The organism is Curtobacterium sp. MCBA15_007, assembly GCF_001864905.1.
GTDB classification, from domain to species: Bacteria; Actinomycetota; Actinomycetes; order Actinomycetales; family Microbacteriaceae; genus Curtobacterium; species Curtobacterium poinsettiae.
Window position 1 is genome coordinate 1 of the sequence record NZ_MJGM01000034.1, and the last position, 57671, is coordinate 57671.

Sequence of the window (57671 nt, forward strand, 5' to 3'; positions counted from 1 at the left end):
CCAGGCTGCTGCCCGTACCCGGGCTGCTGCCCGTAGCCCGGCTGCTGCCCGTACCCAGGCTGCTGCCCGTACCCGGGCTGCCCCTGCGGCTGGTCGCCGCCCGGCTGGCCCCACTGCGGCGTCCCGTCGTTGCTCATCGGCTCGTGTCCGGACGGTCGTACCGAGCGCCCTGCGGGTTCGACGGCAGCAGTCCGAAGACGACACCGGCGACGCCGATGAACAGCGCGATGATCCACAGTGCACCGGACAGGTTCGCGTCGTGCAGGCGTCGCCAGCCCAGGGCGAGCGACGGCACCAGGGTCGCGAGGCCCCAGAGCACCAGCAGGACGAGCACCACCCAGAAGATCGGCGGGACCGGGTCCACCACCTGGTACGCAGTGCCGTAGTAGTCGACCGTCCGGGCGTTGAGCGTGGTGAGGCGGATGACGGCGCCGATGGTCACCAGGGCCCCGGTGACGATCGTGTTCGCCAGGAACCACCACCAGAACTCACTCCGACTCGCACGACCGCTGAACGTGGCGTACTTCGCGAAGAAGCGGGCGATGGCCTTCGGGAACGAGATGCCGTACCACGGAGCCCATCGCGGCGGGACGCCCGCGGCGCCGGTCGACTGACCGGTCTGCTCCGCGGGCGTCCACTGCTGCGTGCTCTCGGTCATCGGACACCCTGCGGACGGTCGTACCGCGCGCCCTGCGGGTTCGAGGGCAGCAGACCGAAGACGATGCCGACGATGCCGACGAAGAGCGCGATGATCCACAGCGCACCGGGGAGGTTCGCGTCGTGCAGTCGGCGCCAGCCGAGGGCGAGCGTCGGGACGATGATCGCCAGGCCCCAGAGCAGGGCGACGATGCCGACGATGACGAAGAGGGCGGACGGCTCGGTGACGGTCGACTGGACGCTGGTGGACGTCGCAGTCGACATCGACACGGTCGAGCGTTCGGAGGTGGCGATGCCGATGCCGTACAGGATGCCGAGGACGATGCCGATGATCCCGTTGGCCAGGTACCACCACCAGAACTCGCTCCGGCTGGCGCGACCGCTGAAGGTCGCGTACTTCTTGAAGAAGCGGCCGACGGCCTTGCCGAACGAGATCCCGTACCACGGTGCCCACAGCGGCGGTTCCCCGTCGGGCCCGGTCGGCGGCTGCTGGCCGTACTGCGGCGTGCCACCGAACTGGGCGTTCGGCTGGTTGTTCGGATCCTGCGGGTACTGGTCGCTCACGTGGTCCCCCTCGAGTGTTGGCTGATGTACATGTCCGAGTCAACCAGAACTCCCGAGCGGGCGGCAGGGCCGATCCGCTGCGCTACCCCTGCTGCGGCCGGTCGTACTGCTGCCCCTGCGGGTTCGTCGACATCAGGCCGATGATCAACGAGAACAGGATGCCGATGGGCGGGATGATGAAGAACAGCGCGAACATGCCGCTGAGGTTCACGTCGTGCAGCCGGCGTACGGTCAACGCGATGAACCCGAGGGCGCAGGCGAGGCTCCAGAGGCTGCCGAGTCCGTCCGAGCCGTCGTTGACGAACGGCAACACGTCGAACCCGCTGCCGATGATGCCGGCGGCCGCCGACCCGATCAGGTACCACAGCGCCCAGAACCAGTACTCCGACTGGCTGGCCCGACCGTCGAAGCGCACGTACTTCTTCCAGAACCGCAGGAACGCCTGGGGGAAGGGGATGCCGTACCAGGGCGCCCAGAGCGGCGGCTCGGATCTCCCACCACTCGGCTGACCCGGACCGGGCTGCCCGTACTGCCCTGGAGGCTGCTGACCCGGCTGCCCCCACGGCTGCTGGCCGGACTGCCCCGGCTGCTGCCCGTACGGGTCCCTGGGTGGGTACTGGTCACTCATGCGTGCGTTCCTTCCGGCGCGGGCTGTCGGTCCACACAGAGTGTGGCACTCCCCCGAGCCGGCGAGCGTCATCCGCGGGGACGACACCCGGCTCGGTCTCGCGTCAGGGCAGGAGGGCGAGCTTGCCGCCGGGGTGCCCGGACTCCAGCAACTCCGCCGCCGCCTTCGCCTCGGACAACGGGAACGTCCGCGCGACCGGGACCTCGAGCCCTCCGGCACCGGCGCGGTCGATGAGCCGCTGCCGCACCGAGTCCCGGAACGCCTTGCTGGCCGGCTGCGCCCCACCCACGGCGGCGATACCGTCCGATGCGGCCCGCGCCTGCGCGGCGATCGTCACGATCCGTGACCGGTCCGCGACCAACGCGAGCGAGACGTCGACGGCCTCGTCGGTGCCGACGCAGTCCAGTGCCACGTCGATGCCGGAGGGGGCGAGATCACGGACACGCGCCTCCAGGCCGTCGCCGTACGCGACCCATTCGCCACCGAAGCGTCGCACGACGTCCGCACCACGCTCCGACGCGGTGCCGATGACGCGCGTGCCCAGCAGCCGCAGCTGCTGGAGCAGGCTGACGCCGACCGCGCCCGAGGCGCCGTGCACCAGGACGGTGTCGCGCCCCTCGGCGCGGGTGACGCGGAGCATGTCGGCGGCGGTCGAGCCGGCGAGGAGCAGGTTGGCGGCCTCCGCGAAACCGAGCGCGGTGGGCTTCGCGAAGACGTCGGCCGCGGGCACCGTGACCGACTCGGCCCAGCCGCCGCTGATGCGGAAGGCGAGGACCTCGTCGCCGACCGCTCCCCCGCCGGACGCGATCTCGGTGTCGGGGCCGACGGCGGACAGGACACCGGCGACCTCGTACCCGACGGCGATCGGCAGGTCCGCGGGGTCTCCCTGGCGGGTGTGCTTCGTGTCAGCAGGGTTCATGCCGGCGGCGCGGACGGCGATCGTGACCTCGCCGGGACCGGGCGCCGGCACCTCGGTGTCGACGTACTCCAGGACTTCGCTGCCGCCGAACCGTGGGGCCACCCAGTGCTTCGTCATGCGGGCGACGCTACGCGTCGCGGCCCCGGGACGAACGGGAGGCCCGTCACCAGCTGGTGACGGGCCTCCCGTTCGTCGGTGCTGACGTCGTCAGGCGCGTGCGGACCGGATCCGGTCGGCGAACGCGGCGTGCAGCGGGTGCTCCGCACCGAGACCGGTGATCTGCGTGGCCACGTCGGCGTCCGACGTGTCCGATGCGAGGAGAGCCTGCAGTTCGAGGCTCTGTTCGTCGTCCGCGACGTCGAAGCGGAGCGCAGCGGCCATCGCGTCGAGCAGCGCGGTCGGTTCGGTGCCGTCTTCGGCCAGCGCTGCGGCGGGCGAGACGAACCGCTCGTCACGCGACAACTTGCGGAGCGGCTGTCGGCCGACGCGGGTCACCGTGTCGGGCAGGTGCGGGTTCTCGAACCGGCCGATGATCGCCTGCACGTAGGCGCGGTGCACCTCGGGGTCGAGCTCGTGCCGGCGGACCAGCAGATCGCTCGTCTCAGTGAGCACGGACTCGAGCTCGGAGCGCACGGCGGGGATCGCGATGGCGTCCGAGATCTTGTCGGCCCCGGCGACGAAGCCGTGGTACGCGACGGTGGCGTGTCCGGTGTTCACCGTGAAGAGCTTGCGCTCGATCGAGGCGGCGAGGCCGTCGACGTAGTGCGCGCCGGGGATCTCCGGCTCGTTCCCACCGAACGGTGTGCGGTCGATGGCCCACTCGAAGTAGGTCTCCACGGTCACGTCGAGTCCGCCGCCCTCGGGCTGCGCGGGCACGATGCGGTCGACGGCGGTGTTCGCGAACACGGCCTTCGCCAGGGCGGCGTCGCGGCCGTCCTCGGGCAGGGCAGCGACGATGAACTCGCGCAGGCGGTCCGTGGCGTTCAGGGCGTTCTCGCACGCCATCACGGCGATCGGTGCGGCGTCCGCGTCACGGGCGACCAGCGCGCGTGCGATGACCGGGGCGATGAACTTCAGGACGTTCGGGCCGACGGCGCACGTGACGATCGCGGCCGTCGCGATCTCGGCGACCACGCCGTCCTCGTCCTGCGCGCTGTTCAGTGCGCGGAAGTCCGTGACCTCGTGGTCCTGGGCGCCGGACCCGACCTCGTGCACGGTGTACGAGTCGGCTGCGGCCAGGGCGTCGATGAGCGGGGCGGCGACGTCGGCGAAGACGACCTCGTACCCGGCCTGGTGGAGCAGGAGCCCGACGAAGCCACGGCCGATGTTGCCGGCGCCGAAGTGGACGGCGGTGCTGGTGCTCACTCGTTGACCTCGCCGAGGATCGCCAGGATCGCGGCGGTGTCGGCGGCGTCGGTGAGCTTCTGGACCTCGTCCTCGTCGGAGAACACGATCGCGATCTTCGACAGGATGTCGAGGTGCTCGTTGTTCACGCCGGCGATGCCGACGACGAAGCGCACGGGGTTGCCGTCCCAGTCGATCGGGCTGGCGTAACGGATGAACGACAGGGCGGACGACTTGATGGCGTCCTTCGCGTCGTTGGTGCCGTGCGGGATCGCGAGGAAGTTGCCCATGTAGGTGGACACGCTCTTCTCGCGCTCGAGCATCGCCGGGTAGTAGTCGGCCGTGACCGCGCCCGCAGCTTCGAGGATCTCGGCCGCCTCCTTCATCGCCTCCGACTTGGTCGGCGCGGTGTCCTCGGTGTGGATGCGGATCTGGCTCTCCTGCAGGACGGGCATCGGGGGTTCTCCTTGTGTTGAGGACGTGATGGAGGGGACGGGTCAGCCCCGTCCCCTCCGATACTGCACTTCGTTACTGGTTGTGGCGTTACTGGTTCTTCAGCTGCTCGACGACCTGGTCGTACTGCGGCGCGTTCATGAAGTTGCCGACCGACACGTGCTGCGCGTTCGGGTTCTTCTGCTTCGCACGGTCCGTCAGCTCTTCCTGCGTGATGATCAGGTCCTCGTCACCGGACAGGTTCGCGATCGCCTTGTTGGAGACCGTGACCCCTTCGATGCCCGCCTTCTTGATCTTGTTGCGCAGGACGCTGGCGCCCATGGCGCTGGAGCCCATGCCGGCGTCGCAGGCGAAGACCAGGTTCTGGACCTTCGTCGCCGTCGCCGTGCTCGCCGAGCCGACGCCGCCGAGGGAGGCCTCGGCCTCTTCCTCGTTGGCCGGGGAGTTGTTGCCGAGCAGGCCGGCGGTCGCGGAGTTGACGTCACGGCCCTTGTTGGCCTGGAGCTTCGCCATCGCGGCGCTCATGTCGCCGTCGTTGCCCATCTCGCGGTCACGCTTGCGGGTGGCGAGGAGGAAGAACGACGCGACCGCGAACGTGACTGCCGCGGACAGGACGACCGACAGGATGACACCGAGGAAACTGTCCCGCGGCGTGTTCAGGAACACCGCGAAGATCGACCCGGGGGACGCAGGTGCCGTCAGGCCGGAGTTGAAGATGACGTTCGTCAGCACGCCCGTGCCGCCACCGAGGATCACCGCGATGAACATGACCGGCTTCTGCAGCACGTACGGGAAGTAGATCTCGTGGATGCCGCCGAAGAACTGGATGATGATCGCGCCGGGGGCGGTCGAACGAGCGATGCCGACACCGAAGATGGTGAACGCCAGCAGCAGGCCGAGGCCGGGGCCGGGGTTCGCCTCGAGCAGGAACAGGATCGACTTGCCCGACTCCTTGACCTGGTCCACGCCGAGCTGGTCGAGCACGCCGTGGTTGATCGCGTTGTTGAGGAAGAACACCTTCGCCGGCTCGATGAAGACGCTCGCGAGCGGGAGCAGGGAGTGGTTGATCAGGAACTCGACGGCTGCACCCAGTGCGGTCGCGATCCCGGTGAAGACCTTCGACAGCCAGAAGAACCCGGCCAGGAACAACCCGAACCCGAGGATGCCGGCGGCGTAGTTGTTGACCAGCATCTCGAAGCCCGGCTTGATCTTGCCGTCCCAGAGACGGTCCAGCTGCTTGATGATGTACGCACCGAGCGGCCCGCAGATCATCGCACCGAGGATCATCGTCGAGTCAGAGCCGAGGATGACGCCCATCGCGAAGATCGAGCCGACGACTGCACCGCGGGTCTCGTAGACCATGCGGCCACCCTGGAACGCGATCGCGAGCGGGATGAGGTACGTCAGGATCGGGCCGACGACACCCACGACACTGCCGTCGCGGGACCCGCCGAGGGCTGCGACCGGCGTCCAGCCGTCCGGGATGAAGAAGGCCGTGATGATGCCCCACGCGATGAAGATCGCGATGTTGGGCATGACCATGCCGGAGAGGAACGTGCCGAACTTCTGAACGGCGACGCGTGCGCCGCCCCGCGACTTCGCGGGTGCGTCGGGCGCTGCAACGGACGACGTTGTCATGTGCGGTGACTTTCTGTGTGGTGGAGCTGCTGCGTGGTGCTGGGAGGGTGGTGCTGGGAGTGGTGGGTCAGGCGGCGTGCACCGCGGACGCGGCAGCGGACTTCGCGGCCGCCGCCGTGCTCGCGGCGAGTGCCGCCGTCGCCATCTCGCGGGCCTGTTCGAGCGTGTAGCGACCGAGTTCGGCGCGCACGTCGGCCAGGGCCGCGGGGGTCATGGAGAGGGTGGTGGCGCCGAGACCGACCAGGACGACGGCGAGCAGCGGGTCGGCTGCTGCCTCGCCGCAGATCCCGACGGGTTTGCCGGCGGTCGCGCCCGCGGTGCCGAGCTGCGCGACGAGGCGCAGGACGGCGGGGTGCCACGGGTCCTGGTAGGACGCGACGGTGCCGAGCATGCGGTCGGCGGCCATCGTGTACTGGGTCAGGTCGTTCGTGCCGATCGACACGAAGTCGGCGTTCTGGAACACCTGGTCGGCCATCAGCGCGAGCGACGGCACCTCGGCCATGACGCCCGCGGTGCGGATGCCCAGCTCACGCGCCAGGGTGACGAAGTACTCGGTCTCCTCGGCGTCGGCGACCATCGGGGCCATCACCCACAGGTCGGCCTCGGTCGCGGCGTCGGCCTGGGCGAGCGCGGTGAGCTGGTCGCGCAGGACCTCGGGGTGGTTCCGCAGGGCACGGAGACCGCGGCGCCCGAGGGCGGGGTTCTCCTCGTCCTTGTCGGTGAGGAACGGCAGCGGCTTGTCGGCGCCGGCGTCGAGCGCACGCACGACCACCTTCTTGCCGGGGAACGCCGCGAGGAGCTGGCGGTACGACTCGGTCTGCTCGTCGACCGTGGGGGCCTTCGGCGAGTCGAGGAAGAGGAACTCGGTGCGGAAGAGCCCCACGCCCTCCGCACCGAGAGCAACGGCGCCGGCGGCGTCGGCGGGGCTGCCGAGGTTCGCGAGCAGGGGCACGACGTGGCCGTCGGCGAGGGCACCGGCGGTGAGCGGTGCCGCTGCGGCGGCGAGGCGGTCGGCGATGCGGCGCTCGACGTCCGCGACCAGTGCGGCGTCGGGGTCGGTCACGACCGTGCCGGCGATGGCGTCGACCACGACGGACTGGCCGTCGACCAGGTCGTCCGCACCGGTCACACCGACGATTGCGGTGATGCCCTTGGCACGGGCGAGGATGGCGGTGTGCGAGGTCGGGCCGCCGTCACGGGTGACGAGCGCCAGGACCTTGTCGAGGTCGAGCAGGGCGGTGTCGGCCGGTGCGAGGTCGCGGGCGACGAGGACGAAAGGGGTGTCCGACTCGGGGACACCGGGGGCGTGCACGCCGCGGAGCTTGGCGATGATGCGCTGGGCGACGTCGTCGAGGTCGGCCGCGCGCTCCCCCATGTAGCCACCCATGCCGACGAGCAGGTCGCGGAACTGTGCGAAGGCCTCGTACACGGCACGCTCGGCGTTCGTGCCGCCGTCGATGCGGGCGTGCACGTCGTCGAGCAGCGTGGGGTCCTGCGCCATCAGCGCCTGGGCCTCGAGCACGGCCTGGGCGTCGCCACCCGCGAGCTGTCCGCGCTTGTTGAGGTCGTCCGCCACGGCGGCGAGTGCGTCGTGCACGGCCTGCTTCGCGTCGTCCGCAGAACCCACCAGGGCGTCCTTCGACGGTTCGCCGAGCGGGTCAGCCATCCGGAGCACGGGGCCGTGGGCGACGCCACGGCCGACGCCGGTGCCGAGCAGTTCGGACATTCGAGACTCCTTCATCTCACACGCGCTTGCGGTGGGGTGGATCGTTCGGTGCACGCGACACGGGAACAGACCACGCCCGTGCGGCTGATCAGCACACTACCCCGATCAGCGTTGACAAACAAACACATCCGGGGATAAAAATACAGAAACAGATGCCCGTTTGCGTCTGGCGGATCGACCGACGGCACCGACATCACGGATGTCGCGCCCGAACATGTCCGTTCCGTTCCGACCCGAGACGACGAGGTCCGATGTACGCACCAGAACGCCACCAGCGCATCGTCGAGCAGGCGCGCGCGCAGGGCCGGGTGGACGTCAAGGACCTGGCCGAGCTGCTCGCCGTCACGCCCGAGACCATCCGCCGCGACCTGACGAGCCTCGAGCGCCGCGGCCTCGTCCGGCGCGCGCACGGCGGCGCGATCCCGGTCGAGCGCATCACCCTGCACCCCGGCGTCGGTGACCGCGGCGGCATCAACCAGACCGAGAAGATGGTCATCGCCGAGGCCGCCCTGGCGGAACTGCCCGAGAACGGCTCGATCATGATCGACGCCGGCACCTCGACCATCTGCCTGGCCGAGATGCTCCCGACCGACCGCGGCCTGACGGTCGTCACGCACTCGCTGCCGGTCGCCACCGCCGTCGCGAACCGCCCGGGCCTCGACCTGCACCTGCTCGGCGGCAACATCCGCAGCGACTCGCTGGCCGGCGTCGGCACGTGGACGCACCAGCTCATCGGCATGGTCAGCGTCGACGTCGCCTTCATCAGCATCAACGGCATCACGCCGGAGCGCGGCCTGACGACCCACAACGTGGCCGAGGCCGCCGTGAAGAGCGCGATGATCAAGTCCGCACGGCGGAGCATCCTGCTCGCCGACCACACCAAGTTCGGCCGCGAGGAGTTCGGACGCGTCGCCCCGCTCGCCGCGATCGACACGATCATCACCGACCCCGCCGTCAACCTCGACCTGGTCCGCGAGGTCGAGGCCGCCGGCACCGAGGTCTTCTGGCCCGGCCGAGCCTGACCGTGCCCCGTTCCCGCCCACCCAGCGCTCGCTAGCATGAGCCAACCACCCGTCGACAGGAGTACATCGATGTCCGAAGCCACCCGCACCGTGACCGTCGCCAGCGCATCCGGCCTGCACGCTCGCCCCGCCTCCCTCTTCGTCCAGACCGTGACGGCGTCGGGGCACCAGGTCACGATCGCCAAGGGCGACAAGTCCGGGAACGCCGGCAGCATCCTCGCCCTGCTCGGACTCGGCATCGAGCACGGCGACGAGGTCACCCTCACCGTCTCGGGCGACGACGCCGAGACCACCGCGGACAGCCTGGTCGAGTTCCTCGGGACGGACCACGACGCGGCCTGATCGCGCAGGTCGCGTCCTGCACGCGACCACCAGACGGACGGGAGGCACGGTGCCAGCTGGCACCGTGCCTCCCGTCCGTCCGTCGGGGGCGTCCAGGGCTGTCGGCACCCGCCGATAAGGTGTTCTGCATGACACGCCTGCGCCTCGCATCCGTCAACGTGAACGGCGTCCGCGCCGCCTTCCGCAAGGGCATGGGCGACTGGCTCGCCACCCGTGACGTCGACGTGCTGGCCCTGCAGGAAGTGCGCGCGTCGAGCGACGACCTGACGGCGCTGCTCGGCGACGAGTGGGACATCGTGCACGACCCGGCGACCGCGAAGGGTCGCGCCGGCGTGGCCATCGCGTCCCGACACTCGGCGCAGATCCACCGCGTCGCGCTCGGACCGGACGACTTCGACTCCGCCGGCCGGTGGCTCGAAGCCGACTACGAGATCGGCGGCACCACCGTGACCGTCGTCTCGACGTACGTGCACTCGGGCGAGGTCGACACCCCCAAGCAGGACGAGAAGTGGAAGTTCCTCGACGCGATGACCGAGCGGCTGCCCGCACTCCGGGCACACAACCCGCTCGCGGTCGTCGTCGGTGACCTGAACGTCGGGCACGACCAGCGCGACATCAAGAACTGGAAGGGCAACGTCAAGCGTGCCGGCTTCCTGCCGCGCGAGCGTGCCTACTTCTCGCGGTTCTTCGGTGCCGACGGCGAGCCCGTCGACGGCGCCGACGGCTCCACGGGTCCCGGCCTCGGGTGGGTCGACGTGGGTCGCGCCCAGGCCGGTGACGTCGACGGGCCGTTCACGTGGTGGTCGTGGCGCGGTCAGGCCTTCGACAACGACACGGGCTGGCGCATCGACTACCAGATGGCGACGCCCGACCTGGCCGCGAAGGTCACGGAGTACACGGTCGACCGCGCTGCGGCGTACGACCAGCGATGGTCCGACCACGCCCCCGTGGTCGTCGACTACGAACTCTGACCCCTCTTCTCTCGCTTCACCTGACGCACCGGAGCACCACCATGACCAAGACCCGCATCTTCTCGGGCATCCAGCCGTCCGCCGGCTCGCTGCACCTCGGCAACTACGTCGGGGCACTCATGCAATGGAGGACTCTGCTCGACGACTACGACGCCATCTACTGCGTCGTCGACATGCACGCGATCACGTCCCCGCAGGACCCTGCCGAGCTCCGTGCGAACACCCGGGCCACGGCCGCGCAGTACATCGCGTCGGGCATCGACCCGTCGAAGGCGACGCTGTTCGTGCAGTCCCACGTCCCCGCACACGCCGAGCTCGCCTGGGTGCTGAACACCCTGACCGGCTTCGGCGAGGCGAGCCGGATGACCCAGTTCAAGGACAAGTCGGCGCGTCAGGGCGCCGAGGCGGCGTCGGTCGGGCTCTTCACCTACCCGATCCTGATGGCCGCCGACATCCTGCTGTACGACACCAAGGTCGTGCCGGTCGGTGACGACCAGCGACAGCACGTCGAGCTGACCCGCGACCTGGCCGGACGCTTCAACTCGCGGTTCGGCGACACCTTCGTCACGCCCGAGGCGCGGATCCTGACCGAGACCGCGCGCATCTACGACCTGCAGGACCCGACCAGCAAGATGAGCAAGTCCGCAGCGTCGGAGAACGGCCTCATCCGCCTGCTCGACGACCCGAAGCGCACCGCGAAGAAGATCAAGTCGGCCGTCACCGACGACGAGCGCGAGATCCGGGCCGACCGCCAGGCCAAGCCCGGTGTGACGAACCTGCTGTCGATCCTGTCGGCGTTCACCGGCACGTCGATCGCCGCGCTCGAGGAGTCGTTCGCCGGCAAGGGCTACGGCGACCTGAAGGGCGAGGTGGCCGACGCCGTCGTGGCCGAGCTCGAACCGGTCCGCGCCCGCACGCTCGAACTGCTCGACGACCCGGCCGAGCTCGACCGCCTGCTCGCCGTCGGTGCCGACCGTGCCGAGTCCATCGCGCAGGACACCCTGGCCCGCGTCTACGACCGCATCGGGTTCGTCCCGCGGTCGCGCGGCTGAGCGTGCAGCCCGTCACGCTCGAGTCGGCGCGCGTCCGGCTCGACCTGCCCACCCGCGCCGACACCGCGGCGATCACCGAAGCCTGCCAGGACCCGGAGATCGTCCGGTGGACCACGGTCCCGAACCCGTACCGCGAACAGGACGCCCGCACCTTCGTCGACGCGCTCGTCGGCCCGGGCTGGGCCTCGGACCGTGAGTACACCTGGGCGATCAGGCCCGCCGGCTCGACGTGGCTCGCGGGCATCATCAGCTACCGCACCGCCGGCCGCGACCTCGGGTTCTGGCTCGCGCCGTCCGCGCGCGGCGCCGGGATCATGCACGACGCTGTCCGGCTCGTCGTCGACTGGGCGCTCGAGCAGGGCGCCCCGGACGTCTACTGGGAGTGCTACGAGGGCAACACAGCGTCGGCGGCTGTCGCCCGTGCGGCCGGGTTCTCGTACACCGGCCGCGGCGAAGCCCGTGTGCCGGACCGGGACGGGGGCCCCACGGCGGCGTGGACGGCGCTCCGACGCGCCGACGGCGCACCTGCCTCCGACCTCCCGTTGCCCGTCGTCTGAACACGCTCACAACCATGGTGACGCGTCACCCGAATGCCGCCGGTAGGCTCGGCCCGTGAGCGACACGGCACGACCCACCGAGGTCCGGGCAATGCGCCGCGGGCTCGAACTCGCGGCCCTCGGACCCGCTGTCGGCGACCACGCACGCGTCGGCGCGGTGATCCTGTCCCCCACCGGCGAGGTCCTCGCCGAGGGCTGGCACAAGGGCGCCGGGACCCCGCACGCCGAGGTCGACGCGATGGCCAAGGTCGACCCGGCGCTGCTCCGCGGCGCGACAGCGGTCGTCACCCTCGAGCCCTGCAACCACGTCGGTCGCACCGGCCCCTGTGCCGTGGCACTGCTCGACGCCGGAGTCGCCCGGGTCGTGTACGCGATCGACGACCCCGGAGCCGACGTGCACGGCGGCGCCGACCGACTGCGCGCAGCGGGGGTCCAGGTCGTCTCCGGGGTCCTGGCCGACCAGGCCGAAGCGTTCCTCGAACGGTGGCTCCTGTCGGTGCGGCTCGGTCGCCCGTGGGTCACCGTGAAGTGGGCGTCCAGCCTCGACGGGCGTGCCGCCGCTGCCGACGGCACGAGCAAGTGGATCACCGGCGCCGCCGCCCGCCAGCACGTCCACGAGCAGCGTGCCGCCCACGACGCGATCCTCGTCGGCACCGGCACCGTCCTGGCGGACGACCCGAGTCTGACCGCCCGCGGCGACGCCGGCGAGCTGCTCGCCGACCAGCCGCTCGCCGTGGTGCTCGGCGACCGCCCGGTGCCCGACGACGCCGCGGTCCGCCGGCACCCGCGCGGACTCATCGCCCTGCCCGGACACGACCTGGCCACGTCGCTCGGAGCCCTGCGTGGACACGGCGTGCACTCGGTGTTCGTCGAAGGGGGTCCGACGGTCGCCTCGGCGCTGATCGCCGCCGGACTCGTGGACGAGTACCTCGTGTACATCGCCCCGGTCCTGCTCGGCGGTCCCCGAGTGGCCCTCGGCGACCTGGGCGTGGGAAGCATCTCCGACCGTCGCCGGTTGGACGTACTATCGACCACCAGCCTCGGCCCCGACCTGCTGGTCCGAGCCCGGCCGCAGCGGACACAGCACCACGACCACCAGCTGCAGCGGCAGCACGACGCGACATCCGGGCTCGGGAACGACGGGCCCACGAACGACCGGAGCACCACATGACCGACGCGCTGACCTCACCCACGCCGGGGAGCCCGGTCCACTTCGAGGTGTCCACGAACGTGCCGACCACCCACGGCACCTTCCAGATGCGCGCCTACCGCGACCTCGTCACGAGCGCGGAGCACGTCGCCATCATCGGCGCCCTGCCCGACGGCTCGCTGCCCGCCGACGGCGCGCTCGTCCGCGTGCACTCCGAGTGCCTGACCGGCGAGGCCTTCGGCTCGCTGAAGTGCGAGTGCGGCCCCCAGCTCGACGCGGCGCTCGACACCATCGCGGCCGAGGGCGGCGTGGTGATCTACCTGCGCGGGCACGAGGGCCGCGGCATCGGTCTCATCAACAAGCTCAAGGCCTACCGCCTGCAGGAAGACGGTCTCGACACGCTCGACGCCAACCTCGCGCTCGGGCTGCCTGCGGACTCCCGTGCCTACGGCGGTGCCGCGGGCATCCTCGCCGACCTCGGCATCACCCGCGTCCGGCTGCTGTCGAACAACCCCGAGAAGCGCCGCCAGCTCGAGGAGCACGGCATCACCGTCGACTCCCTCGTGCCGCTCGTCGTCGGCATCTCGGCGCAGAACGCCGGGTACCTCGACACCAAGCGCGACCGGATGGGCCACCAGCTGCCCGAGCACCTCGAAGCCGGGGCCGGCGCCGGCGCCTGAGCGCGCACGGGCAACGGACGGCCGCGACCAGCTGACTCTGGGCTGATTCGCAGCCAGACGACATCTGTCGTATGATCGGGCTTCCGTCACAAGCGGTCCCCCTCAGCCGAACGCACCCGATCGGTGCCCGCGCCACCCCGCGCGAACCGATCGGTGTCCGCCGTCCGGACCCTCGTGCTCTCCCCCGGGAGCACGCAGCACGGAAGACCCCGCCCTGTCATGACCGCCGCTCCGGCACCCGCAACGCCCACCTCCGCTCCGGCCCCCGCCGGCAACCCGCGCTCCCGCGTCGTCATCGCCAGCCTCGTCGGCACGTCGATCGAGTTCTACGACTTCTACGTCTACGCGACCGCCGCGGTGCTCGTCTTCCCCACGCTGTTCTTCCCCAACGAGGACCCGACGGCCTCGCAGCTGTCGTCGTTCGTCACCTTCGCCCTGGCGTTCTTCGCCCGGCCGGTCGGGTCGATCATCTTCGGGCACTTCGGTGACCGGATCGGCCGCAAGACCACCCTCGTCGCGTCGCTGCTCGTGATGGGCACGGCCACGTTCCTGATCGGCTGCCTGCCGACGTTCGACACCATCGGGGTGTGGGCTCCGGTCCTGCTCGCCGTGATGCGCTTCACCCAGGGCGTCGGCCTCGGCGGCGAGTGGTCCGGTGCGGCGCTGCTCGCGACCGAGAACGCGCCGAAGGGCAAGCGCGGCGTGTTCGGCTCGATGCCGCAGCTCGGTGCCCCCATCGGCTTCCTGCTCGCGAACGGCCTGTTCATCGCCATCAACGCGGCGATGCCCGCCAGTGCCGACGGCACCCCGAACGCCGACTTCCAGGCGTGGGGCTGGCGCATCCCGTTCCTGCTGTCCGCGGTGCTCGTCATCATCGGTCTGTACGTGCGGTTCAAGCTCGTCGAGTCGCCGGTGTTCCGCGGGGTGCAGGAGTCCGGCACGGTCGCGAAGGTCCCGCTCGGCCGGGTGTTCCGCACCTCGTGGAAGGCCGTCATCGTCGGCACCTTCGGCATGGTCGCCACCTACGTGCTCTTCTACTTCCTGACGACGTTCACCCTGCAGTACGGCACCACCGGCACCGTGAACAGTGCGCTCGTGCCGAAGGTCGGTCTCGGGTACTCCCGCGGTGAGTTCCTGACGCTGCTGATGATCGGCGTCGTGTTCTTCGGGATCTTCACGCCGATCGCGGGCCTGCTCGCCGACCGGTTCGGCCGCCGCAAGACCCTCATCCCGACCACGATCGGCATCGCGCTGTTCGGCCTGACGTTCCAGTTCTGGTTCGCGGCGTCGAGCGGGCCGATCACGGTGGTGACGTTCCTCATCGTGGGGCTCTCCCTGATGGGTCTGACCTTCGGCCCGATGGGTGCGCTGCTGCCCGAGCTGTTCCCGACGAACGTCCGGTACACCGGCTCGGCCATCGCCTACAACGTCGCGTCGATCCTCGGTGCGTCGCTCGCGCCGACGGTCGCGCTGGCGCTCTGGCGGCCGGACGGCGACATCTTCCTCGTCGGCCTGTACCTGACGATCGCCGCGGTCGTGACGCTGGTCGCGCTGCTCTTCGTGCGCGAGACGAAGTCGAAGGACATCGCCGACGCCTGATCGGCGACCACCTGAGGGACGGGAGGCCCCCGCTCAGCAGCGACGCGAAGCGTTGCGCGGGGTGCGCCGACCGAGCCTGCGAGGGAGGGATGCCAGCTGGCACCGGGCCTCCCGTCCGTCGTGTGCGTGCCTCGCGCCCCGCGCAACACGCCGTCGTACCGGCAAGGCACCGCAAGCCCGCCGAGACGCCGCCGAATCCGGCGGCGTCTCGCGCGAGTGACGGCGTCGAACGAAGACGCCGGCGTCTGCGCACCTCACCCGGCACTCGTCAACCCAGATTGACGAGTGTCGGTGCGTCAATGTACGTTGACAGGCGTGGACCGACCGACCATCACGAGCCTCGCGGCCGGAGCCTCGGGGGACGACCCGTTCTCCGCCCTCGCCAGCGTGCGGGAGCTGCGTCGTGAGCTCGACCGGGCCGAGGAACTCGCCGCACGCCGTGCACGCACCGCCGGCGCATCGTGGCAGGAGATCGCGACGCTGCTCGGTGTCAGCCGACAGGCAGTGCACAAGAAGTACGGCAGAAACTAGGAGCACGATGAGCTTCCCCTTCGCACGCCCGAAGACCTCCGACGGCCCCCGCGCCACGTTCGGTCGCCTGCTGTCCTACCTGTTCGAGAACAAGCCCGCGATGGTGGTCATCATCGTGCTGAGCGTCCTCGGCGCGGGGGCGTCGCTCGCCCAGCCGCTGCTGGTCAACCAGGTGATCACGGCGGTGCAGCAGGGCAACACCCTCAGCACGCTCGTGTGGCTGCTGGTCGGGCTCGTCATGATCGCGGGCGTGCTGAACGGCGTGCAGCACTTCCTGCTGCAGCGCGCGGGTGAGGGCGTGGTGCTCTCCACCCGCCGCAAGCTCATCGCGCGCATCCTCAACCTGCCCATCTCGGAGTTCGACACCCGCCGCACCGGCGACCTGGTGTCCCGCGTCGGCAGCGACACCACGCTCCTGCGCGCCGTCCTGACCCAGGGGCTCATCGAGTCGATCGGCGGCGCGCTGACGTTCGTCGGCGCCGTCATCGCGATGGCCGTCATCGACCCGCTGTTGCTCGTGATCGTCGTGGTCATCGTCCTGGTCGCGATCGTCGTCGTCGGCGGACTGAGCCGTCGCATCCGGGTCGCGTCGAAGCGCGCGCAGGAGAAGGTCGGCGACCTCACCGCCGCGGTCGAACGCGGGATCGGCGCGGTCCGCACCATCCGTGCAGCCGGCGCGACCGAGCGCGAGGTGCACGAGGTCGACGGCCACGCGACCGAGGCGTACAAGCGGGGGCTCGACATCGCCAAGATGTCCGCCTTCGTCGTCCCCGTCGCGAGCATCGTCATGCAGGTCGCGTTCATCGCCGTCCTGGGCGTCGGCGGCGCGCAGGTCGCGGCCGGCACCATCACCATCGCGACGCTCATCACGTTCATCCTGCTGCTCTTCATGATGATCATGCCGCTCGGCCAGGCGATGGGCGCGGTCGTCGCCGTCGCCCAGGCGCTCGGCGCCCTCGGCCGCATCGAGGAGATCCTGCACCTGCCGACCGAGTCCCAGGACGACGCGTCCGTCCGGCCGGCTGCGGCGGTCGCGACCGACGACGCCATCGCGTTCGAGCACGTGTCGTTCCGGTACCGCGGCCAGGCGGACGCCTCGGGTGCCGACGGCGCGGTCGCGTCCGACGCCGCGGATCACCCAGGAGGCCCGGATCGCGTCGACGACGAGCGACCGGTCGACGACGTGGTGCTCCACGACGTGTCGTTCCGCGTGCCGCGCGGGTCGCGCGTCGCACTCGTGGGTCCGTCCGGTGCCGGCAAGTCGACGACCCTGGCGCTGATCGAGCGGTTCTACGACCCCACCGACGGCGTCATCCGCCTGGGCGGCATCGACGTGCGCGGCATGGACCGCGACGAGCTCCGTGCCCAGATCGGCTACGTCGAGCAGGACGCACCCGTGCTCGCCGGCACGATCCGCGCCAACCTGCTGCTCGGGTCGCCCGACGCCACCGAGGACGACTGCGTCCGCGTGCTCGAGGCGGTCAACCTCGGCGAGGTCCTGCACCGCGACCCCCGCGGCCTCGACGCGCAGGTCGGTGAGGACGGCGTGATGCTCTCCGGCGGGGAACGGCAGCGCTTGGCCATCGCCCGTGCGCTGCTCGCCGCTCCCCCGATCCTGCTGCTCGACGAGTCGACGTCGTCCCTCGACGGGGTCAACGAGCAGAAGATGCGGCTCGCGATCGACGCCGTCGCCGAAGACCGCACGCTCCTCGTCATCGCCCACCGGCTGTCGACCGTGGTCGACTCCGACGTGATCGTCGTGCTCGAGCGCGGCCGCGTCGTGGGCAGCGGCACGCACTCCGAGCTCGTGCAGTCGACCCCGCTCTACCGCGACCTGGCGAAGCACCAGCTGCTGGTGTGAGCGTCGGTGCGGCCGCGTCCACCGCGGCCGCACCGTGGGACCACGCGCAGGCTCAGGCGGCGAACGGGTCCGGGGTGAGCACGTAGACGGTCTCGAGGTACTCCTCGATGCCCTCGTGTGCCCCCTCACGACCGAGGCCCGACGACTTCACGCCGCCGAACGGGAACGCCGCGTTCGACACGACGCCCGTGTTCAGGCCGAGCATGCCGGTCTCCAGGCGCTCGGCGAGCCGCTGACCACGCCGGAAGTCGGTCGTGAAGGCGTACGCGACGAGGCCGTACTCGGTGTCGTTCGCGAGCCGGATGCCCTCGTCCTCGGTGCTGAAGCGCGTGACCGACGCGACCGGTCCGAATATCTCCGTCGTCATGATCTCCGAGCCGGGCTGCACGTCGTCGATCACCGTCGCCTCGTAGAACGTGCCCGGACGGTCGATCCGGTGCCCGCCGGTGACGAGCCGCGCACCCCGGCCGACGGCGTCGTCGACGAGCCCGGCGGCCTTGTCCACGGCGCGGTCGTCGATGAGCGGTCCGAGCGTCGTGCCGTCCTCGGTGCCCCGGCCGACGCGCAGTGCGTCGACCTTCGCGGTGAGGGCTGCGACGAACGCGTCGGCGATGCCGTCCTGCACGAAGAACCGGTTCGCAGCGGTGCAGGCCTCGCCCGTGTTCCGGAACTTCGCGAGCATCGCGGCGTCCACAGCCGTGTCGAGGTCGGCGTCGTCGAACACGAGCAGCGGAGCGTTGCCGCCGAGCTCCATGCTCGTCTTGAGCACGTTGTCGGCCGCCTGCTTGAGCAGTGCCGACCCGACCGGGGTCGAGCCCGTGAACGTGAGCTTGCGCAGGCGCGGGTCGGCGATGATCGGTCCGGACAGTCCCTTGGCGTCGCTCGACGGGATCACGTTGAGCACACCGTCCGGCAGCCCCGCGCGGCGGAACAGCTCGACCAGGAACAGGGTCGTCAGCGGGGTCAGGTCGGCAGGCTTCGCGACCACGGTGCAACCGGCGGCCAGCGCTGGGCCGATCTTCCGGGTCGCCATCGCGAGCGGGAAGTTCCACGGCGTGATGGCGTAGACGGGGCCGACCGGACGCTTCAGCACGATCGCCCGGCCGGTGCCCTCGGGGTTCGTGCGGTAGTCGCCGGTGATGCGGACGGCCTCCTCCGAGAACCAGCGCAGGAACTCGCCGCCGTAGACGACCTCACCCCGGGCCTCGGCCAGGGGCTTGCCCATCTCGAGCGACATGAGGGCCGCCAGGTCGTCGGTGTGCTCGTGCACCAGGTCGAAGGCCCGGCGGAGGATGTCGGAACGCGTGCGCGGGGCCGTGGCCGCCCAGGACTCCTGCGCTGCGGCCGCGGCGTCGAGCGCGGCGATGCCGTCCTCGGCGCTGGCGTCGGCGACCTCGGCCAGCACGGCGCCGGTCGACGGGTCGTGCACGGCGAAGGTGGACCCGCTCGACGAGGCACGCCAGGTGCCGCCGATGAACAGGCCGGTGGGGACGCCCTGGACGCGGACGTGCTCGTCCCCGACGGTCGTCACGAGACGCGCGTCGTCCGCGGCGTCGGTGGTGGGGGTGTCGTTCGTGGTGGTTTCGGTCACAGTCGTGCTCCTCCTGGGTTCGCGAGGCCCTCGTCCATGTCGCTGCGGTCGACGTGTCCGCCGGCCGCCCGGATCTCGTCCAGCGCCCGGGCACTGCGCTCAGCGTCGACGCCGGCCACCAGGTCCTGGTACACGGCGACGTCGAGGCCCGCGGCACGGGCGTCGAGTGCCGATGCCCGGACACAGTGGTCGGTCGCCATCCCGACGACGTCGACCGTGTGCACGCGGCGTTCGGCGAGTACTGCGGCGAGCGGGACACCCGCCTCGGTCCGGGCCTGGAACGCCGAGTAGTCCGGCGTGCCCTGGCCCTTGAAGACCTCGACGTCGACCAGAGCGGCGTCGAGATCGGGATGGTAGTCGGCGCCCGGCGAGCCCGCGACGCAGTGCACCGGCCAGGTGTCCATGAAGTCGGGTCCCTCGGGTCCGGCGAAGTGCCCGCCGTTGTCGTCGTCGCCGTGGTGCCAGTCGCGGGACGCCACGATCAGGTCGTACTCGTCCCCGTGCCGACCGAGGAACGCGGTGATGCGCTCCGCGAGCGCCGCTCCCCCGGTGACCGCGAGCGCACCGCCCTCGGTGAAGTCGTTCTGGACGTCCACGACGAGCAGTGCTCTTGCCATGGATCCATCCAACACCCGTCGGCTCAGGAGCCGGTGAGCTTGCTCCCGCACGAGTAGGTGGCGGCCGTCACCGCGTCCAGTGCCGGCAGGGCGGCCGCGCGTGGTGAACCGATGGCGTAGAAGGCGAAGGTCAACCGGGAGCCGTCAGCAGCATCGATGTAGCCGCCGAGGGTGTTCGCGCTGTCGATCCAGCCGGTCTTCGCGTGCACCTTGCCGCGCGCGACGGCGTTCGCCCCGGTGAACCGGCTGGCGAGGGTGCCGGACTGCCCGGACACCGGCAGGGCGTTCGCGAGCGTCCCGAGGCCCTTCGCGCCCGAGGCGACCTGCACCATGAGGTGCGCGACGAACTCCGGCGGCACGGCGTTCGAGGCGCTCTCGCCCGAGCCGTCCTTGATCGTGATGCCGGCCGGGTCGAGGCCGTACGAGCGGAGCGCCGACTGGTACACCGATGTCAGTGAGGCCGCCGAGCCGTTCGACCCCGACTCCTTCGACGAGATCCGGGCGAGCATCTCGGCCAGGGTGTTGTCCGAGTTCGGGATCATCTGCCCGATGAGCGTCGACACCGGCTGCGAGTTCACCGTCGCGATCGTCTCGGTACCCGTGGTCGCACGCTTGACGATCTGCGCGGAACCTGCGCCCGCGACGCCCGCGTTGGCCAGTGCTGTCCGGAACGCGGCGCCGGCACGACCGACGGGGTCCTCCGACCGGGGCGAGGTCGCCGCGGCGGGGTTCGCCCGGTCACCGTCGACCATCAGCGCGGTGACCTCCGGCTGGTACCCGATGGTGCGCTCGGACACCGGCCACGTGGGGTCCCAGGCGTCGGCGTCGCTCCAGTAGGAGTCGTCGGTGACGATGGTGGTGATCGGGGTGTCGCCGACCTTGGCCTTCACCTGCTGCGCGAGCTGCGCGAGGGTCGGGGCGCCCGGGTAGACGGTGCCGCCACCGGCGGACAGGGTGGCGTCCCCGTGGCCGACCAGGGCAACGGTGTTCGCGGACTCCCGAGCGACCGTCGTCGGGATGCGGTGGTCGCCCCCGAGCACCGAGAGCGCGGTCGCCGAGGTGAGGGTCTTCATGACGCTGCCGGTCTGGGCAGCCCGCTCCCCGTTCTTCGAGAACAGGACCTTGCCCGTCTTCGCGTCCATCACGTACCCCTCGAAGTCGCCGAGGCCGCTCGCCGACGCGGCGGTGGCGATCGAACAGGTCCGGAGTGCGGACGGGCCGGCCAGGTCCTTCGGCACCGCACGGGCGGCCGCGGTCGGGGTCGGCGACGGCTTCGTCGTCGGGCGCTTCGTGGTGGTCGTCGAGTCCGGCGCCGAGGACCCGCCCCGGGTCGGGCTCGGCGCGGCGGCCGACCGGGAGTCCGAGGTCGTGGCCGCCGCGACGGCGACGGCCCCACCGGAACCGACCACGAGGAGCGCCGCGAGCCCACCCGCGATCCAGGGCACCGGGCGTCGCGCCGCGGAGGCACGCACCGCGGCGACGGCGGCGCGGAACCGCTCCGGGACGGAAGGCGGGGTGGGCTGCTGCTCGGACATCGCGACCGATCCTACGGAACTGCGGCAGGAGCCTCCAGGCCGGATGCGGGATCCGTGGCGGACGGGAGCCGGATCAGGGCGCCGTGGCGGGACCGTCGGCCGGGTAGCGGACCCCGACCTGGCGACGTGCCTCGTCCAGCACGGCCATGATCGCGACCGTCTCGTCCGGGTCCATCGGGCCGCCGTCCTGGCGGCCGGACGTGATCATCGACTCGAAGGCGCGCGCCTCGTGCGCGTAGCCGGCGAGCTCCTCGCGACCGTCGAACTCCTCGACCACGACGCCGTCACGATCGCGGATCCGCCAAGTGGTCGGCGTGTACCAGGTGGAGTCGATGTCGATGCGGCCGGACTCACCGATGACCGACGCCGTGTTCGGGCTGCGCAGGTCCATGCCGAAGTGGATCATCGACTGTGCGCCGCCCTCGTGCGTCATCACCAGGCCCATCTGCTCGTCGACGCCCTGCTCGCTCAGCGTGCCCGCCGCGACCAGCGCTGTCGGCACCCCGAGCACGTCCACCGCGAAGGACACCGGGTAGATCCCGAGGTCGAGCATCGCTCCCCCACCGAGTGCCGGGTCGCGCAGCCGGTGGTCGGGGTCCGTCGGCAGGGCCTGGTGGTGGGTCGCCTCGACGACCATCGGGCGGCCGATGCGGCCCTCGGCGACGACCTCGCGGATCATCGCCATCTGGGGCAGGAACCGCGTCCACATCGCCTCCATCACCGCGACACCCGCCTGCCTCGCGGCGTCGACGACCGTCCAGGCCTCGGCCGCGGTCATCGTGAAGGCCTTCTCGACCAGGACGTGCTTGCCCGCGCGGATCGCGAGCAGGGCGTCCTCGGCGTGCCGGACGTGCGGGGTCGCGACGTAGACCGCGTCGACCTGGTCGTCCGCGACGAGGTCCTCGTACGACCCGTGCGCCCGCTCGACGCCGAACTCGGCGGCGAAGGCCTCGGCGTGCGCGCCGGTGCGACTGCCCACAGCCGTGAACACGACGCCTGCCGCGGCGCAGTCACCCACGAAGGAGCGCGCGATGCCGCCTGTACCGATGACTCCCCAGCGAACCGTCATGGGTCCTGTCTACCAGCGCCGCGGCGGTGGCGCCTCGCGGTGCTGGGCTGCTGCGCGGGGCTGCCGGTGCTGTGCGGTGCTGGGCTGCTGCGCGGTGCGGCCGGTGCCGTGCGTCAGCGGCGGTGTTTGCCGAGCGCGGCGTCGGGAGCGGCCAGCGGGTGGTTCCGGAACCAGCGCAGGAGCTCGCGCGCGCGGCTGGTGTCCGCACTCGCGTCGCCCTGGGCGAGGAACGTGTCGAAGCCGTCGGGCAGGTCGCCATCGACCTCGCGGTGGAACGCCATCTTCCACTCGCCGAAGCGCCGGGTGTGGATGCGCTCCTCGACCAGCAGGCCGATCTCGGTGTGCCGCGGGTCGTCGGTGATCCGCCGGTAGGTCTCGAGCACGGCCGCTTCGGGACCCTCGAGCAGCTGCATGAACCGGCCGTCCTTGTAGACGAGCAGGCCGGACAGGTCGGACGCGGTGTTGTGCTCCCGCGCGTGCTCGAGCAACGCGTCGAGCAGCTCCTGGTCGAACACCTGGTTCGCCGCGCTCATGTAGACCAGGGACAGCAGCATGACGACCTCTCGGTGACGACGGAACGGGTTCCCACTCATCGTGGACCGCCCCGACGACGACGGGCAGCCCCAGAACGGGGAACGGCCCCACCCGCGCACCCGCGTCGAGGTTCGGGTCATCGACGCGAGCACACGGGTGTCGGGTCGTACGACCGGACTGATTCGGAGCCCCCGTCCGGGGGGTTTGGTCACTCCGCGTCGTAAGTGCGGACCCAGTCGATCTGGACGTGCCCCGGGGCGCCCCAGTTGCCGATCTGGAACATGTAGCGGTGCGGGGTGGTGGGCACGTTCCGCGGCACCGTGAACACGAGCTTGCCGTCGAGGTAGTACCGGATGATCTTCCCCGGCACCCACTCCGTCGTGTAGGTGTGCCAGTCGTTCCAGGACACCCGGGTGTTGTAGTGCTCGGTGCGGCGTTCGAGTCCCTGGAGCATCGAGTGGTGGAAGACCCGCGGGGAGCCGTCGAACTGGCCCTCCGGGTAGTTCAGCTCGCCGTCCGCCCAGGCGTTGGACGTCGGCCAGAGCATCACCGCGATCCCGTTGCCGTCGCCCCCGGTCGCCCGCGCACGGATGCTGAAGGTGCCGCCGACGTGCGACCAGGCGCCGGTGGGGGTGCCGAAGGTGCCGGCGGCGCCCCGCTCACCGTCCAACGCGACGTCCAGGTAGCCGTCGTGCGCGCTGATGAGCTCGTCCGAGTAGTACTTGCCGCCGGCGCCGTCGGGGTAGGGCTGCCACGAGTTCCGGTACGTCTCGGCGAAGGGACCACCGGCCGCAGCGGGGGTGTCGAAGTCTTCCGAGAAGGTCGGCTCACGGTCGGCCAGGTACGCCGGCCCGGTCGAGGACCCCGTCGGCGTCGCGGACGATGGGGCACCCGGCGACGCGGTCGACGCAGATGTCGCCCGCGACTCGGGCACGGCCGCTGCGGTCATCGCAAGCGCTCCGGCGGTGGCGGCGACCAGGACGACGACCAGCACACGCTTCAACACGGCGTCACTGCCGTCGGTGCGATGAGCTGGCGCTCGGTCATGGTGTCCCCCGTATCGCGGACAAGGTTAGTCCGCGCGAACGCCAGGGGTCTGTCCCTCGGGTGAGGGACACGGATTTCGTCCGGAGTACGAAAACCCCGGTCAGAGCCACTTCGAGCAGGCCTGACCGGGGTGTTCACGGAGCCGCCTGTCGGAATCGAACCGACGACCTATTCATTACGAGTGAATCGCTCTACCGACTGAGCTAAGGCGGCGCACACTCCATGTCCGGAGTGGCACGAGCAATGACTATACAGGTTCAGACGAGTGAACGCGAAACCAGCACGCCGAGCTCGGAGAAGGACCGTTCGAGTTCGTCGACCAGGTGGGTTCCGGCCTCGGAACCCGACCACTCCCACCACGCGTGGCGCAGGGCGGCGAGGGCGACGATGGCCGCGAGACCGGCGCGGCGACGGAGCGCATCGGCGTCCGCGGCGAGCTCGGGGTCGGCGCGCTCGAGCCGACGTGCGACGGCAGCCTGCAGTTCCGCCTGGAACTCCTTCATCGACGCCATCCGCCGGCTGAACAGCTCCGGGTTGGCGCGGAGGACCTGCTGCCGCTCCTCGATGAGTCCACGTTCCTCGATCAGTTCGCGCGTGGAGTGCACGAGCAGGGTGCCGATGTCAGCGAGCAGTTCACCGTTCGGCCCCCCGGCGACGAACGTCTGCAACGCCTGGTCGTCCGGCAGCTGCGGGTCGTCGCCGAGGATCGCCTGTTCCTTGCTCGGGAAGTAGTTGAAGAACGTCCGGGGCGAGACGTCGGCACGGCGGGAGATCTCGTCCACCGTCACCGCGCCGATGCCGTCCTCGATGGCGATCCGGAGCGCAGCCTGCTGGATGGCGCGCCGAGTGGCGCGGCGCTTCCGTTCGCGCAGGCCGGGTTCAGCGTCGGGCATGCCGTGATTCTCGCATGCCCGGCCTCAGCGGCGGGCGCGTGCGATCGTGACGAGCAGCGCTTCGAGGGCCAGCAGTGCCGCGACGTTCGCAGCGATGCGCTGACGCGCCAGGGCCACGGCGTCCAGCACCTGGAGCGCGGCGGCGGGCGGGGTCGTCGGCAGTGCGTGCTCGAGCTGCTCACGCATGGCCAGGTTGACCGGTTCCGCCGGAGCACCGAGCCCCATCAGGAGCAGGTCGCGGTACAGGGACGAGACGTCCACCAGGATCCGGTCGAGCCCGTCGCGCAGGCTCCGGGTCGCTCGGCGTTTCTGGTCGTCCTCGAGCGCACGGAGCTGCGACCGGAGTGCCGGCGGGATCGTCCCGCCCGGCTCGACACCGAGCGAGCGCAGGGCCGCGTCGCGTTCTTCCGAGTCGCGCTGCTCGGTGATGGACTTGGCGTCTTCGTCGGCGACGGCGAGGAGCTCGGCGGCAGCCATGACGGCGTCACCGACGCTCCGCACACCGAGCACGGTGGTCAGGGTCCGGCGTCGACGATCACGGGCCGGCTCGCTCGTGGCCAGGCGCTGCGCCATGCCGATGTGGCTCTGCGCCTGACGAGCGGCGTCCATCGCGAGAGCACGGTCGACACCGGTCCGGGCCACGAGCAGGTCGGCGACGGACTCGATGCCGGGCACACGCAGGCGGACCGAACGGACGCGCGACCGGATCGTCGGCAGCAAGTCGGCTTCACTGGGCGCGCAGAGTATCCACACCGTGCGCTCCGGTGGTTCCTCGAGCGCCTTGAGCAGCAGGTTCGAGGTCCGCTCGGTCATGCGGTCGGCGTCCTCGATGATGACGACGCGGTAGCGCCCGACCGACGGCGAGTAGTACGACGAGGTGACGAGCTGCCGGATCTCGTCGATCGTGATGATCACGCGCTGGGTCGTGAGCACCGAGACGTCGGGGTGGGTCTTCGCGGTGATCTGCCGCAGGGTGTGGTCGTCGTCGGGGCCGTTGCCCACGAGCGCAGCCGCGAAGGCGGTCGCCACGTTCGACCGACCGGACCCGGGCGGGCCGGTGATGAGCCACGAGTGGGTCATGCCGCCGGTACCGTCGGTCGACTCGGCTGCATTGCGCAGCGATGCGACCGCTTCTTCCTGCCCGGTCAGGCCGTCCCACACGCTCACGGGACCATCCTGTCAGTGACCACCGTCACGCTGCGTCGATCCCGACGAGCGGGGCGACCGCGCGACGGACTGCGTCCTGCACGGCATCGGTCGGAGCTGCGGCGTCGACCACGAGGAAGCGTGCGGGCTCGGCGTCCGCCATGGCGAGGAACGCCTGCCGGACGGACTCGTGGAACGCCGCGGCCTCGGATTCGAGGCGGTCGAAGGTGTCCCCCCGTGCCGCGGCCACCCGGGCACGCCCGAGCGTGACGTCGAGGTCGAGCAGGATCGTGAGGTCCGGTGCCAGGCCGTCGGCGGCCCATTCCGAGACCGAGCGGACCTGCTCGGCGCCGAGCCCCCGCGCGACACCCTGGTAGGCGACGGACGAGTCGATGTAGCGGTCCTGCAGCACGACGTCACCGCGTGCGATCGCCGGACGGACGACGGTCTCGACGTGCTGGGCGCGATCAGCCGCGTACAGCAGCGCCTCGGCCCGGGGCGCGATGTGGCCCCGCTCGTGCAGGACCATCTGGCGGATCCGGACGCCGAGGTCGGTGCCACCGGGCTCGCGGGTGCGCACCACCGTCCGGCCGTGCGCACCGAGCCACGCCGAGAGCAGCTCCGCCTGGGTCGTCTTGCCCGCGCCGTCGCCGCCCTCGAGCGTGATGAAGCGACCGGTCACTTCTTCTTGGCCGCCGTCCGACGAGCCGGGGTCTTCTTCTTGACGGGCCCCTTGGCGCGCTTGTCCGCGATGAGCTGGACGGCGCGGGCGTGGTCGACGGCCTCGACGTCCTCGCCCTTCGGGATGGTCGCGTTCGTCTCGCCGTCGGTGACGTACGGACCGAACCGGCCGTCCTTCATCTTGATCGCCTTGCCGGACACCGGGTCGGCGTCGAACTCCTTGAGCGCGGCACTGGCGGTGCGGCCGCCGTACTTCGGCTGTGCGAACAGCTCGAGTGCGCCGGGCAGGTCGATGTCGAAGATCGCGTCCTCGCCGGGCAGGGTCCGGGTGTCGGTCCCCTTCTTCAGGTACGGACCGTACCGGCCGTTCTGCGCCGTGATGTCGTTGCCGGTCTCCGGGTCCTGACCGACGACGCGGGGCAGGTCGAGGAGCTTCAGCGCGGTCTCGAGGTCGACCGTCTGCGGGTCCATCGACTTGAAGAGCGAAGCGGTGCGTTCCTTCGGAGCCGCGGCCTTCTTCGTCGTCTTCTTCGCGGGGGCCTTCTTCGCGGGGGCCTTCTTCGCCGTCGCCGTCTCGCTCGTCGCGGTCGCAGCAGCCGCCTCGTCCGCCGGGGCCTCTGCCGGTGCAGGCGACTCGACGACCTCGCCGGTCTTCGGGTCCACGGTGGGCTCGGGCTCCGGGGTGCGCTCGGTGACGTACGGACCGAAGCGGCCGTCCTTCGCCAGGACTTCCTTGCCGGTCTCCGGGTTGATCCCGACGACGCGGTCGCCGATCACCGGAGCGTCGACGAGTTCCTTCGCCTTCGCGACGGTCAGTTCGTCGGGGGCGAGGTCCTCGGGGACGTTGACGCGCCGGGGCTTCTCGGGGTCGTCGCTCGGCACCTCGATGTAGGGACCGTACCGACCGATCCGGAGCGTGAGGCCCGGAGCGAGCTCGACCGAGTTGATCTCGCGAGCGTCGATCTCACCGAGGTTGTCGATGACCGTCCGCAGGCCGCGCTGGTCGTCGTCGCCACCACCGAAGTAGAAGCCCTTGAGCCAGTCCACCCGGTCGGCGTCGCCGCGGGCGATGCGGTCGAGGTCTTCTTCCATCTCGGCGGTGAAGTCGTACTCCACGAGCTCGCCGAAGTACTCCTCGAGCAGGCGCACCACGCTGAAGGCGATCCAGTTCGGCACGAGTTGCGTGCCGCGGAGCGAGACGTAGCCGCGGTCGATGATCGTCGGGCTGATCGTGGGGTAGGTCGACGGGCGTCCGATCCCCAGCTCTTCCAGCGTCTTGATCAGGCTCGCCTCGGTGAAGCGCGGCGGCGGGGTGGTGTCGTGCCCCTTCGCCTCGACGTCGGTGACCGCGAGGTGCTCGCCCTTGGCCACGTTCGGCAGGGCGACGTCCTGGCCGGCGCGATCGCTGGACTCGTGGCGGTCCTCGTCGCGGCCTTCTTCGTACGCGCTGAGGAAGCCGCGGAAGGTGATGACGGTGCCGGAGGCGGTGAACTCGGCGTCGGTGCCGTTCGCGGTCGACGCGATGCCCTCCACCGACTCGGTGGAGGCGATGCCGAGCACGATCGACGCGGTCGAACCCTTGGCATCGGCCATCTGCGACGCGATGGTGCGCTTCCAGATGAGGTCGTAGAGACGCCACTCGACACCGGTCAGGGTGCCCTGGAGGTCCTGCGGGGTGCGGAAGGAGTCGCCTGCGGGACGGATCGCCTCGTGCGCCTCTTGCGCGTTCTTGCTCTTGCTCGCGTACAGGCGGGGCTTGTCGGGGACGGTGGCCGAGCCGTACAGGTCGGCCGCCTGCTTGCGGGCCGCGTCGATCGCCTGCTTCGAGAGCGAGACCGAGTCGGTACGGATGTAGGTGATGTACCCGTTCTCGTACAGCGTCTGCGCGGCACGGGCGGTCTGTCGCGGCGACAGACGGAGCTTGCGCGCGGCTTCCTGCTGGAGCGTCGACGTGGTGAACGGAGCGGCCGGGCGTCGCGTGTAGGGCTTCGAGTCGACGCTGCGGACGGTGGCGTCACCGGCGCGCTCGAGGACGGTCGTCAGCGACGCGGCAGCGGCCTCGTCGAGGCGGACGACGTCGCCGCTGAGCGCGCCGCGGTCGTCGAAGTCACGGCCGGAGGCGACGCGGGTGCCGTGGATCCGGGCGAGTCGCGCGGAGAAGGAGGACTCTCCGGCCTTCTCGAACCGGGCGGACAGGTCCCAGTAGTTGGCGGACACGAACGCCAGGCGCTCGCGCTCACGGTCGACCACGAGACGGGTGGCGGCGGACTGCACACGGCCGGCCGACAGTCCGGGGGCGACCTTGCGCCACAGGACCGGCGAGACCTCGTACCCGTAGAGACGGTCGAGGATGCGGCGGGTCTCCTGTGCGTCGACGAGGGCGGTGTCGAGCTCACGGGTGGCTTCCTGCGCGCGCTGGATCGCCTCCTTCGTGATCTCGTGGAAGACCATCCGCTTGACGGGGACCTTCGGCTTCAGGACCTGCAGCAGGTGCCATGCGATGGCTTCGCCCTCGCGGTCTTCATCTGTTGCGAGGTAGAGCTCGTCGGCGTCCTTCAGGGCGCGCTTCAGCTCGGAGACGGTCTTCTTCTTGGCGTCGGACACGACGTAGTACGGCTCGAAGCCGTTGTCGACGTCCACCGAGAACTTGCCGAGGGAGCCCTTCTTGAGCTCGGGCGGCAGGTTCTTCGGCTCGACGAGGTCGCGGATGTGTCCGACAGAGGCCTGGACTTCGTATCCGTCACCGAGGTATTGCGCGATCGTCTTCGCCTTCGCAGGGCTCTCGACGATCACGAGCTTCTTCGTGCCTGGCACGTGTCTCCTTGATCGATGGTGCTGATCGGCCCTGTCCACGAGCGTGTCCGGGTCGACCGGGACATCGGTGACCGCGGGCCGACAGGCACACCATACACATAGTGTTCGGGCGGGTTGCCTGCCGGACCGGCCACCGCGAGCGCGCCGGTGACGAACGGACCGGTGCCCACGACCACGCGGACCCGGGCCGTGGTCGCGAGGAGTTCGCAGGTGTCGAGGGTGGCCCCGTTCGCCGTCGCGATCCGGGTGGCGACCGCGCACGGCTCCCCCGACACGAGCCCGGTGGCGGCCGCAGCGGTCCCGACGGCCGCGGCGTCGGCGGCACCCTGTGCGCGGAGGGCCTGCGTGCGGTGGCCGGCTGCGGCGAGCGCCGTCGACCCGACGAGGACCCCCACGCCGAGGACCGCCACGAGCAGCACGGTCGCCGAGCCCCGTTGACCGTCGGGACGCACCACGTCAGCCCCCTCGGGCCACGGCGCACCCCGTCGCGGTCAGCGGGAGCGCCGCGAAGGGACCGGTCCCGCCGCGCGTGGCGTCGACGCACACCATGTCGCCGTCGGCCCGGACGACGATCGAGGCCCCCGGGGCGATCCGTTCGGCCGCGGACCGCCCCTGGGAGTCGTCGTCGCGACCGATCGCCCGCGCTGCGGTGGCGGCGGCGAGTTGCAGCCGACCCTGCGCATCGACGACGAGCACCGCCGCGACGAGCGCGGTCAGCACGAGGGCCACCACGGGCAGCGCGACCGCGAACTCGACCGTCACCGAGCCACGCTCACAGCGAGAGCGCGCCACGGACGAGGTCGGTGAGGATGGTCTGGACCTCGCCCGAGCGCATCACCGCGACGAGCACTCCGGCGAAGGCCACGGCGGCGAGGATGACGACCGCGTACTCGGCGGTGGCCGATCCCCGGTCGTCGCGCAGTCGGGCGCGCCACCGTGCGACGAGGGAACGGTGGCGACGGTGGCGGATGGCCCGACGGATGCGGTGGTCGGGAGGTGACGTGGTGCTCATGGAGTCCGTCCTTTCTGTTCGGTGGGACCAGCCTGTCCGGGCTGCGGTGGCGACGACGGCGTTCCGACCGCATCTGTGGAGAGGTCACCCCGGTCCGCCCACCGTGGAGGAGAGGACCCCCACCACCACGGGCACCACCCCCACGAGCACGAACGCCGGCAGGACGCACACCCCGAGCGGCAGCACCAGGCGCACGGCCAGGCGTTCCGCCGCCACGAGCCCGTCGGCAGCGGCTTCGTCGCGGACGTCCTCGGCAGCGCGTCGGAGCAGCCCCGCGGCGGGGACCCCAGCGCGCCGGGCGAGGTCGAGCACCTCCCGCAGACGATCGACGTCCCCCGCGGGTGGGACGGCTGCGGCGGACGCCTCGGCGACGGCCTGCCCGGCGGTGGTCCACGATCCGCCTCCGGCCACCGCCACGGCCCAGGCGTCGAGGAGCACCCCGGGGACGTGGCCGTCGGGCGTCGCGGAACGGACCAGCCGCGCCGTCCACCGTCGTCCGGCGAGGACGAGGGCTGCGGCGGTGCCCGAGCACACCCAGCCGGCCGGCGAACCGACCAGGACCTCGACGGCGCCCGCACCCCAGGCCGCCCCGAGGCCCAACCCGAAGAGCGGCAGCGCGAGGACGACGCGGGCGCTCGTCCGCGGACCGGCCAGGGCGACCCGGATCGCGCGGTCCGAGGCGGCGGCGCGCCGGAGCGCGCCGGCGAGCCCGCGGAGGGTCTCGGCGACGGGTGCTCCCGTCCGGTCCGCGACGCGCAGGACGACGGCGACGTCCTGCTGGGCCGGTCCGCCGGCGCCGGGCAGCCCGCCGACGAGCTGCCACGCTCGCGGCGGCGGGACACCCGCCGCGACCAGCGTCGCCACCCGGTCGAGCACCCCCGCCACCCGAGCGGGGCCGTCAGCGGTGTGTCGGCTCACCGCAGCCCGTCCACCGGGCGCACCTCGAGCCTCCCGTCCGGACCGACGTGCAACGTGCCCACGCCGCCGAGCCGCCGCTGTCCGGCTCGTCGCTCCACGTGCAGGACCAGGTCGAAGGCGCTGACGGCCTGCCGGGCCAGCGCCTCGGCACCGAGGCCGGCGAGCGCTCCGAGTGCTTCGAGGCGCGCAGCGACGTCGGCGATGCCGTTGGCGTGCACCGTGCCCGCTCCGCCGTCGTGCCCGGTGTTCAGGGCGGAGAGGAGTTCGCGGACCTCGGCGCCACGGCACTCCCCCACGACGATCCGGTCGGGTCGCATCCGGAGCGCTTCGCGCACGAGTCGGTCGAGACCGAGCCCGCCGACCCCCTCGGCGTTCGCCTGCCGCGCCTCGAGCGCGACGACGTGCGGGTGGGCGATCCGGAGCTCTGCGACGTCCTCCACCGTCACGATGCGCTCGTCGACGGGGACGCTCCCGAGCATCGCCGCGAGCAGGGTGGTCTTGCCGCTGCCGGTCGCACCGGTGACCAGGACGTTCCGGCGCGCGGCGACGGCGTCCTCGACGACCGACCGCGGAACGAACGCGAAGGTCCCGCCGCGTTCGAGGGCGGCGAGCGAGGGTCGGTGGACCTGTGGCAGTCGGATCGACACGGCGGTGCCCCCGACGGACACCGGGGCCAGGACGACGTGGACCCGGACACCGTCACCGTGCCGGACGTCCGCGCACGGCGTGGTCTCGTCGACGTGACGACCACCGAGCGCGACGAGGCGGGTCGCGAGTTCGCGGGCACGCGTCTCGGTCAGCCGAGGCTGGACGGCTTCGAGTCCGGTGCCGCGGTCGACCCACGTCCCCACGCCGCCGAGCACCAGGACGTCCGTCACGGCGGCGTCTGCCACCAGGGCCGCGAGTTCCTCGAACTCGACGACCACGGCCGCACGGCGACGTGCCGGCGGTGCGGCGCCGGGCAGGAACGGGGCGGAAGGAGGGGGCGGTGGCGAGAGCGCTGCCGACGCGGACGCAGACGCAGACGCAGACGACGTCAGCGCGTGCGACGCCGACGTGGACGTGGACGAACCACGCGCAAGCGGAGAAAGCGGAGGAGCACGGTGGAGTGGCATGCCGCCGACGGTAGGGAGCGCTCGAGGGCGCCGATCGGCCAGTCCCCACTTCTGTGGACAACACCGAGCTGCCCTACCAACGGACCGGTTTGTCCCCCGAAACGGAAAGCCGTACCCCGGTCGATGATCGGACACGGATGCCACCGGGATCACCCACCACCCCTGCTCCCGGCGTCCGGACTGGACGTAGCACCTGCTACGCAAGAACATGCAGAATGCATGCACGAGCATGGACCGGTCTGTCCACGCGACCGGCGTCCCTGTGCGGATCGGGGCACACGCCAGAGCCCGACGAGCGGCCGATGCTCGAGTCAGACCCCGGGAAACAGAAGAGGCGGCACCGGTTGGGGGGAACAGGTGCCGCCTTGACATCGAGGGATTGGGGGGAATCCGATTCGATGCCGCCGGAAACGAGTCCAGCGAGAACTACTGTACCCCACGATCACCCCTCCGGGGCAACCCCGGACACGACCTCCGGGCGTGCCGCACCCCGACCCGGCCGAGGGGTAGTCTCCGGATGCACGCAGGCACCGGCGACGGATGCCACCAGAGGCCGCAACGACGCGAAAGGACATCGATGTCCACTCCGACCCAGACCGACCCCCGAGGCGACGACGGAGCGACGTTCGCGCCGCCACCCGAGTTTGTGGCCGACGCGGTCGCCGGCGAGGACCTCCACCACGCAGCCGCAGCGGACCGCGAGGCATTCTGGGCCGAGCAGTCCCGGTCCCTGCTCGACTGGCGCACCCCGTTCACGCAGACCCTGGACTGGTCAGGCGCCCCGTTCGCGAAGTGGTTCGCCGACGGCACGCTCAACGTCGCCGAGAACTGCCTCGACCGGCACGTGCGGGCGGGCAACGGCGACCGTGTCGCGATCCACTTCGAGGGTGCCCCGGGCGACACGCGCCGGATCACCTACGCCGAGCTCACCGCCGAGGTGCAGCGCGCCGCGAACATGCTCACCGACCTCGGTGTCGGCCAGGGCGACCGCGTGGTCGTCTACCTGCCGCTCATCCCCGAGGCCGTCGTGACGATGCTCGCCGTCGCCCGCATCGGCGCCGTGCACTCGGTCGTCTTCGGTGGGTTCAGTGCCGAGAGCCTCCGTGCCCGCATCGAGGACGCCGGCGCGAAGCTCGTCGTCACCGCGGACGGCGGGTGGCGGCGCGGTGCCGTCTCACCACTCAAGCCCGCAGTCGACGAGGCGCTGACCGGCGAGGGCACCGACACGGTCGAGCACGTCCTGGTCGTCAAGCGCGGCGGCAACGACATCGCGTGGAACGACCGCGACGTGTGGTGGCACGACGAGCTGGCGAAGGCGGCACCGACCCACGAGGCCCAGGCGTTCCCCGCCGAGACGCCGCTGTTCATCCTGTACACCTCGGGCACGACCGGGAAGCCGAAGGGCATCGTGCACACCTCCGGCGGCTACCTGACCCAGGCGGCGTACACGCACAAGAACGTCTTCGACATGCACCCGGAGAAGGACGTGTACTGGTGCACCGCCGACATCGGCTGGATCACCGGTCACTCCTACGTCGTCTACGGCCCGCTCACCAACGGCGTCACCCAGGTGCTCTACGAAGGCACGCCGGACGAGCCGAAGCCCGGCCGCTGGTGGGACCTGGTCGACGCGTACGGCGTCACCGTCCTGTACACTGCGCCCACCGCGGTCCGTGCGGCGATGAAGGCCGGCCGGCAGATCCCGGAGGCCCGCAGCCTCGAGACCCTCCGCCTGCTCGGCAGCGTCGGCGAGCCGATCAACCCCGAGGCGTGGCAGTGGTACCGGCAGGTCATCGGCCACGACCGCACGCCGATCGTCGACACGTGGTGGCAGACCGAGACCGGCGCGATCATGATCTCCGCCCTGCCCGGCGTCACGAAGCTCAAGCCCGGTGCCGCGCAGACGCCACTGCCCGGCATCGTCGCCGAGATCGTCGACGACGACGGCAACCGCGCCGAACCGGGCGAGAGTGGCTACCTCACCATCACCGAGCCGTGGCCGTCGATGGCGCGCGGGATCTGGAACGACCCGGACCGCTTCGTCGAGACCTACTGGTCTCGGTTCCCCGGCCGCTACTTCGCCGGAGACGGTGCGCGGCTCGACGGCGAGGGCGACATCTGGGTGCAGGGTCGCGTCGACGACGTCATGAACGTCTCGGGACACCGCCTGTCCACCGCTGAGATCGAGTCCGCCCTGGTCGGCCACGAGGGCGTCGCCGAGGCCGCCGTGGTCGGCGCCGCCGACGAGACCACCGGGCAGGCCGTCGTCGCCTTCGTCATCCTGACCGCCGAGGCCGCCGCCGACGTCGACCGCGAGACCGTCGCCGCAGAGCTCCGCAACTGGGTCGGCAAGCGGATCGGCGCGATCGCGAAGCCGCGCCAGGTCGTCATCGTGCCGGAGCTGCCGAAGACACGTTCCGGCAAGATCATGCGGCGGCTGCTCCGCGACGCGGCCGAGGGCCGTCGCATCGGCGACACGACGACGCTGGCCGACCCGGCGATCATGGCGACCATCGCGGAACTCATGTAGTCCGTGTCACGCAGGTGGGGCCTCCAGTCCATGTCGGACGGGAGGCCCCACCTGCGTTCGCTTCACTGCTGACGGTCCGTCAGGACGTCAGTTCCACCACCAGCTCGACCTCGACCGGCGCATCCAGCGGGAGCACCGCGACGCCCACCGCGCTCCGCGCGTGGACGCCGGCGTCGCCGAAGACCTCGCCGACCAGGGTCGACGCGCCGTTGGCGACGCCGGGCTGACCGGTGAACGACGGGTCCGACGCGACGAAGACGGTGACCTTGACGACACGGGCCACGCGGTCGAGCGAACCGGCGACCGACTGCACGGCGGCCAGGGCGTTCAGCGCGGCCACGCGAGCCTGGGCGGCAGCGGTCTCCGCGTCGACGTCGGTACCGACCTTGCCGGTCACGGGCAGTGTGCCGTCGACGAAGGGCAGCTGGCCCGCCGTGTAGACGTACTGGCCCGTCACGACGGCGGGCACGTAGGCGGCGACGGGCGCGGCGACCGCAGGGATCGTCAGGCCGAGTTCGGCGAGTCGGTCCGAGACGCTCATGCGTCGGCCTTGGGGCGCTTCAGGTAGGCGACGAGGCCACCCTCGGGTCCGGTGACGATCTGGACCAGCTCCCAACCCTCGTCCCCGTAGTTGTTGAGGATCGCGGTGGTGTTGTGGATCATCAGCGGCGTGGTGAAGTACTCCCAGCGAGTCATGCGGTTCCTTGCCAGCCTTTCAGTCGGGGGTGTCGTTTAGGCTGCATCCTATGTCTGCCCAGAAGACGTCTGCATCGCGGACCAAGCCCGTCTCAGCAGTCGGCGCCTTCATCGGATTCGTCGGGTTCAGTGCCCTCGCCGGCCTGCTCGTCACGATCGGCGTCACGCCGGCCATCGCCGTCGCCGGTGTCACGACGACGTCCACGATCGGCGTGTTCGAGTCCCTGCCGGAGTACATCGAGATCGGTGACCTGCCGCAGCGCAACGAGCTGTACGCGTACTCGGGCGGCAAGTCCGTGCACTTCGCCACCCTGTACGACCAGAACCGCCAAGAGCTGAAGTTCGACCAGATCAGCGACCAGCTGAAGAACGCGGCGATCGACGGCGAGGACAAGCGCTTCTACGACCACGGCGGCGTCGACATGACGTCGCTCATCCGCGCCGGTGTGGGCAGCATCGCGGGCGGCCTCGGCGACTCGGGCGGTGGGTCGACGCTGACCATGCAGCTCGTCCGCAACATCAAGATGAACGAAGCCCTGAACCTCCCCACCAAGAAGGAGCAGGAGAAGGCTTACAACGAGGCCGTCGAGCAGACCATTCCCCGCAAGCTCGAGGAGATGAAGCTCGCGATCGGGCTGGCGAAGAAGTACTCCAAGAAGGAGATCCTCACCGCCTACCTGAACATCGCCTACTTCGGCGACCAGACGTACGGCGTCCAGGCCGCGGCGCAGCACTACTACAACAAGAGCGCCACCGACCTGACCCCGGCCGAGGCCGCGTCGCTCATCGCGATCGTGCAGTACCCCGAGGCGCGCAACCTGTCGAACCCGAAGAAGTACGACGCCAACGTCGCCAGACGCAACGTCGTGCTCCGATCGATGTACGCCCAGAAGAACCTCACCGAGGCCGAGTACCGCAAGGCCCGCCTGTCGAAGCCGGCGGACTACGTGCACCTGACGCAGCCCTCGCAGGGGTGCCGGTCCTCGGTCGGCGACGGCTCGCAGTTCTTCTGCGACTACGCCAAGAAGGTCGTGCTCGAGATGTCGCAGCTCGGCTCCTCGCAGAAGGCCCGCGACACCGCGTGGCGCAACGGCGGCTACAAGATCCAGACGACGCTGAACATCGATCTGAACGCCGAGCAGAAGCGCCTGCTGAACACCTACGACAACAAGGCCGAGACGAACCTGGCCCTGGGGTCGACGCTCAACTCGATCGAGGCCGGTTCGGGGCGCATCATCACGATGGCGCAGAACAAGGACTTCGACGAGTCGCTGAAGTCCGCACCCACGTCGACCAGCATCAACTACAGCGTCGACTACAAGTACGGCAGCTCGGGCGGCTTCCAGACGGGCTCAACGTACAAGCTGTTCACCCTGCTCGACTGGGTCAAGGCCGGACACGGCTTGAACGAAACCGTGAGCGGCGCGGAACGGACCATTTCCCCTTGGACCATTTGTGGGGAAACCGTTGGAACCCCCTTCCCGGTGTCGAACGACGCTCCGGGCGAGGGCGGCAACTGGAGCGTGATGGGAGCCACTGCTGGCTCGATCAACGGTGCGTTCGCCTCGATGGCCCAGAAGCTCGACCTCTGCGACATCCGTGACATCGCGCAGTCGCTCGGTGTCCACCGGGCGGACGGCGGAGAGCTCCAGTACCAGAACCCTTCCGCGATCCTTGGCACGAACGAGATCGCTCCGATGACCATGGCAGCTGCCTACGCGGCCGTCGCGAACAACGGCATCTACTGCAAGCCGATCGCCATCGACGAGATCACCTCCCCGTCCGGCAAGAAGCTGGGCGGTCAGACCAAGGACTGCCAGCAGGCCGTCGATCCGGCCTTCGCCCAGGCGGCCATCTACGCGATGAAGGGCACGATCAGGAGCGGAACGGCAGTGGGCGCGCAGACGCCCGACGGAACCCAGCTGTTCGGCAAGACGGGTACCACCGACGAGGCTGACCAGATCTGGCTCGTCGGTGCGAGCTCGCGAGTCGCCACCGCCTACTGGCAGGGCAACACCGACGGTAAGAAGAACAACCTCCGTCACTACAGCAACGGTGTCGGCGGTACGTACGCCGGAGACCGCGCCAAGGTGTGGCGCGAGGCCATGACCCCGATCAACGCGATCTACCCCGCTGGCCCGTTCACGGACCCACAGCAGACCGCGATCCGCGGCAACGCCAAGGCCCTGCCGAACCTGCAGGGCAAGACGGCTGACGAGGCCCGCGCGGCGATCTCGGGCGCCGGGTTCACCTACGTCGACGGCGGTGCGCGCCCCGGCCCGGGGAACCCCGGTTCCGTGACCTCCACCTCCCCGGCGGCGGGTGCGCTCTTGTCCTCGGGCTCGAGCGTCACCGTCTACACGTCGGACGGCACCCAGGCGACCGTTCCGGAGATCGGCGGCAACTCCCTCGGGGATGCCCGCTCGGCCCTGAACGACGCCGGCTTCACCAACGTCAGCATCACCGATGACTACGCCAAGGGCGGCGGCGGCAAGACCTGCAAGGTCGCCGCGGTCGACCCGGCGATCAGCTCCACGGCGAACAAGGACGACCAGGTGCGGATCAAGCTCTACGGCGACAAGGACGGCAAGGCTCCCAAGGACTGCAAGTGACCCGCAGCCGCGCCGCACTCGGCGTCCTCGCTGCCGGCGCGGCCGTCGGGGCTGCTTCGGCAGCGTGGGGTTCGCTCGTCGAACGTCGCCGCTTCGGGATCCGGTGGGAGACCGTCCCGGTGCTCCCGCGGGGTTCCCGTGACGTGACGGTCCTGCACCTGTCCGACATCCACATGGCCCCGTGGCAGGCCGACAAGCAGCAGTGGCTGCGCGACCTGAGCCTGGTCGAACCGGACTTCATCGTGAACACCGGGGACAACCTCGGCCACGCGACCGCGAACGCTGCCGTGGAGTACGCGCTCGAGCCGTTCCGCGGGGTGCCCGGGGTGTTCGCCTACGGGTCGAACGACTTCTTCGGGCCGTCCCCGCGCAACCCGCTCAAGTACTTCTCGGGCCCGAGCCGGATGCACAAGGCGGCGGAGCCCGTCGGTCTCGACATCGACCGGCAGACGGCGTTCTTCGAGTCGCTCGGCTGGCTCGACCTGAACGACCAGGCGCACGCGATCGAGCTCCGCGGCTCCCGGTTCGAGCTGTTCGGCACCTCGGACGCGCACCGCGACTGGGACCGCCTCGACCTGCTGCCCACCAACGTCGACGAGATGCGCAGCGACGTGCCGTGGTCCGAGGACGAGGACGGCCCCGCTCCCGTCGCGATCGGTGTCACGCACGCCCCATACCGCCGTGTGCTCGACGCGTTCGTGACGCAGGGCGCCGACATCATCTTCGCCGGGCACACCCACGGCGGCCAGGTCGCGGTCCCCGGGGTCGGTGCGCTCGTCACGAACTGTGACCTCCCCCGCCGGTACGCCAGCGGGCTGCACAAGTGGGAGCACCGCAACCACTGGTCGTGGCTCGAGGTCTCGGCAGGCCTCGGCACCTCGATCTACGCGCCCGTCCGGTTCGCCTGCCGACCCGAGGCCGTCGCTGTCACCCTCACCGCACGGGCTTCCTGAACCGACGCGCCCGGGAGTTCGCCGGATGGTCGTGAGCACCCTGGATCATCGGATAGTATTGTCTGGTTGCTCCGGTACGGAGTGATCACACCGCGGGGTGTGGCGCAGCTTGGTAGCGCGCCTCGTTCGGGACGAGGAGGTCGCAGGTTCAAATCCTGTCACCCCGACACTGTGTTGAGACAGTACGAAGAAGGCCCTGGTTCTCCGGAACCAGGGCCTTCTGCTTTCCCCGGACACCCTCGACATCGAAGAACCACTCCAGGTCCCGCCGTCGGGTCGCCGCGAGCGCGACGGCAGCGGACCTCGAGCGGCGGGTACGGGCTCGTTCGGCGACGAGTCCGTCAACGCACCGGGCGAGCAGCGCGCGATGTGTCCGGTGGCCCATCGTGCGGCGTGCGACACATCCGCGCGGCACCACGGCCGATACGCTCGCGACCGTCATGGACATCTCCGATCGACTCGCTGCCCTCCTCGCGCAGATCGCCGCGCAGTTCCCCGACATCGCCGACGACCCGGTGCTGACGCAGAACCTGGTCGAGAACGTGACGTCGATGATCGCCGAGGCGCACGAGCGCTACGCAGCTGGAGCCGAGGCCAGCGTGGTGAGCAACGCCTACCTGGATCCCGACCACCTGGCGACCGGCAGTCTGCACGCCGAGCAGGCGCAGCACCCGGCCGGTGCCATGCTCGCGGCGGAGATGCTGTTCGACGCCTACCTGCCGGTCTTCGTCGACGAGGTCGGTGCGACGTCCACCGCCGAGGTCCTGCGGGCCACGAGGGCCTTGCACGCCGGCATCTGGAGCCGGTTCCCGGCCGGGGCAGTCGCGTACACGGAGGCACTGCGCCAACGCCTCACCACGGCGCACCTGGACTCCCGCACCCAGATCGCGCGGGACCTGCACGACCGCGTCGCCCACGGCATCCTCGCCGGGTTGCAGCGCCTCGACCTCGTCCTGCTGACGGACCCGCCGTCCGACGAGCGCGCCGACCAGCTCGAGGACGCAGCGCGGCTGCTCCGGAGCGCCCTCGGCGACGTGCAGGACCTCGCGGTGAGCCTGCACGCCCGGGTCGGTGACGCGCTGCTCGACGACGCGCTCCGACGGCACGTGCACGACCTGTTCCCCGACGACGACCGGCTGTCCATCGAGTCGACGGGGACGCCCGCTGCGCTGCCGAACTGGCAGGCCGAGGAAGCGCTGACGATCCTGCTCGAGGCGCTCACGAACCGCAGCAAGCACGCCCCGGGCTCGACGACCTCGGTGCGCTTCGCGTGGTCCGCCGCCGCCGTGGTCGTGACGGTCGCCGACGACGGCCCGGGCTTCGACGTGCAGGGCGGCGCCGGCGGTCGCCTCGGGCAGCAGACGATGCGCGAGCGCGCCGCGGTGATCGGCGCTCGGCTCGCCGTCGAGAGCTCCCCGGGCACCGGCACCACCGTCCGCCTGACGATCCCGAGGGGCACCCTGTGACCGTCACCCACGTCGCCATCGTCGACGACCACCGGCTGTTCCGCGAAGGACTCGCCACGATCCTGGCCGCCGTCCCCACGATCCGCGTCGTCGCACACGGCGAACGACCGTCCGACGTCCTCGACTCCCCCGAGGCCGCCGCCATCGACGTCCTGCTCCTCGACGTCGAGCTCGACGGCCCGCCGGCGCGCACCACGATCGCCACGGTCCGCCGCACCCGCCCGGACATCCGCGTCGTGGTGCTCACGATGCACCGTGACGCCGTCCTCCGCCGCACCCTGCTCGACGCCGGTGCGGTCGACTTCGTCACGAAGGACACCCCGAGCCGCGAGCTCGTCGACCGGATCGCCCGGGCAGCCCACGCCGATGCGGCACCGGTCACGTTCCCCGTCGACCTGGTCACCGAGGCCCGTGCCGGCTCACCGTTGAGCGACCGCGAGCTCGAGGTCCTGCGACTCCTCGCCGCCGCGCGCACCAACGCCGAGATCGCCGCCGACCTGCAACTCGCGATCGGCACCGTCAAGCGGCACGTCTACAACGTCTTCCGCAAGCTCGACGTCGGGTCCCGCGTCGGGGCGGTCGCTGCAGCCACGCGCCTGGGCCTGCTCACCTGAGGCACCACACGAACGAGTGAGCAGAAGAAGTCGAGTCCCGAGCGGGGAGCCCGACATCTTCTGCTCACTCGACGAACGAACCCGGACTAGCCGACGGACGACGCCCCGGCGCCAGCTGACGCACCCGCGGGCACGAGCGTGCCGGCAGCGTGCAGCCCCGCCACGACGTCGAGCGCCTGGTGCCGGTACCGCGCCTGCGCAGCGCCGGGCGACACGATCACGCCGTTCGCCCCCGTCGACGCCACGAGCGCGTTGATCTTCTCCGCGACCTGTTCGGCGTTGCCGTAGGCCTGACGCTCGGTGCGGGCCGCGATGAAGCGCCGCTCCAGGTCGTTGAACTCGTACGCACGCGCCTCGTCCATCGACACCGGCTCGGGCTTCCGGCCGGAGCGCATCCGGATGAAGGAGATCATGCCCGGCGCGCTCTGCTCCTCGATCACGGCGGGGTCCTCGTCGGTGACGACCTGCACGCCGATCAGCGCGTTCGGCGTCTGCCGGAAGCGCGACGGACGGAACGAGTCGCGGTACAGGGCGAGCGCCGCCTCGGTGTTGTCCGACGCGAAGTGGTGGGCGAAGGCGAACGAGATTCCGAGCGCGCCCGCGACCTGGGCGCTGTAGCCGGAGGACCCGAGCAGCCAGAACTCCGGCACGTCCCCGTACCCGGGCACGGCGCGGATGCGGGACAGCGGGTTCGCCTCGGCCATCCCGGTGAAGAAGCCGATGAGGTCGGCGAGCTGCTGCGGGAAGTCGTCGACGTCGAGTCGGTCGGTTCGGCGCAGCGCCATGGCGGTCGCGCCGTCGGTGCCGGGAGCGCGCCCGAGCCCGAGGTCGACACGGTCGCCGTACAGGGCACGGAGGGTGCCGAACTGCTCGGCGACGACGAGGGGTGCGTGGTTCGGCAGCATGACGCCACCGGATCCGATGCGGATCGTCGAGGTGGCCGCGCCCACCGCGCTCAGCAGCACCGCCGGGGCCGAGGACGTGATGCCCGGCATCCCGTGGTGCTCGGCGACCCAGAACCGCTCGTACCCGAGCTGCTCGGCGTGCACGGCCATGTCGACGGACCCCTGCAGGGCCTCGGTGTTGGACTGGCCGTACTCGCGTGTGGCCAGGTCGAGGACGGACAGGTGCAGGGTGTCGTCGGTCATGTGGTCGCCAACGCGCTCCGGCGCACCCGCATTCCACGCGGCACCGGGACGTCGACCGGTCAGGACATGCCGCCGCACCGCCGCCGACCGGTCACCAGGTGACGCTTGGAGGTTGCGGCACCGACAGTCCGCGACCACTCGGCTGACGCACGCGGCGTGCCCTGGACGCGCGATGCGACGGCCGGGAGGCCCGTGGCGGGGCCGCGCCGCGCCTCCCGGCCGGCCTTCGGTTCCGTCTCGGACGCCGAGCGGTCACGACGTGCCGCGCGCGCCTTTCGGACCGGTCACGGACGGTCGCTCGACGGGCGCACCGCCGACGCGGCGTGACCGCGCGGCGAACCCAAGCGGGGTGTCGTGACCGGCGAGCGGACACGATCAGGGCGCATCATCGACGGGACGCGACCACTCGACGAATCCGACCTCGTGTCGTCGCCAGCCGGCGCGAGCGGTCAGGCGCCGTCGAGGCGGCCGCCGGACTCCGTCAGGTAGCAGTTGGCGCAGAGCGACTCGTAGGCGACGTCGACACCGTCGATCGCGACCTGGGAGCCGTCGAAGACGAAGCGGCCGTCGACCGTGCGGGCGTTGAAGACCGCCTTGCGGCCACAGCGGCAGATGGTCTTGAGTTCCTCGAGGGAGTGCGCGACCTCGAGCAGGCGGGCGCTGCCGGGGAACGCCTCGGTGCGGAAGTCCGTGCGGATGCCGTAGGTGATCACGGGGACCTGGTCGAGGACCGCGATGCGCAGCAGGTCGTCGACCTGGCGCGGGGTGAGGAACTGCGCCTCGTCGACGAGCACGCAGCTGACCGGACGCACCATGCCGTCCAGGCGGTCCGACTCGGGGTCGACGGCTCCGGCGGCGGTGACGGCGTCGCGGACGTCGGCATCCGGCGAGAACACGATGTCGACGGTCCGGGTGACGCCGAGGCGGGAGACGATCTCACGGTCGCCCTTGGTGTCCACCGCGGGCTTGGCGAGCAGCACCCGGTGCCCGCGCTCCTCGTAGTTGTAGGCGGCCTGCAGGAGCCCCGTGCTCTTGCCGCTGTTCATCGCGCCGTAGCGGAAGTAGAGCTTCGCCACTACGCGAGGAACCCGTCCTCGGCGGCCCGACGGATGAGGTCGGACTTCTTCGAGGCGGGGCGGCCCACCTTGCTGTACTTCTCGCGCACGCGACGCAGGTAGGTCTTCGCGGTCTCGTACTGCACGTTCATCTGCGCGGCGACCTCGTTCGTCGAGTAGCCGGACACGTAGAGCCGCAGCGCCTCTTCCTCACCGGCGCTGAGCTTCGGCCGCTGGTGCGCGGTGGCCCCCGTCGGCAGCGGACGCCACTCGCGGGGCTGCGGGGTCTCGCGGGCGACGCCCATGATCTCGCGCGCGACGTCCATGACCTCGCGCATCGGCAGCGACTTCGACAGGAACGCCGCGGCGCCGGCGGCCAGGGCGCGGTCGCGGGACTCACGGCTGTCGACGCTCGAGAGCACGATCACCTTCGCTCCGGCGGCACGGCAGGTGCGCACGCGGGCTTCGATGGAGACGGGTTCCTTGAGCTGGAAGTCGAGGAACACCAGGTCGGTCGGGAAGCTGTCGCTGTGGACCATCTCGAGCCAGGTGTGCGCGGTCAGGGCCAGGTCGAAGTCGAACGCGTTCACCGCGATCCAGCTCGACAGGCTGTCCAGCAGCACCTCGTGGTCGTCGAGGATGGCCAACCGAACACGTCGTGCTCCCGGGTTCGGGAGGGACGGTGACCCCTCCGAGAGCCTGTTCGGGTCAGTGCTGGTCATAGGAGAACCTTAGTGCGAGGGCGGAAGGACGGACTGCGACGTCGAGGTCGGGGAACGTCACGCGGAGGACGGCGAAGTAGGGGTCGAAGGTGCGGTGGATGCCGATGTCGGAGTCCGCGACGGCGAGCTCCATGTCGACCTCCACGCGGGCTGGTGGCGTGGCTGGCTTCGGCGCACCAGCCGGCGACGCGGGGCCCGACGTGGGGCCTGACGTATCGTCGGCTCGTCGCACCGTCGTCCGGAACCCGGCCGGGTCGACCGTCGAGGCGCGCAGGGCCGCACGGACGAAGGTGCGGACCACCGTCCGCTGGTCGGTGTCGAGCGTCGCGATGAGGCCGTCGGGGTCGTCGACCAGCGGTGCTGCACCGCCGTCCACCCGGACGGCGAGCTCGAACCAGGTGCGGTCCGCGTCGGCGACCATCGACGCCCGGATGCCGTCGGCGATCGCACGCGCACGGGCACGGTCGGCGTCAGTGATGACGTCGCGCGTGCGGAGCTCGGCGAAGAACGGCGCGACGTCACGGGATAGGATGGTCGAACGGTCCTGCTGCACGCTCGCCGCGATGCCGTCCCGCTCGGCGCGCGCGACGGAGTACGACCCGGCACGGATCTGCACCCGCTCGGCGAGCCCCGCGAAGGTCCGTGCGAACACCGCCGCAGCAGCGGTCAGCACGAGCGTCGGGGCCGCGGCCAGGAACGCCGCGACGGCGACCGGCACCTCGTGCGGGAACTCCGCTGCGCCCGCCCCCCAGGCGACGGCGTTGACCGCGGCCAGGACGAGCCCGCCGATCGTCAGGTCCGTCCACGGTCGGTACGGGGCGACCATCACGATGCCCGTCGCGGTGAGCAGGGACATGAAGTCGTTCAAGGCGCTGCGGTCCGGCCCCCACTGCGCGGCGATGCTCGCGACCGAGGCCAGGCCGAGCAACCCGACGTGTGCGATGAAGGCCCAACGGGGGAACGGCGCGCGGAACGGACTCGAGGCGGTGAACACCACCACCGCCGAGGCCGCGACGAGCAGCACCGTGAGGGCGCTCAGCGTGGGGCTGCCCACGACGTCGCGGTCGAAGATCGACACGAGCAGGGCCCAGACGACGCTGCCCGCGCCGAGCACGACGACGAGCGGGCGGGACCCCATCGCGCCGAGCGGGTCGTACTGCTGCGCGGTGCGGCGGGGACCAGGGCGGGTCGCCCGGCCCGGACGGACCGCGGTCACCGCACAGCCCCTCGGTCGTCGGCGGCGGCCGGCACGGTGACGGCACCGGTGACCGGCACGTACGGCACCGTCATCATCACGCTCGTCCCGGAACCCGGCGACGACCAGATCTGGACGTCACCCCCGACCCGTCCGATGCGGTCGCGGACCGACCCGCGGAGCCCCATCCGGTCGGCGCCGGTGGCGTCTTCGTCGAACCCTCGTCCGTCGTCCACGACCATGACGGTGCAGGACGCACTGTCGTCGAAGACGCTGACCTCGGCTGCGTCGGTGCCGGCGTGCTTCCGCACGTTCGCCAGGCACTGCGCGACGGCCCGGACGATCGCCGACAGTGCGCGCTGGTCGAGGCGGTCGAGCGCCGAGGTGTCACCGGACACGGTGACGTCGAGTCCGAGCGCACGGTGCTCGTCGACCATGCTGCCGAACGTCTCGGCCGCCGCACCCGGGCGCGGACGGGCGGCCGGGGCGAGCCAGCCCTTGCCGGTGAGCACCCCGACGTCCGCGTCGACGGTCTCGGCGAGGTGCGGGTCCATCGGACCGTCCGGTGCCAGCGCGATGGCACCGAGGTGGTTGAGCACCGTGTCGTGCAGGATCGCGGACGCCTCGGCCTCGACCCCGGCACGGTAGGCGGAGACGTGCTCTTCGCGGGCCGAGCGCAGGAGCTCGGGCTGCACCCGTTCGCTCCGTCCCGTGCTGCGAGTCGTGAAGAGCACGAGCGAGACCACGAAGCCCAGGGTGATCCAGGCCAGGATGAGCGGCCGGGGCGGCGCACCGTCCTGCGCGATGGCGATCCAGGTGGCGAGTCGCCCGGTCAGGAAGCCCACGAAGGACCACAGCACGACGCGGCGCGGCACGGCACCGGCTCCCCCGACCAGGATGAGCGGGATCACCACGAGGGACATCAGGTACGAGGTCACCCAGCCGGTCGGGACCTGCTGCTGGACCCCGACGGCGAACCACCAGGCGCAGACGCCGCCGACCGCCAGGAACGCGATCGCCGAGAGCCGGGTGCCGAACTGCACGTGCACGCCGATCATGGCGAGCATGGGGACGACCGCCAGCGCGGTGCCGACCACCTGCACCCCGGGCTCGGACAGGCCGTAGAGCACGAGCGTGATCACCGCGGCCACCAGGGACCCGACGGCGCCGGCGTGGAAGGCGCGCACGGTCGACCACGCGTTCACTCGCGGCGCGAGGTGCGTGGGGATGCCGAGCACGAGGTGAGTCCTTTCGGGTGGCGAGGGCGCCGTCCACGATCCAACCACCGGAGCAGCGGCCGTGTACCCCGAAACCCGGGCCGTACGGCGACCCGCTCGATGATAGCCACCCGACCTCGGGTCTTGCTGTCCCCCGAACGTGGACCGGCCAGCGCCCGGCGGATCACCGATCAGAAGAGCGTCTGCGACACCTGGGGCCGGAGCAACCGTCGGTCGAACCCGGGGTCGGCACGCTTCAGCGGCGAGACCGTCGGCACCGACTGCTCCTGCGGCGGGCCGTCCGGCACACCCGGCGGCAGCGCACGCGGCCCCGAGAACCCCATCGACCCCGTGGCCGGGTCCACCCGCCCGAGCCCCACCCCGTGCGCCGCCAGGATCGGCCGGATGCGCTCCGACAACCACCGCCGGTAGTCCTTGGGTGCGTAGGTGTTGTCGAGGTACATCGCGCGGTACCGCTGCACCAGGTCGGGCCGTTCACGGCCGAGCCACTCGAACCACCACGGCTTCACACCCGGCCGCAGGTGCAGCGCCGAGTACGTGATGCTCGTCGCTCCGGCCGCGACCGACCGACCGACGGCGTCGTCGAGGTGCGCCCGGGTGTCGGTGATGTAGGGCAGCACGGGCATCAGGAACACGGAGCAGTCGAGCCCCGCGTCACGGATGGCACGCACGGTCGCGAGCCGCGCCGACGTCGTCGGGGTGCCCGCCTCGACCGACTGCTGCAACGAGTCGTCGTACACGGCGATCGACATCGCGAGGTCCACCGGCACGACCTTCGCCGCCTCGGCCAGGAGCGGCAGGTCGCGCCGCAGCAGCGTGCCCTTCGTCAGGATGCTGAACGGGGTGCGCGACTCCGCCAGCGCCTCGATCACCCCGGGCATCAGCCGGTAGCGTCCCTCGGCCCGCTGGTACGGGTCGGTGTTCGTGCCGAGGGCCACCGGGTGGCGGTCCCACGTGGGCTTGCCGAGCTCACGACGCAGCACGTCGGCGACGTTCGTCTTCACCACGATCTGCTGGTCGAAGTCGGCGCCGCCGTCGAACTCCAGGTACGTGTGCGTCGGGCGGGCGAAGCAGTACACGCAGGCGTGGCTGCACCCGCGGTAGGGGTTGATCGTCCAGCCGTACGTGCCGGACCCGTCTGCGCTCGGCACCCGGTTCAGGGCGCTCTTCGCCAGGACCTCGTGGAAGGTCACCCCAGTGAACTCGGGCGTCGTCACGCTCCGGACGAACCCGCTGTTCGATTCCATCCCGGGCAGCGCGTCGCTCTGCTCCGCGTCGATCGCCTGTCCACTCCACCGCATGTCGTCATTCGAACACACGTTCGAACGGACTGCAAGCCGGAGCGGATCGCTGCAGGCCTCAGTGGTGCAGGCCGAGCACCTTCGCCGTGCGCTCGAGCGTGGCGTCGGCCAGCTCCGGGTCGTCACCGAGGTCCTGCCCGTACGTCGGCACCATGGCGCGGACGTCGTCCTGCCAGCCGTCCCACCGGTCGGGGAAGCACCGGTGCAGCATCGTGAGCATGATCGGCACGGCCGTCGACGCACCCGGTGACGCCCCGAGCAGCCCCGCGATGGAGCCGTCGGCGGCGGTGATGACCTCGGTGCCGAACTGGAGCACGCCGCCCTTGTCCTTGTCGGGCTTGATCACCTGGACGCGCTGCCCGGCCGTGATGCGGTGCCAGTTCTCGGGCTCGGCGCTCGGCATGAAGTCACGGAGCGCCTCGAACTTGGTGCGCTTCGAGGCGAGGAGCTGACCGACCAGGTAGCGGACCAGGTCGAAGTTCGAGAACGCCACGCTCAGCATCGGGCGGAGGTTGTGCGGTCGGATCGAGCGGAACAGGTCGAGCACCGATCCCTGCTTCAGGAACTTCGGGCTGAACCCGGCGTACGGGCCGAACATCAGCGACGAACCACCGTCGACGATGCGGGTGTCGAGGTGCGGCACCGACATCGGCGGGGCACCGACACTCGCCTTGCCGTAGACCTTGGCCGAGTGCTTCTGCACCACCTCGGGGTCGTCGGTCCGCAGGAACTCCCCCGACACCGGGAAACCGCCGTAGCCGCGGATCTCGGGGATGCCGGACTTCTGCAGCAGGTGCAGGGCGCCACCACCGGCGCCGACGAAGACGAACTTCGCGGCGATCCGCTGCGTCGACCGACCGATCTCGTTGCGGACGTTGAGCACCCAGCCCTCGGACACCTTCGAGCGGGTCAGGTTGGTGACCTGGTGCGAGGGCTCCATCTCGACGCCGTCGAGCTCGAGCTGGTCGAAGAGCTGGTGGGTGAGCGACCCGAAGTCGACGTCCGAGCCGGCCGCCGAGTACGTCGCAGCGATCGGCTGGTCCTTCTTGCGACCGGGGATGAGCGCCGGTGCCCACTGCCGGATCTGTGCGGGGTCGTCGGAGAACTCGATGCCGGCGAAGAGCGGGTGGTCGCGCATCGCTTCGTACCGCGCACGCATGTAGGCGACGTTGGCCTCGCCCCAGACGAAGGAGATGTGCGGCGTCGGGTTGATGAAGTTCGTCGGTTCCGGCAGCACGCCGGTCTCGACCAGGTGCGCCCAGAACTGTCGCGAGACCTGGAACTGTTCGTTGACCGTGACCGCCTTCGCGATGTCGACGCGGCCGTCCGGCAGTTCGGGCGTGTAGTTCAGCTCGCACAGCGCCGAGTGCCCGGTCCCCGCGTTGTTCCACGGGTTCGAGGACTCCTGCGCGACCGTGCCGAGCCGCTCGTACACGCGGATCTTCCAGCTCGGTTCGAGCTTGTGGATGATGGCCCCGAGCGTGGCACTCATGATGCCTCCGCCGATCAGGACGACGTCGATGGGGTCCACCTGCTTCTCTGCCACCCGTCGATCCTACCGGCGTCCCCCGACAGACGGACGGGAGGCCCGTGGCGGTGTCGCCACGGGCCTCCCGTCCGTCTGCTGGTCGCGCTCGGCGCGCGCTACGCGTCGACGGAGCGACGCGCGACGATGGTCTCGGCGATCTGCACCGCGTTGAGCGCGGCGCCCTTCCGCAGGTTGTCGTTGCTGACGAACAGCACCAGGCCGCGGCCCTCGGGCGCGGACTGGTCGGCGCGGATGCGGCCGACGAACGCCGGGTCCTGGCCCGCGGCCTGCAGCGGGGTCGGGACGTCGGACAGCTCGACGCCGGGCGCGCTCGACAGGATCTCGGTCGCGCGCTCGGGCGACAGCGGACGCTCGAACTCGGCGTGCACCGAGATGGAGTGACCGGTGAACACGGGGACGCGCACGCACGTGCCCGCGACGAGCAGGTCGGGGAGCTCGAGGATCTTCCGGCTCTCATTGCGGAGCTTCTTCTCCTCGTCGGTCTCGCCCAGACCGTCCTCGACGATGCTGCCGGCGAGCGGCACGACGTCGAACGCGATCGGGCGGACGTACTTGACCGGCTCGGGGAACGTCACGGCGGATCCGTCGTGCGTCAGCGCAGCGGTGTCCTGCTCGAGGGCGGCCTTCGCCTGGCCCAGGAGTTCCTCGACGCCGGCGAGCCCGGAGCCGGAGACCGCCTGGTAGGTCGTGGCGACGAGGCGACGGAGCCCGGACTCGGTGTCGAGCACCTTGAGCACCGGCATGATCGCCATGGTCGTGCAGTTCGGGTTCGCGATGATGCCCTTGGGCGCCTGGTCGATGGCGTGCGGGTTCACCTCGCTCACGACGAGCGGGACGTCGGGGTCCATGCGCCAGGCGCTCGAGTTGTCGACGACGAGCGCCCCGGCAGCGGCGAACTTCGGCGCCAGGGCCCGCGAGGCGGTGGCCCCGGCGGAGAACAGCGCGATGTCGATGCCGGACGGGTCGGCGAGCTCGGAGTCCTCGACCACGATCTGCTCGCCGCGGAACGGCAGCGTCGTGCCGGCGGAACGAGCGCTCGCGAAGAAGCGGACCCGGTCGGCCGGGAACGCGCGCTCCTCGAGCAGGCGGCGCATCACGGCGCCGACCTGGCCGGTGGCGCCGACGACGGCGACGGTGAGGGTGGTCATGCGGTGCTCCTGGTGGTTCAGCGGATCAACGAGCCGGCGGGCGTCAGCGGCCGGTGCCGGCGTAGACGACGGCCTCGGCGTCGGCGTCGAGGCCGAACGCGCTGTGCACGACCCGCATCGCCTCGTTCAGGGTGTCGGCGCGGGTCACGACCGAGATGCGGATCTCGGACGTGGAGATCATCTCGATGTTGATCGACGCGTCGTGCAGGGCGCGGAAGAGCTGCGCCGAGACACCGGCGTTCGTGCGCATCCCAGCGCCGACCAGGGCGAGCTTGCCGATCTGGTCGTCGTACTGGATGCTCTCGTAGCCGATGTCGGCCTTCGCGACCTCGAGTGCCGTCAGCACCGTCTGGCCCTGGTCCTTCGGCAGGGTGAACGAGATGTCCGTCCGCCCGGTCGACGCAGCCGACACGTTCTGGACGATCATGTCGATGTTCGCCCCGGCGCGCGCGACGTTGGTGAAGATCTCAGCGGCCTTGCCCGGCTGGTCCGGGACCCCCACGACGGTGATCTTCCCCTCGGAGAGGTCTCCGGCGATCCCGGTGATGATCGGTTCTTCCACGGTTTCCCCCTCGGCAGGGTTGTAGACGATGGTGCCCTCGTTGTTGTTGAACGAGGACCGGACGTGCAGCGTGACCCCGTGCCGACGGGCGTACTCGACGGCGCGGATGTACAGGACCTTGGCACCCGAGGCTGCGAGCTCGAGCATCTCCTCGCTGGTGACGCGGTCGACCTTGCGGGCCTTCGGCACGACACGGGGGTCGGCGGTGAAGATGCCGTCGACGTCGGTGTAGATCTCGCAGACGTCGGCGTCGAGCGCTGCGGCGAGGGCGACGGCCGTGGTGTCGGAGCCGCCGCGACCGAGCGTGGTGATCTCGCCCGTGGTGCGGTTGAAGCCCTGGAACCCGGCGACGATCGCGACGTGGCCGGAGTCGAGCGCCTCACGCACGCGCTTCGGGGTGACGTCGACGATGCGGGCCTTGCCGTGCTGGGCGTCGGTGAGCATGCCGGCCTGGCTGCCGGTGTACGACGACGCTTCGACCCCGAGGCTCTTGATCGCCATCGCGAGCAGCGCCATCGAGATGCGCTCCCCCGCGGTCAGGAGCATGTCGAGTTCACGGCCGGCGGGGATCGGCGTGACGGAGTGCGCCAGGTCGACGAGTTCGTCGGTGGTGTCGCCCATCGCCGACACCGCCACGACCACGTCGTTGCCGGCCTTCTTCGTCTCGACGATCCGCTTCGCCACGCGCTTGATGCTCTCGGCGTCCGCGACGGATGAACCACCGAACTTCTGCACGATCAAGGCCACTGGCTGGTACTCCCGGAGACGGCGACACCGCGAGGTCACGCGGTCTCACAATGGTAGAGGGTGTTTCGGGGATGTTGCGTGCGAGCGGGCCCCGACGCAAGGATCCTGCGTGGGGGTCAGCCGCCGACGACGCGGCGGCCTTCGAAGGCACGACCGAGCGTGACCTCGTCGGCGTACTCCAGGTCGCCACCGACCGGCAACCCCGACGCGAGCCGCGTGGTGCGGATGCCCATCGGGACGAGCAGCCGGCTGAGGTAGGTCGCCGTCGCCTCGCCCTCGAGGTTGGGGTCGGTCGCGATGATGACCTCGGCCACGGTGCCGTCGGCCAGGCGCGTCATGAGCTGCTGGATGCGCAGGTCGTCCGGGCCGATGCCGTCGATCGGGCTGATCGCCCCGCCGAGCACGTGGTACAGCCCACGGAACTCGCGGGTCCGCTCGATCGCCGCGACGTCCTTCGCCTCTTCCACCACGCAGATGGTGGCGGGCGAACGACGCGGGTCACGGCAGATGCTGCACTGCACGTTCTCGGTGACGTTGCCGCAGATCTCGCAGAAGCGGACCCGCTCCTTGACGTCGGCGAGCAGCTCGGACAGTCGGCTCGGGTCGAACGACTCGGTCTGCAGGATGTGGAAGGCGATGCGCTGCGCCGACTTCGGGCCGATGCCGGGCAGGCGGCCGAACTCGTCGATGAGGTCCTGGACGATCCCGTCGTACATCAGGCACCGTCCTGGTGGAGGGCGGTCTCCTCGATGAACTGAGCGTTGAGGATCTCACGCACGACCGCCTCGCCGTACCGACCCGCGACCGGCGCGCGGCGCGCGGGCGGCGCGGTGCGCGGAGCAGCGGCGGCAGGTGCCGACGGCTGGGACGCGCGCTGCGGCGCGGCCTGCTGCGCCGGGGCCGCCGGCGCGGCGGCTGCGGTCGCCGCGCCGCGACCGATCCCCGGGTCGGGGAACGGTGCGCCGTCGTCGTACGGTTCGTCGTCGAGCGGGTAGTCGTCGACGGGAACGCCCGGCACGACGGGACCGCCGGGAGGCACGGCTGCCGCTCCAGACGCCGCCTGCTGCCCCGGGCTGGTCGGCTGGTCGGGCTGCCCACCCGTGGCACCAGCAGGTCGCGCGGGTGCTGCTGGCTGCGTCGGCTCCGTCGTGGTGGTCTCGGCGGGGGCGACCGGTGCGGACGCCGGTGCGGTGCCGAACGGTGCTGCCCAGCTCGGCTCGACGGACTCCGGGACGGCGTCGGCGGTGGGGTCGTTGGCGGGGATCGTCGCGACCGCCCAGTCGGTCACCGGTGCGCCCGAGGGAGCAGGGGTGGGATCGGCGGGTGCCGCGTCACGCTGCGGCGCGGGCGAGGTCGGTGCTCCGGGGGCCGGCGCGGCCTCCGGTGCCGGCGCGGCCTTCGCCGCCTGCTGTTCCGACACAGCCTCGGGTACCGCTGCTGCCGCAGGGGCTGCTTCCGGCTCCGCAGCTGCAGCGGGCACTGCCTGCGACTCCGGCGCCGGAGCAGCCGTTGTCGCGGGCGCAGGCGCGTCAGCAGACTTCGGCGCCGGGGACTCCGGTGCCGCGGCGGCGGGGGCCTGGGCAACGGGAGCCGGACGCTGGGCCGGCGCAGCCTGCTGCGCCGGAGCAGGTTGCTGGGCCGGAGCCGGTTGCTGGGCCGGAGCCGGTTGCTGGGCCGGAGCCGACTGCTGCTGCTGCTGCTGCTGCGGACGCTGCTGCTGACCCGGCCCGCGGGCGACGAACTTCACGCGGAGCCCGAGCACGTCGACGATGGCGGCGCGCAGCAGTTCGCTGACGCTGGCCGAGGGATCGGACATCTCCTTGAACGAAGCGACGTCCTGCTGACTCGGGAACGTCAGCGTCAGGACGTCGTCGCGGAGCGCGGTGACCTGCGCCGTGACGACCACCGACCACGCCGAACGCTTGGCGTGCTGCACGTGCTCGACGATCTGCGGCCAGGAGTCACGCATCTGCTGGAAGCCGACGGCACCGACGGTCCGGACGGCGGGCTCGTCGCCGATCGTCGTGCCCTGACCGGTGGACGACGGACTGACCGGCTCGGCCGCCGACTTCGCGTCCTGGGGCTTCGAGGCCCCGGTCGAGGTCGGCGTCTGCGCGGGCCCTTCCGGAGCGCTCGGAGCGACCGCGGCCCAGGACGCCGCGGCGTCGCGAGCAACGGCCCCGGAATTGGCCCGGGGCGCGCTCTGCTGTGCAGCCGGGCGCTCGGGGGCCGTCGTGCGAGCCGCAGCCGGTGCCGGAGCGGGCGTCGGAGCGAGGGAGGGAGCAGGAGCTGCGGGAGCCGCGGCCGCCGGCTGCTCACGACGCGGTGCAGCGGCGACGGCCGGAGCGGACTGCTCACCGGCGCCGACCTGGTGCCCACCGGCGTCGTGTCCACCGACGTCACCGACACCGACGCGACGTTCCAGGCGCTCCACCCGGGCGAGGGCTCCGCGCTGGGTGTCGTCGGCCTCGGGCACGAGCATCCGGGCCGTCATGAGTTCGAGGTGCAACCGGGGCGAGGTCGCACCGGTCATGTCGGTGAGGGCACGGTTCGCGATGTCGGCGGAGCGTGAGAGCCCCGTCGCACCGAAGACCCCGGCCTGGCGGCTCATGGTGTCGAGCTCTTCCGGCGAGACGCCGCGCAGGACGGCGGCGGCGCTCTCGTTCGTCGCCGCCACGACGATCAGGTCGCGCAGGCGCTCGAGCAGGTCCTCGACGAAGCGGCGGGGATCCTGCCCGGTCTGCACGACGCGGTCGATCGCGGCGAAGGCGGAAGCCGGGTCGGCGACGGCCAGGGCGTCGACGACGTCGTCGAGCAGGGCTGCGTCGGTGTAGCCGAGCAGGGCGACGGCACGCTCGTAGGCGATCGCACCGTCTTCGCTGCCGGCCATCAGCTGGTCGAGCAGCGACAGGGTGTCACGGACCGACCCGCCACCCGCGCGCACCACCAGGGGAAGGACGCCGGGTGCCACGGAGACGGACTCCTGCGTGCAGAGCTGCTCGATGTACTCGAGCATCACCGCGGGCGGGACGAGCCGGAACGGGTAGTGGTGGGTGCGCGACCGGATGGTGCCGATGACCTTCTCGGGCTCGGTCGTCGCGAAGATGAACTTGACGTGCTCCGGGGGTTCCTCGACCAGCTTGAGCAGCGCGTTGAAGCCCTGCGGCGTCACCATGTGCGCTTCGTCGAGGATGAAGATCTTGTAGCGGTCGCGGGCCGGGGCGAACACGGCACGGTCGCGCAGGTCACGTGCGTCGTCGACACCGTTGTGGCTCGCCGCGTCGATCTCGATGACGTCGAGCGATCCGCTGCCGTCGCGGGCGAGTTCGACGCAGCTCGGGCAGACACCGCACGGGGTGTCCGTCGGACCTTCGGCACAGTTCAGGCAGCGCGCGAGGATGCGGGCGGAGGTCGTCTTGCCGCAGCCACGGGGGCCGCTGAACAGGTAGGCGTGGTTGACGCGGTTCGTGCGGAGCGCCGTGCGGAGCGGGTCGGTGACCTGCGACTGCCCGATCAGCTCGGCGAAGTTCTCGGGCCGGTAACGGCGATACAGGGCGGTGACCACGCGACAAGGGTAGCCGTCACGACCGACAACCCGCGTGCCCGTCCACAGGTCGTCCCGCCGGGCCGGACCACCCGTCGGCGGCGGGCCGAGCGCCGGGACGACACCGCGCCTCCCGTCCGTCTGGCCGACGGGCGGGAGGCGCGGTGTGTGACGCGGGTGCGGACTCAGCCGCGGGTGCGGCGACGGAGGCTGCCGGCGAGGCGGGAGAGCCCCAGCAGCAGGAACCCGAGGGCCACCAGGCCCGCCGCGGTGCCGGCGATCGGGACGACGTCCGCGCCGGTCCAGGCGAGGCCACCGGTGCCGTTGCCGGAGCCGGAGCCGGAGCCACCGATCCCGGTGCCGGAGCCGTTCCCGGTGCCGGTACCGGTGCCGGTGCCCGTGCCGCCGCCGGTCCCCGGTGTACCGGGCAGACCGGGCGCCCCCGGCGTTCCAGGGGTGCCGGGCGTTCCGGGGGTCCCGGGCGTGCCCGGTTCCTCCGGGTCGACCGAGTCGTCCATGACCACGACGCGGACCATCTGCGCCTGCGAGGTGGAGCCACCGACCGTCTGGGTGACCCGCAGCATGTGGACGCCGACCGGCAGCGTCACCATGACCTCCCACTCGCCACCCCGGTCGGCCGTGGTGGCGACCGCGTCCCGGCCCATCGGCTGCACCGTGACGGTCGCAGCGGGCTCAGCGGTCCCCGTGACCACGAGGTCGTGGAAGCCGTCGTCGTCCGCCATCTGCTGCTCGCCCGGCATGGGCGAGGTGACCGCGAGCGGGTCCAGGGTGTCGACCACGATCGGCACCCGGGGCGCCGCCGAGTCCGTACCGTTCACGGACTGCGTGGCACCGATCGTCCACTCACCCTCGGGGACGCGTTCGAACACGACGCTCCACGCGCCCTCGTCGTCGGCCGTGGTGGTGCGGACCTGCCCGGTGGACAGGGTCACCGTCACCGGGGCGCCGGGGGTGGCCTGACCGGTCACCGTGAACGAGCCGGTGTCACCGAAGCCGTCCGCCGGGATCAGCTGCCCGGGGTCGGGACTCGTGATGACGATGCCCGTCGCCTGCGCGGCCACGACCGTGACGTCGACCGTCACCGGGTCGGAGGTCCGACCGCCGACCGTCTGCGTCACCGACACGGTGTGGTCCCCGAGGGGGACGCCACCGATCGTGACCGTCCACGAACCGTCGTCGCCGGCGGTCGTCGAGGCGGTCCGGCCGTCGATGTCGACCGTGACGGTCGCGCCGGGCTCGGCGGTGCCGCTCACCGGGACCGACGTCGTCGACCCCGTGGTCGAGAACGCCTGGCCGTCGGTCGGGCTCGAGATGACGACCGGCGTCACGGCCGTCACGGTGAAGCCGACCTGCGGAGCGTCGGTGCTGACGCCGTCGACCGTCTGGCTGGCGGTGACCGTGTGGGACCCCTCGGCGACGTCCGGCACCGTCACGGACCACGCACCGTCGTCGTCCGCGGTCGTGGTGACCGCGGTGCCGTCGTCGATGCGGACCGAGACGGCGGCGTTCGGTGCCGCGGTACCGGCCACGCGGACGTCGGTCGAACCGCCGAGCACGCGGTAGTCGGCGCCGTCGGCCGGGGCCGTCACGACGATCGCGTCCGCGGCGGCGACCACGACCGTCACGTCGCGCTCGATCGGGTCGGACGTCGTGCCGTTGACGACCTGGGTGACGACGAGCGTGTGGTCCCCCGCCGGTACGTCGACGAGCGTGGTCTCCCACCGCCCGTCGGTGCCGACGCGCACCACGACCGGGTCGGCGTCGTCGAGGACGACGCGGACCGTCGCGCCGGGCTGGCCTGCGCCGCCGACCGGGACGGTCGCGGTGGGGTCGGTGCTCGGCACGGTGAACGTGGTGTCGTCCGCCGGGGCGGTGACCGTCAACGCGGCGCCGGGTGCCACGGT

51 protein-coding genes, 2 tRNA genes and 1 pseudogene (1 of these 54 running past the window's edge) are annotated in these 57671 nt (G+C 71.1%); 16 read left to right on the top strand and 38 right to left on the bottom strand.

All coding sequences use genetic code 11. The features are described from left to right. Positions 1-133: 133 nt before the first annotated feature. From BIU95_RS12650 to ptsP, 8 genes are all read right to left on the bottom strand, one after another. Positions 134-658: a DUF805 domain-containing protein gene (locus BIU95_RS12650; protein WP_071251836.1), complete on the bottom strand. Its 525-nt coding sequence runs from the start codon at positions 656-658 to the stop codon at positions 134-136. Beyond that, complete coding sequence (locus BIU95_RS12655) at positions 655-1221, bottom strand: DUF805 domain-containing protein (protein WP_017888733.1); 567 nt, start codon at positions 1219-1221, stop codon at positions 655-657. The genes BIU95_RS12650 and BIU95_RS12655 overlap by 4 nt, the downstream gene beginning before the upstream one ends. Positions 1222-1303: 82 nt before the next feature. Further along, complete coding sequence (locus BIU95_RS12660) at positions 1304-1849, bottom strand: DUF805 domain-containing protein (RefSeq protein WP_017888732.1); 546 nt, start codon at positions 1847-1849, stop codon at positions 1304-1306. A 103-nt stretch (positions 1850-1952) separates the two neighbouring features. Then, complete coding sequence (locus BIU95_RS12665) at positions 1953-2885, bottom strand: NADP-dependent oxidoreductase (RefSeq protein WP_071251837.1); 933 nt, start codon at positions 2883-2885, stop codon at positions 1953-1955. Positions 2886-2975: 90 nt separating this feature from the next. Then, positions 2976-4133, bottom strand: a complete 1158-nt coding sequence (locus tag BIU95_RS12670; RefSeq protein ID WP_071251838.1) for a mannitol-1-phosphate 5-dehydrogenase — start codon at positions 4131-4133, stop codon at positions 2976-2978. Further along, positions 4130-4567: a PTS sugar transporter subunit IIA gene (locus BIU95_RS12675; protein ID WP_017888729.1), complete on the bottom strand. Its 438-nt coding sequence runs from the start codon at positions 4565-4567 to the stop codon at positions 4130-4132. Before BIU95_RS12675 ends, BIU95_RS12670 begins: the two co-directional genes overlap by 4 nt. Before the next feature lie 88 nt (positions 4568-4655). Then, a complete protein-coding gene (locus tag BIU95_RS12680; RefSeq protein WP_071251839.1) occupies positions 4656-6203 on the bottom strand; it encodes a PTS mannitol transporter subunit IICB in 1548 nt (515 codons plus the stop codon). 67 nt (positions 6204-6270) lie between these two features. After that, entirely contained in the window at positions 6271-7929 is a 1659-nt protein-coding gene (ptsP, locus tag BIU95_RS12685; RefSeq protein ID WP_017888727.1) for a phosphoenolpyruvate--protein phosphotransferase, read from the bottom strand. Positions 7930-8180: 251 nt separating this feature from the next. Between ptsP and BIU95_RS12690 the strand changes: the two genes are divergently transcribed. The 10 genes and pseudogenes from BIU95_RS12690 to BIU95_RS12735 all read left to right on the top strand — a co-directional run bounded on the left by BIU95_RS12690 (position 8181) and on the right by BIU95_RS12735 (position 17694). Further along, complete coding sequence (locus BIU95_RS12690) at positions 8181-8951, top strand: DeoR/GlpR family DNA-binding transcription regulator (RefSeq protein WP_017888726.1); 771 nt, start codon at positions 8181-8183, stop codon at positions 8949-8951. A 69-nt stretch (positions 8952-9020) separates the two neighbouring features. Further along, on the top strand, positions 9021-9293 hold the full coding sequence (locus BIU95_RS12695) for an HPr family phosphocarrier protein (RefSeq protein ID WP_017888725.1): 273 nt from the start codon (positions 9021-9023) through the stop codon (positions 9291-9293). A gap of 128 nt (positions 9294-9421) precedes the next feature. Further along, positions 9422-10264 carry an exodeoxyribonuclease III gene (locus tag BIU95_RS12700; RefSeq protein WP_071251840.1) on the top strand — a complete coding sequence of 281 codons (843 nt, stop codon included), beginning with the start codon at positions 9422-9424 and terminating at the stop codon, positions 10262-10264. Positions 10265-10305: 41 nt separating this feature from the next. Further along, positions 10306-11316 carry a tryptophan--tRNA ligase gene (trpS, locus tag BIU95_RS12705; protein ID WP_071251841.1) on the top strand — a complete coding sequence of 337 codons (1011 nt, stop codon included), beginning with the start codon at positions 10306-10308 and terminating at the stop codon, positions 11314-11316. Positions 11317-11318: 2 nt separating this feature from the next. Then, complete coding sequence (locus BIU95_RS12710) at positions 11319-11873, top strand: GNAT family N-acetyltransferase (RefSeq protein WP_071251842.1); 555 nt, start codon at positions 11319-11321, stop codon at positions 11871-11873. Positions 11874-11964: 91 nt separating this feature from the next. Continuing rightward, positions 11965-13044, top strand: a complete 1080-nt coding sequence (ribD, locus tag BIU95_RS12715) for a bifunctional diaminohydroxyphosphoribosylaminopyrimidine deaminase/5-amino-6-(5-phosphoribosylamino)uracil reductase RibD (RefSeq protein WP_081612386.1) — start codon at positions 11965-11967, stop codon at positions 13042-13044. A 29-nt stretch (positions 13045-13073) separates the two neighbouring features. Further along, positions 13074-13703: pseudogene (ribA, locus tag BIU95_RS12720) on the top strand (GTP cyclohydrolase II); the annotation flags it as partial. 219 nt (positions 13704-13922) lie between these two features. After that, positions 13923-15302, top strand: coding sequence for an MFS transporter (locus tag BIU95_RS12725; RefSeq protein ID WP_071251843.1), 1380 nt, complete (start codon positions 13923-13925; stop codon positions 15300-15302). A gap of 330 nt (positions 15303-15632) precedes the next feature. After that, positions 15633-15833 carry a helix-turn-helix domain-containing protein gene (locus tag BIU95_RS12730; RefSeq protein ID WP_197068648.1) on the top strand — a complete coding sequence of 67 codons (201 nt, stop codon included), beginning with the start codon at positions 15633-15635 and terminating at the stop codon, positions 15831-15833. 7 nt (positions 15834-15840) lie between these two features. Continuing rightward, a complete protein-coding gene (locus BIU95_RS12735) occupies positions 15841-17694 on the top strand; it encodes an ABC transporter ATP-binding protein (protein ID WP_017888717.1) in 1854 nt (617 codons plus the stop codon). Between the two features lie 52 nt (positions 17695-17746). On the opposite strand, the gene BIU95_RS12740 is transcribed toward BIU95_RS12735, so the two are convergent. The 16 genes from BIU95_RS12740 to BIU95_RS12815 form a co-directional block, all read right to left on the bottom strand. Further along, entirely contained in the window at positions 17747-19225 is a 1479-nt protein-coding gene (locus BIU95_RS12740) for an NAD-dependent succinate-semialdehyde dehydrogenase (protein ID WP_071251890.1), read from the bottom strand. A gap of 56 nt (positions 19226-19281) precedes the next feature. Continuing rightward, entirely contained in the window at positions 19282-19902 is a 621-nt protein-coding gene (locus BIU95_RS12745; RefSeq protein WP_071251844.1) for an isochorismatase family protein, read from the bottom strand. Positions 19903-19925: 23 nt separating this feature from the next. After that, positions 19926-21437 carry a D-alanyl-D-alanine carboxypeptidase/D-alanyl-D-alanine-endopeptidase gene (gene dacB, locus BIU95_RS12750; RefSeq protein ID WP_083389370.1) on the bottom strand — a complete coding sequence of 504 codons (1512 nt, stop codon included), beginning with the start codon at positions 21435-21437 and terminating at the stop codon, positions 19926-19928. A 73-nt stretch (positions 21438-21510) separates the two neighbouring features. Beyond that, a complete protein-coding gene (locus BIU95_RS12755; protein WP_071251845.1) occupies positions 21511-22506 on the bottom strand; it encodes a Gfo/Idh/MocA family protein in 996 nt (331 codons plus the stop codon). Between the two features lie 113 nt (positions 22507-22619). Further along, a complete protein-coding gene (locus BIU95_RS12760; protein ID WP_139179790.1) occupies positions 22620-23180 on the bottom strand; it encodes a BLUF domain-containing protein in 561 nt (186 codons plus the stop codon). 68 nt (positions 23181-23248) lie between these two features. Continuing rightward, positions 23249-24046 (bottom strand): glycoside hydrolase family 16 protein, encoded by a 798-nt coding sequence (locus BIU95_RS12765; RefSeq protein ID WP_071251846.1) that lies wholly within the window; start codon positions 24044-24046, stop codon positions 23249-23251. A 181-nt stretch (positions 24047-24227) separates the two neighbouring features. Next, positions 24228-24300: transfer RNA gene (locus BIU95_RS12770), tRNA-Thr, on the bottom strand. 44 nt (positions 24301-24344) lie between these two features. Further along, positions 24345-24980, bottom strand: a complete 636-nt coding sequence (locus BIU95_RS12775; protein ID WP_071251847.1) for a TetR/AcrR family transcriptional regulator — start codon at positions 24978-24980, stop codon at positions 24345-24347. A gap of 24 nt (positions 24981-25004) precedes the next feature. Then, positions 25005-26147: a DNA polymerase III subunit delta' gene (locus BIU95_RS12780; RefSeq protein ID WP_017888709.1), complete on the bottom strand. Its 1143-nt coding sequence runs from the start codon at positions 26145-26147 to the stop codon at positions 25005-25007. A gap of 25 nt (positions 26148-26172) precedes the next feature. Further along, on the bottom strand, positions 26173-26808 hold the full coding sequence (tmk, locus tag BIU95_RS12785; protein WP_017888708.1) for a dTMP kinase: 636 nt from the start codon (positions 26806-26808) through the stop codon (positions 26173-26175). Beyond that, positions 26805-29621 (bottom strand): type I DNA topoisomerase, encoded by a 2817-nt coding sequence (topA, locus tag BIU95_RS12790; RefSeq protein ID WP_071251848.1) that lies wholly within the window; start codon positions 29619-29621, stop codon positions 26805-26807. The genes tmk and topA overlap by 4 nt, the downstream gene beginning before the upstream one ends. Next, positions 29597-30076 carry an Rv3654c family TadE-like protein gene (locus BIU95_RS12795; RefSeq protein ID WP_056070758.1) on the bottom strand — a complete coding sequence of 160 codons (480 nt, stop codon included), beginning with the start codon at positions 30074-30076 and terminating at the stop codon, positions 29597-29599. The genes topA and BIU95_RS12795 overlap by 25 nt, the downstream gene beginning before the upstream one ends. A gap of 1 nt (position 30077) precedes the next feature. Next, positions 30078-30383: a TadE family type IV pilus minor pilin gene (locus BIU95_RS12800; protein WP_052481773.1), complete on the bottom strand. Its 306-nt coding sequence runs from the start codon at positions 30381-30383 to the stop codon at positions 30078-30080. A 10-nt stretch (positions 30384-30393) separates the two neighbouring features. After that, positions 30394-30633 (bottom strand): DUF4244 domain-containing protein, encoded by a 240-nt coding sequence (locus BIU95_RS12805; protein WP_071251849.1) that lies wholly within the window; start codon positions 30631-30633, stop codon positions 30394-30396. 84 nt (positions 30634-30717) lie between these two features. Next, a complete protein-coding gene (locus BIU95_RS12810; protein ID WP_042538868.1) occupies positions 30718-31551 on the bottom strand; it encodes a type II secretion system F family protein in 834 nt (277 codons plus the stop codon). Beyond that, positions 31548-32477 (bottom strand): CpaF family protein, encoded by a 930-nt coding sequence (locus BIU95_RS12815; RefSeq protein ID WP_071251850.1) that lies wholly within the window; start codon positions 32475-32477, stop codon positions 31548-31550. The genes BIU95_RS12810 and BIU95_RS12815 overlap by 4 nt, the downstream gene beginning before the upstream one ends. Positions 32478-33243: 766 nt before the next feature. Here BIU95_RS12815 and acs point away from each other — a divergent pair. Next, positions 33244-35196, top strand: coding sequence for an acetate--CoA ligase (acs, locus tag BIU95_RS12820; protein ID WP_071251851.1), 1953 nt, complete (start codon positions 33244-33246; stop codon positions 35194-35196). 79 nt (positions 35197-35275) lie between these two features. Here acs and BIU95_RS12825 read toward each other — a convergent pair whose 3' ends face one another. Together BIU95_RS12825 and BIU95_RS18335 are read right to left on the bottom strand one after the other, a co-directional pair. Continuing rightward, positions 35276-35737 carry a RidA family protein gene (locus BIU95_RS12825; protein ID WP_071251852.1) on the bottom strand — a complete coding sequence of 154 codons (462 nt, stop codon included), beginning with the start codon at positions 35735-35737 and terminating at the stop codon, positions 35276-35278. Beyond that, a complete protein-coding gene (locus BIU95_RS18335; RefSeq protein WP_017888699.1) occupies positions 35734-35892 on the bottom strand; it encodes a DUF4177 domain-containing protein in 159 nt (52 codons plus the stop codon). Before BIU95_RS18335 ends, BIU95_RS12825 begins: the two co-directional genes overlap by 4 nt. 50 nt (positions 35893-35942) lie before the next feature. Here BIU95_RS18335 and BIU95_RS12830 point away from each other — a divergent pair, with 50 nt between their 5' ends. The 5 genes from BIU95_RS12830 to BIU95_RS12850 all read left to right on the top strand — a co-directional run bounded on the left by BIU95_RS12830 (position 35943) and on the right by BIU95_RS12850 (position 41537). Beyond that, on the top strand, positions 35943-38504 hold the full coding sequence (locus BIU95_RS12830) for a transglycosylase domain-containing protein (RefSeq protein WP_052481775.1): 2562 nt from the start codon (positions 35943-35945) through the stop codon (positions 38502-38504). Continuing rightward, on the top strand, positions 38501-39457 hold the full coding sequence (locus tag BIU95_RS12835) for a metallophosphoesterase (protein WP_071251853.1): 957 nt from the start codon (positions 38501-38503) through the stop codon (positions 39455-39457). Before BIU95_RS12830 ends, BIU95_RS12835 begins: the two co-directional genes overlap by 4 nt. 93 nt (positions 39458-39550) lie before the next feature. Next, positions 39551-39624: transfer RNA gene (locus tag BIU95_RS12840), tRNA-Pro, on the top strand. A gap of 273 nt (positions 39625-39897) precedes the next feature. After that, positions 39898-40923 carry a sensor histidine kinase gene (locus BIU95_RS12845; RefSeq protein WP_071251854.1) on the top strand — a complete coding sequence of 342 codons (1026 nt, stop codon included), beginning with the start codon at positions 39898-39900 and terminating at the stop codon, positions 40921-40923. After that, positions 40920-41537, top strand: a complete 618-nt coding sequence (locus tag BIU95_RS12850) for a response regulator (RefSeq protein WP_071251855.1) — start codon at positions 40920-40922, stop codon at positions 41535-41537. Before BIU95_RS12845 ends, BIU95_RS12850 begins: the two co-directional genes overlap by 4 nt. 86 nt (positions 41538-41623) lie before the next feature. Here BIU95_RS12850 and BIU95_RS12855 read toward each other — a convergent pair whose 3' ends face one another. The 12 genes from BIU95_RS12855 to BIU95_RS12910 all read right to left on the bottom strand — a co-directional run. After that, complete coding sequence (locus BIU95_RS12855) at positions 41624-42685, bottom strand: LLM class flavin-dependent oxidoreductase (protein ID WP_071251856.1); 1062 nt, start codon at positions 42683-42685, stop codon at positions 41624-41626. 449 nt (positions 42686-43134) lie between these two features. Continuing rightward, positions 43135-43761, bottom strand: coding sequence for a thymidine kinase (locus BIU95_RS12860; protein ID WP_017888688.1), 627 nt, complete (start codon positions 43759-43761; stop codon positions 43135-43137). Next, complete coding sequence (locus BIU95_RS12865) at positions 43761-44387, bottom strand: response regulator (protein ID WP_017888687.1); 627 nt, start codon at positions 44385-44387, stop codon at positions 43761-43763. The genes BIU95_RS12860 and BIU95_RS12865 overlap by 1 nt, the downstream gene beginning before the upstream one ends. 61 nt (positions 44388-44448) lie before the next feature. Continuing rightward, positions 44449-45678, bottom strand: coding sequence for a hypothetical protein (locus BIU95_RS12870; RefSeq protein ID WP_071251857.1), 1230 nt, complete (start codon positions 45676-45678; stop codon positions 44449-44451). Next, positions 45675-46895, bottom strand: coding sequence for a sensor histidine kinase (locus BIU95_RS18340; protein ID WP_071251858.1), 1221 nt, complete (start codon positions 46893-46895; stop codon positions 45675-45677). Before BIU95_RS18340 ends, BIU95_RS12870 begins: the two co-directional genes overlap by 4 nt. Positions 46896-47065: 170 nt before the next feature. Then, positions 47066-48196, bottom strand: a complete 1131-nt coding sequence (locus BIU95_RS18345; protein ID WP_017888684.1) for an Rv2578c family radical SAM protein — start codon at positions 48194-48196, stop codon at positions 47066-47068. 58 nt (positions 48197-48254) lie between these two features. Beyond that, complete coding sequence (locus tag BIU95_RS12885; protein ID WP_017888683.1) at positions 48255-49742, bottom strand: malate:quinone oxidoreductase; 1488 nt, start codon at positions 49740-49742, stop codon at positions 48255-48257. A gap of 98 nt (positions 49743-49840) precedes the next feature. After that, positions 49841-50893, bottom strand: coding sequence for an aspartate-semialdehyde dehydrogenase (locus BIU95_RS12890; RefSeq protein WP_017888682.1), 1053 nt, complete (start codon positions 50891-50893; stop codon positions 49841-49843). 43 nt (positions 50894-50936) lie between these two features. Beyond that, positions 50937-52202: an aspartate kinase gene (locus BIU95_RS12895; protein WP_017888681.1), complete on the bottom strand. Its 1266-nt coding sequence runs from the start codon at positions 52200-52202 to the stop codon at positions 50937-50939. A 116-nt stretch (positions 52203-52318) separates the two neighbouring features. Further along, a complete protein-coding gene (gene recR, locus BIU95_RS12900; protein WP_017888680.1) occupies positions 52319-52918 on the bottom strand; it encodes a recombination mediator RecR in 600 nt (199 codons plus the stop codon). Continuing rightward, complete coding sequence (locus tag BIU95_RS12905) at positions 52918-55767, bottom strand: DNA polymerase III subunit gamma and tau (RefSeq protein ID WP_071251859.1); 2850 nt, start codon at positions 55765-55767, stop codon at positions 52918-52920. The genes recR and BIU95_RS12905 overlap by 1 nt, the downstream gene beginning before the upstream one ends. Positions 55768-55931: 164 nt before the next feature. Then, a protein-coding gene (locus tag BIU95_RS12910; protein ID WP_139179792.1) for a choice-of-anchor G family protein crosses the window boundary here: on the bottom strand, positions 55932-57671 show its final stretch. It continues 5856 nt past the right edge of the window; the window shows 1740 of its 7596 coding nt (coding positions 5857-7596); the start codon falls outside the window, past its right edge — the gene reads right to left on this strand; it ends in the stop codon at positions 55932-55934.

What these genes read in the sequence shown, in the direction of transcription:
- BIU95_RS12650 (WP_071251836.1), bottom strand. Translation starts at nt 658, where the DNA reads ATGACCGAGAGCACGCAGCAGTGGACGCCCGCGGAGCAGACCGGTCAG.
- BIU95_RS12660 (WP_017888732.1), bottom strand. Translation starts at nt 1,849, where the DNA reads ATGAGTGACCAGTACCCACCCAGGGACCCGTACGGGCAGCAGCCGGGG.
- BIU95_RS12665 (WP_071251837.1), bottom strand. Translation starts at nt 2,885, where the DNA reads ATGACGAAGCACTGGGTGGCCCCACGGTTCGGCGGCAGCGAAGTCCTG.
- BIU95_RS12675 (WP_017888729.1), bottom strand. Translation starts at nt 4,567, where the DNA reads ATGCCCGTCCTGCAGGAGAGCCAGATCCGCATCCACACCGAGGACACC.
- BIU95_RS12680 (WP_071251839.1), bottom strand. Translation starts at nt 6,203, where the DNA reads ATGACAACGTCGTCCGTTGCAGCGCCCGACGCACCCGCGAAGTCGCGG.
- ptsP (WP_017888727.1), bottom strand. Translation starts at nt 7,929, where the DNA reads ATGTCCGAACTGCTCGGCACCGGCGTCGGCCGTGGCGTCGCCCACGGC.
- BIU95_RS12690 (WP_017888726.1), top strand. Translation starts at nt 8,181, where the DNA reads ATGTACGCACCAGAACGCCACCAGCGCATCGTCGAGCAGGCGCGCGCG.
- BIU95_RS12695 (WP_017888725.1), top strand. Translation starts at nt 9,021, where the DNA reads ATGTCCGAAGCCACCCGCACCGTGACCGTCGCCAGCGCATCCGGCCTG.
- BIU95_RS12700 (WP_071251840.1), top strand. Translation starts at nt 9,422, where the DNA reads ATGACACGCCTGCGCCTCGCATCCGTCAACGTGAACGGCGTCCGCGCC.
- trpS (WP_071251841.1), top strand. Translation starts at nt 10,306, where the DNA reads ATGACCAAGACCCGCATCTTCTCGGGCATCCAGCCGTCCGCCGGCTCG.
- ribD (WP_081612386.1), top strand. Translation starts at nt 11,965, where the DNA reads ATGCGCCGCGGGCTCGAACTCGCGGCCCTCGGACCCGCTGTCGGCGAC.
- BIU95_RS12725 (WP_071251843.1), top strand. Translation starts at nt 13,923, where the DNA reads ATGACCGCCGCTCCGGCACCCGCAACGCCCACCTCCGCTCCGGCCCCC.
- BIU95_RS12735 (WP_017888717.1), top strand. Translation starts at nt 15,841, where the DNA reads ATGAGCTTCCCCTTCGCACGCCCGAAGACCTCCGACGGCCCCCGCGCC.
- BIU95_RS12745 (WP_071251844.1), bottom strand. Translation starts at nt 19,902, where the DNA reads ATGGCAAGAGCACTGCTCGTCGTGGACGTCCAGAACGACTTCACCGAG.
- dacB (WP_083389370.1), bottom strand. Translation starts at nt 21,437, where the DNA reads ATGTCCGAGCAGCAGCCCACCCCGCCTTCCGTCCCGGAGCGGTTCCGC.
- BIU95_RS12755 (WP_071251845.1), bottom strand. Translation starts at nt 22,506, where the DNA reads ATGACGGTTCGCTGGGGAGTCATCGGTACAGGCGGCATCGCGCGCTCC.
- BIU95_RS12760 (WP_139179790.1), bottom strand. Translation starts at nt 23,180, where the DNA reads ATGACCCGAACCTCGACGCGGGTGCGCGGGTGGGGCCGTTCCCCGTTC.
- BIU95_RS12775 (WP_071251847.1), bottom strand. Translation starts at nt 24,980, where the DNA reads ATGCCCGACGCTGAACCCGGCCTGCGCGAACGGAAGCGCCGCGCCACT.
- BIU95_RS12805 (WP_071251849.1), bottom strand. Translation starts at nt 30,633, where the DNA reads ATGAGCACCACGTCACCTCCCGACCACCGCATCCGTCGGGCCATCCGC.
- acs (WP_071251851.1), top strand. Translation starts at nt 33,244, where the DNA reads ATGTCCACTCCGACCCAGACCGACCCCCGAGGCGACGACGGAGCGACG.
- BIU95_RS12825 (WP_071251852.1), bottom strand. Translation starts at nt 35,737, where the DNA reads ATGAGCGTCTCGGACCGACTCGCCGAACTCGGCCTGACGATCCCTGCG.
- BIU95_RS18335 (WP_017888699.1), bottom strand. Translation starts at nt 35,892, where the DNA reads ATGACTCGCTGGGAGTACTTCACCACGCCGCTGATGATCCACAACACC.
- BIU95_RS12830 (WP_052481775.1), top strand. Translation starts at nt 35,943, where the DNA reads ATGTCTGCCCAGAAGACGTCTGCATCGCGGACCAAGCCCGTCTCAGCA.
- BIU95_RS12845 (WP_071251854.1), top strand. Translation starts at nt 39,898, where the DNA reads ATGGACATCTCCGATCGACTCGCTGCCCTCCTCGCGCAGATCGCCGCG.
- BIU95_RS12855 (WP_071251856.1), bottom strand. Translation starts at nt 42,685, where the DNA reads ATGACCGACGACACCCTGCACCTGTCCGTCCTCGACCTGGCCACACGC.
- BIU95_RS18345 (WP_017888684.1), bottom strand. Translation starts at nt 48,196, where the DNA reads ATGCGGTGGAGTGGACAGGCGATCGACGCGGAGCAGAGCGACGCGCTG.
- BIU95_RS12890 (WP_017888682.1), bottom strand. Translation starts at nt 50,893, where the DNA reads ATGACCACCCTCACCGTCGCCGTCGTCGGCGCCACCGGCCAGGTCGGC.
- recR (WP_017888680.1), bottom strand. Translation starts at nt 52,918, where the DNA reads ATGTACGACGGGATCGTCCAGGACCTCATCGACGAGTTCGGCCGCCTG.